The sequence below is a fragment of the Acetobacter pasteurianus genome (assembly GCF_009914215.2).
In the GTDB taxonomy this organism is placed as follows: domain Bacteria; phylum Pseudomonadota; class Alphaproteobacteria; order Acetobacterales; family Acetobacteraceae; genus Acetobacter; species Acetobacter pasteurianus.
In genome coordinates, this window is the sequence record NZ_CP039847.2 from 57672 (window position 1) to 114367 (window position 56696).

Genomic DNA, 56696 nt, shown 5'->3' on the forward strand with positions numbered 1-56696 from the left:
ACCGAACGCGTGATCGCAACGATTGGCGCGCACAAAACGTCAGTAAGGCTGTCCCCCAATGGCGATACGCAGGGCTGCATCGACAGTCATCCAGAGCAGGTTTTTGTGCCGGCCGCAAAGCTGCTGAATGACCTCGATATCGCTTTCCTTGAACTGCGCGAGCCCGGACCGAACGGCACGTTCGGCAAGACCGACCAGCCCAAGCTGCATGGTCCGATCCGCGAAGTCTTCAGGAAGCCGCTGGTTCTGAATCAGGACTACACACGGGAAGAAGCGATCGAGACAGTCGCTACCGGTGTTGCGGACGCCATTTCGTTTGGTCGGCCTTTCCTCGCCAATCCGGACCTCGTGCGTCGTCTGGAAGACAATCTGCCCCAGAACAAGGACGATATCCGCACCTGGTACTCGCAGGGTGCAGAAGGCTATACGGATTATCCGCTTGCTCGCTGATACCCTATTTTTCCCGCAAGTTCCTTCCAATGGAAGGAACTTGCATTTGAACTATAGAAAATATTTAGCCGCCGACGTGATACTTGTCGTGAAGTAGGCGAAATCACCTGAATAGTTCTACTCCCTGCCATGAATGTGAACACTGCGAAAGGCTGTTTTCGGTAACTCTATCCCGATAGCCGACTGTCTGTTTCCCCCCCATTGCTGACGTAACTTCCGCCAGAATAAGCAGTTAAATTCTCACGAAACCAGCCTGATGTTTTTATCATTAATCAGTGGATTTTTATGGCCACAGCAGAACATTATCTGGATTAAATGGATTCATAAGCCGCTGATCCGTAATAACTTTGATTATCATTATCTAATGGATTTCGACATTTTTTCGGAAACCAGAAGATAGTAATAAATTCCCTTGCCGCACGGAAACGCCCGCAACGATGCCGACAGACCCAGACATTCCGCTGTCGCCTCTTTTCTGCCGTTTCCGCAACCGATCAGGTTTCTCGAATGCAGACATCAGCATCGACCATCTTTCGCTTCATTTGTACCAACAGCTGTGATACATATGTGCATACACGCAAGGAGGCTTTGTATGTCTGCTGTTACATTCCGGGTAGATGAAACGCTGAAGGCAGCCGCAGTTAAGAAGTTGTCGGCTCAAGGCATTTCACTTTCTGACGCACTGCGCGATACGCTCGCGTATATTGCTGAAACGGGTCGCTCTCCCGTCAAGCGGAGGCTTGTCACAGACGAGGATGCGGAGCTTATCGAGATTGTGCGCGAACGCCTAAAAAACCCTGCCCAAAAGCATCGTATGACTTTTGCAGAGCTTAAGAACCGTCATCGCGAATGAAAGAGTATTGTCTTGAATTCGACGACAGAGCACTCAGAGAGTGGGATGCTCTTGACGGCAGCGTGCGTAAGAAATTTGAAAAGAAGCTGGAAAAGCTGATCTGGAACCCTCACTCTCCAGGAAACGAACTGCATCGCGACCTATCAGGGTTTTATAAGATCAAGCTTCTGAAAGATGGTTACCGCCTTGTTTATCAGGTCATCGACGAACGGATCGTCATCTATGTAATTGCCGTTGGCCGGAGAGCCGATAATGAGATTTATGAACTGGCTTCGAAGCGAACAGAGTGAATTTACTTTCTTGGTAGAAAGTCAGCTCCCGCCCTCATTTTTGCCATTCAATGCCCGGTTAAGTTTCTCGAATAACAGACTATTCCCGGTTTTTCTTGACGTGAGGCGCCAGGGCGGCCAGCGATGAGGCCATGGATACAATCAGTCTTCTTGCCCTGCTCCTGACCTTCTCGGCAGGCTTCAGCATTCTCAACCACCACACATTGCGTGTTCCTGTCACGATTGGCGTTCTGGTCTTCTCATTGCTGACCTCGCTGTTGGTCATGATCCTGAACCCGCTGATCCCGGCCTATGATCTTCAGGCTCTCCCACGATCCGTGCTCGGTGCCATCAATTTGCCTGCGGCACTTCTGAACGGTGCCCTTTCGCTGCTGCTTTTTGCGGGAGCCATGCAGGTGAATGTCGGACATCTGCGCGCAAAGCTGATGTCTGTAACAGCCCTCTCTATTCTGGGAATCGTTCTGGCCGTGGCTTTTCTGGCGGTCGCGGCGTGGTGTGTTTTCCCCTTTCTGGGGCACGCCGTTCCCTTTACATGGTGCATCGTACTTGGCGCCATTCTCGCTCCGACAGACCCGGTTTCAGTCGTGGGGATGCTGAAACGTCTCGGCCTGCCAGGACCGATACAGGCCGTTTTTGCGGGTGAGAGCCTGTTCAATGACGGCGTGGGCGTCGTCATTTTCGGTGTGACGATCGGGCTGGCGACTGGAGACAGTCAAGGGGTGGGCGCTTCTGAGATTGCCATGAGCTTCTGCCGCGAAGCGCTCGGTGGTGGTCTTCTTGGAGCGATAACCGGGTGGATCGCGCTTCGTGTGCTCAAGGCGCAGCGTGACCCGCATATCGATCTGCTGACCTCGCTGGCTCTGGCGACCGGAACCTTCAGCATCGCCAATCAGCTAGGGATGTCCGGAGCGATTGCCGTCGTCGTGGCCGGACTATGTTTCGGAACCAGTTACAGCCATTCCGTTTTCGATGAAGTATCCCGCAAGGAACTCGACATTGCATGGACGCTGATTGACGAAGTGCTGAACGTGCTCCTGTTCATGCTCATTGGCTTTGAAATATTGGAGATCACGCCGCATCTGTTTACGGTGCTGGCGATGCTTGCTGTGATCCCGCTGTCTATTGCCGTGCGGGCATTGAGCGTGCTGTTCTCCACCCTGCCGGTTCATCTCCGGCAGTGGGAACGGGGCCGTGTTCTCGGTATCCTGACATGGGGCGGCCTGCGTGGCGGCATCTCGGTTTCTCTGGCGCTTGGCCTACCACCCGGAGACCTGCGCGACCTGCTACTGCCTGTTTGCTATGGTGTCGTGGTGTTCACCATCATCGTGCAGGGTCTGACCATGGAGCGGGTCGCCCGCAGGCTCTATCCGTCAATCGCTTCCCGGTCGCAATAATGCCCTCCTCCCTTCTCCCGGTCTCGATTTCCGCCCGGCGGGTTCTCATTCTCGGGCTTGTCGCAGGCTATGTGGATGCCCTGAGTTTCGTCGATCTGGGCGGTGTCTTTGCAGGCGCGATGACGGGCAATACCACGCATATGGGCGCCTCGTTTATCAGCGGAAACTGGCACCATGGCCTGCTTCTGGTGGGTGTGCTGGGTGTCTTTTTCCTTGCCGCCATCCTGTCCGGCCTGATGCGGCTGTTATGGTCGCCAGCTTATGGTGTCATGGTGATGACAATCTTCATGGTTCTGGCACAGATCGTGCATGGATCCTCCCTACGCTACTGGGGCGAATTTCTCGTGCTTCCGGCACTGCTGGCTGTTCAGGGCGAAACGATCGCGAAATTCTCCGGCACGCCCATGCCCACGATCGTCGGTAAGCGGCCGCTTGAGACCGCCTTATGAGTGAGGATTGTGCCTGGTAAGTTACCGTCGTTAACGACGTCGTTATTGACGTTGTTTGGGAGGTAGCTATGGCTCAAGAAATCCTGATTGGCGTTGAACGCCGTCGCCGCTGGTCGGATGAACGCAAGCTTGCGATACTGGCTGAAGTTGGTGTGGACGGGGCAAGTGTATCGGATGTGGCCCGTCGGCATGACCTGACCCGTCAACATCTTTACCAATGGCGGACGTCTTTCCGCCAAAGACTGTCTTCCCCGGATCAGTCTGTGGCGTTTGTTCCTGTCGCTGCAGTGAAGACACCTGCTCTGGTCTCTGGCGATGATAATGAAGGGCTGGCCATTATGCTGCGTAATGGCCGCAGTATCAGGGTGAGTGGACATCCTGCAGAAGAGTTTCTGGCGAAGATCATCCGGATTGCCGAGACAGCATGATTGGCGTGGGCAACGGTGTGCGCGTCTATCTGGCCTGCGGGGTTACGGATATGCGCAAGGGGATATCGGGTCTGGCTGCACTGGCACAGGACGTGCTGCGTCAGAACCCGACATCAGGGGCGCTCTTTGCCTTTCGTGGTCGCCGTGGGGACAGGATCAAGCTTCTGATGTGGGACGGTCAGGGGTTCTGTCTTTATTACAAGGTTCTTGAGAAGGGACGTTTTCCATGGCCCTCGCCGGCAGAGGGCGTTGCACGCCTGACAGCCGCACAGATGGCCATGCTGTGGGAAGGCATGGAGTGGAGACGACCTTCCTGGTCTGCGCCACCGTCTCGCGTGGCCTGATTTTTATGGCGTGATCGTGCAGAACCTTTTGTCTTTTATTGGGTTTTCTGCTATTTTTTCATAATGACGCATGCGCCCGCGGTCCTGCCTGATGATCCGGATATCCTGAGGGAAATGATTGTTTCCCTGCAGACCGAAGTGGCTCGGCTTTCCGCTTCAGCCCGTGCGTATGAAGCTCTTGTCCAGTCTCTCTCAAAATCCGGATCGCGCGTCTTCAGAAACAGAAATTCGGGGCCAGTTCAGAAAAGATAGACCGTGAGATTGAACAGCTCGAACTGCTTCTTGAAGATGTGAAAATCGCCATCGCGGCAGCCGATCCTTCTCCTGACATCAGGGAGCACGATGACAGCGATGGTGTGGTCTCTTCCCCCAGACGGCGCGGCAAACCAAAGGTTTCCGACACGACACCACGGGAGCGTATTGTTCTCGACCCGGGCGAGGCCTGTCCCGCCTGTGGCGGTCCCCTACGCCTCGTTGGCGAAGATGTCACCGAAATACTGGACTTTATTGCGGCAAAACTGAAAGTTGTCGAAACGGCACGGCTGAAGAAATCCTGCCGTCATTGCGAAACAATGGTACAGCCTGAAGCACCGTCGCGCCCTGTCCCACGGGGCATGGCTGGCCCCGGGCTGCTGGCCCATATCCTGGTCTCAAAATTCGATGATCACATTCCGCTTTATCGTCAGAATGAGATCTTTTCCCGTCAGGGTGTGGACATTCCCCGTTCAACCCTGATCGACTGGTGTGGTCAGGCCGTTGCCGTTCTGCGTCCTCTCACAGATCTGATCCGTCAGGATGTCGTAAAGGCAGACCTGCTGCATGCCGATGATACACCCATCCAGGTTCTTGATCCTCGCCTGCGTCAGGCTGGGAAACCACGTGGTGTGAAGGAAGGGCGGATCTGGACCTATCTGCGCGATCCCCGCCCCTGGGGCGGGAGTGATCCGCCCGCCGTGGCCTACTGGTTCTCTCCCGATCGCAAGGGGATCAATCCCCAGACCCATCTGGCACAGTTCCGGGGCATTCTGCAGGCTGACGCCTACGCGGGGTTCAGGGATCTGTATAAACCCGATGCAACGGGAACCGTGCATGTGCGCGAAGCGGCCTGCTGGGCTCATCTCCGCCGGGCCTTCCATGATGTCTGGAAGGGCAGTGATTCGACAATCGCAAGGGAAGCACTTGAACAGATCGGAGAGCTCTACGATATCGAGCGCCAGATCACCGGACACCCGGCCCCGTATCGTCTGGCTGTCCGACAGGAACAAAGCCGCCCCCGTGTCACAGCATTCCACGCATGGTGCGAAACACAGCTTGCCCGTATCCCTGGAAAGGGGGAACTGGCAAAAGCGATCCGTTATGCGCTCAACCGGTGGAAGGCCTTTACCCTGTTCCTCGAAGATGGTCGTGTCGCCATCGACAACAATCCTGCCGAACGGGCCATACGGCCCGTATGCGTGGGGCGAAAAAATTATCTCTTTGCCGGATCCGACACCGGGGGCGACAACATCGCTGATGCCATGACGCTTATCGAAAGCGCAAAACTCTCCCGGCTTAATCCGCACGATTACCTCGCCGACGTCCTGGCCCGTATCAACGAGCACAAGATCAACCGGCTCCACGAACTGTTGCCATGGAACTGGAAACCCGTGAATACACTGCACAGGCAGGCCGCATAATCAAGGCGGCCCAGAGCGGCCGGTTACGATCGTCGTGACAACAAACCTGCTGAAAGCCGCATCGGGAATTCCAGCTCGTCGACCAACCATGGCGCATCATGTCAATCGGGCTGCGCGATTGCGCTCATAGGTTATAGCAATCAACGGTTGGTATAATGTGCCCGCAAAGACTAATTAACTGAGCATAATTTAAAATCACTATTTCCGAACCGTTTACTTCTAAAATTTCACCACGAAACCGTGTTATAATACGGGATAAATTTTCAGGTGTCATGCGAAGCTCGGCTGCCACCAAAGATTTGCTATGCGGAAGTACGACTTTTTTTCGATTGTCCTGTATAATGGAAAGTTTCACGAGATAACAGAACAAACGCTGTGAACCACTACAATGATAATAACAACTCGTCTGATTGATGTTATTCCTAAATTGTTTTGCAACATATTCCAGCATAATACGCGCGAACGATGAATGAAAAGAACACAATACGTCTATAATATTTGCATCAATCTGAAGCATCGTCGCTGCTGAGGCACAATAAGCTTCCAGAAGATAAGGTTGTCGTGTTACGACCGCTGCAGGAAGAAGAAAGTCACCGGTTATCATACTCATAACAGTGATATTTTCTTTCTTTTCTGGATGCGGACTCCTTAAGTGTATGATGCCATCAAACACAATCCACAAATTTTTTGGTTTATCGTTTTTTTCACAGATGACAAAAGAACGCGTTTTTCACGCTTTGAAACACCATCAAAGAGTCTCAGAGCGCTGAACATTTCTTCAGGTTCCGATGGAATATTCTGATTTTTATTATGACTTCTCATCATTTTGGACACATACGGACTCTGGAAGAGGATACGTTAAACAACCTGTTGGTTCGACAACAGCACCAGGCGTAAGAACGCCTTCCTGCGTGTTCGTCAACGACAGGATATGGATCACCGTCAAACCTTTAGAAAGAAGATAATCTGAAATAATGCGCCGATGACACCGCCACCAAAGAACCTCTGCGCACATTAAAACAACCGTTTCATATCGGCTCGCTTCGATTAAAGTTGCTAGACCTTTCTGAAATTCATCGCTTAAAGCATAGTCGGCATAATTATGAAAACTTTGCACACGCCAGAATGCATTAATCGTAGGTGCAACGGTTCTAGACCGCGGACGTCTCCCGCCTAACTCCGGAAAATGACGATAAATAACGTTTACTTTCCCAAGCGCTTCAGACAGGACATTACCATTGTAATCCCGATTACGCCTGGAATACGGAAACGCACGAACATCCGCCACGAATGTAATATGATAATGACAAATAAGTGTTATAAACTCGTCAAGGGAATGCGTAGAGTGACCAATCGTATAAATCGTCTTACATTTAACCTTGGTCATTTTACAGTGTCTTCGGTTGCATAAGGAAAATTACCATGTCTTCACAAACCTTCAGAATTGGCGACATTGTTTCATGGAACTCTGAAGCCGGTTATGTCACAGGTAAAATTACGAAAATTCACACATCACCATTTCTCGTCAATGGGTATCATCATCATGCGTCAGGCCAGGAACCTCAATACGAGATTGTCAGCCAGAAAACTGGGCATATAGCATTTCACAAAGGGTCGGCCCTACAGCTACAGATGTAAGTGTTCATATACTTCACAAAGAATGAACTGGATCAGAATCGTAAAACTCCAGTTTTAGCCGGACCAAACCAGATAATTTTAGGTAATGCGTCTGCTCCGGTTTGATAAGGCCTGGTTCACAAGGTGTCAGATGCCTGACTTCTCCAGTGTCAACGTACACGAGCGTCGCAGTTCCTTCCAGAATACGGATAACTGCCCATACGCCAGCCTTCGTGGCATGACGCTGACGCAGACCTGCGGGAAGAGTTATCTCATTGAACTCCGACGTAATACGATACGGTTTCATGGCTGCTTCCTGATATCACGAAAAACAACCTTTATCGCATCGATATTTCCACTATGGTTTCTTATGATATCCATATTGAATATAACAACAATCTGCGAACCATTCCGTCTTAAAGCCGGCACGGTGAGTGTACGATCTGAATTAAAACCTGTTACTCCTGCTCCACGACATAAGACCAACCTTTCCAGTGCCGTTCACGTAATTTTTCCGGTATAATCAGATCAAGTGACTTCCCAATAGCTTCCTCCGCCGCAAAACCAAACATCTGAACTGCGTTGTCATCCCACAACTCGATGATGCCTGAGCGATGGACCCGGACAATCGCATCGTCACAAATAATGGGAGAATTCTTTTGATCTGTTTCAGCAAAACTTAAATTCGGCATGGAACATAATTCCTAAAAACGTGATAACGGATGAATACTTTTTATACGTTAGCGTCAATACCTATATGTCCTGCTCATCCAGAAATTTCTGGAGAACAAGAGCGTGATTATGAAGCGGATCATGCGCAGCATAAAGAAGAGTGATCCTCCCTTTTTTCATAAGGTTCTCAAGTTTTTTGATGTCGGAATTTCCTTCAGAAAGCTCATGACGATACCTGAGTTTGAATTCATCCCAGTGAGCCGGGTCATGATCAAACCAGTGTCGAAGATCGGAGCTTGGAGCAGCATTCTTTAACCAATAATCCATTTTAACATCTGATTTGTGCAACCCTCGAGGCCACAATCGATCCACAAGAACACGAACGCCATCTATTTCCGAAGGCAGATCGTAAACTCGTTTTATCCGAACGTCGTGTCGAGATTTCATGAGAGATTAGGGCCTGTTAGGGCTTGATCCAGTCTGCTGCGGCAGCGATGTGGATGACCGCGAGGAACGACGTTGCTGTTTTTTCATATCTGGTTGCGACAGCGCGCCACTCCTTGAGGCGAGCCCAGAGGTTCTCAACGAGATGCCGACACCGATAGGCCCATTTGGGGCAGGCGACCGGGCCATCGCGTCGTTTCGCAGGAATGGCTGGCCGTGCTCCCATGTCCCATATCCGTTCACGCATGGCGTTCGACGCGTAGCCCTTGTCCGCTACTACCCACAGGGGAGTGGCGGGAAGGCTGTCGAGCATGGCTGGTGCCAGAGGCAGTTCATGAGCCTGTCCAGGGGCCAGCGCAAAACCGAAGGCTTTTCCATGTCCATCACGATCACGCAGACTTTTGTGCCATAGCCACCGCGAGAGCGGCCAAGTGCTTCACGATGGTCTCGCTCTTCGAAAGAGGCCCCTTTTTTTGGGCTCCCGCCGCTTTGTGGTGAGCCCTGATGTTTGTGCCATCCAGAAAAGTCATTCCGAATGCCACTCCCTGTTGTTCCTGAACCAGTGCGAGCAGCCGCCCCATACGCCGAGCTTCGCCCAGCGGATGAAAAGCTGCGCAGCCCGCCACCACGGACCCAGTTCAGCGGGGATACTCCGCCATTTCGCGCCATTCTCATGACGCCAGAAAATCGCTGCTATCGTCCGCCGCAGATCATGTGGCGGCGTCTTGCCCCTCGGGCGAACCTCCTCAATCAGAGGTTCCCAGATCGCCCATGTCTCGTCCGTAAAGGTGCCTGTTCTGTCTCCTTCTTCCATCCCTACAATATGGGAAGAAATTCAAGATCTAACAGGCCCTAGGGCCTGTTAGGGCTTGATCCAGTCTGCTGCGGCAGGCGATGTGGATGACCGCGAGGAACGACGTTGCTGTTTTTTCATATCTGGTTGCGACAGCGCGCCACTCCTTGAGGCGAGCCCAGAGGTTCTCAACGAGATGCCGACACCGATAGGCCCATTTGGGGCAGGCGACCGGGCCATCGCGTCGTTTCGCAGGAATGGCTGGCCGTGCTCCCATGTCCCATATCCGTTCACGCATGGCGTTCGACGCGTAGCCCTTGTCCGCTACTACCCACAGGGGAGTGGCGGGAAGGCTGTCGAGCATGGCTGGTGCCAGAGGCAGTTCATGAGCCTGTCCAGGGGCCAGCGCAAAACCGAAGGCTTTTCCATGTCCATCAGCGATCACGCAGACTTTTGTGCCATAGCCGCCGCGAGAGCGGCCAAGTGCTTCACGATGGTCTCGCTCTTCGAAAGAGGCCCCTTTTTTTGGGCTCCCGCCGCTTTGTGGTGAGCCCTGATGTTTGTGCCATCCAGAAAAGTCATTCCGAATGCCACTCCCTGTTGTTCCTGAACCAGTGCGAGCAGCCGCTCCCATACGCCGAGCTTCGCCCAGCGGATGAAAAGCTGCGCAGCCCGCCACCACGGACCCAGTTCAGCGGGGATACTCCGCCATTTCGCGCCATTCTCATGACGCCAGAAAATCGCTGCTATCGTCCGCCGCAGATCATGTGGCGGCGTCTTGCCCCTCGGGCGAACCTCCTCAATCAGAGGTTCCCAGATCGCCCATGTCTCGTCCGTAAAGGTGCCTGTTCTGTCTCCTTCTTCCATCCCTACAATATGGGAAGAAATTCAAGATCTAACAGGCCCTAAGATTGTCTACATTATTTGTGCTTAGATTCGACATTTGCCTCTTGGATCTACAGAGAGGCAAATGTCGCCTGCGTCCAAGCCTCAGCAGCCCTCACCCATGCGGGCGAAACACGACCTTGGTGCAGCGATCTTTTTTGTCCCTGAATTTTTCATACAGTGCTGGCCCGTCTTCCAGGTTTGAAGACCGATGACTGATGACAAAAGAAGGATCGATTTCCCCTTTCTGGATGCGTTCCAGCAGAGGCTTGAGATATTTCTGCGTATTTGTTTGCCCAGTCCGCAGGGTCAGTCCCTTGTTCATGAGGATACCGATCATGACTGGCCCAAGGGCACCGGCATAGACACCAGGCATGGAAAGAATGCCGCCTGGGCGGCATCCGAGGATGGCCTGATTGAGAGCGAATGGCCTCTCGAGTGTTGTCGCTGAAAGCAGTGCTGAACCGACTTTTTGCATCATGGTATCGGCGCCATGTGCTTCCATACCGACGGCTTCGATAACGGCATCTGGCCCAAGTCCATCAGTCATTTCGACAAGAGTTTCCTGGATGTTCTGAGTACGGAAATCTATGGTTTCCGCACCTGCTGCCCGTGCCATGGCCAGTCTTTCCGGGACTTCGTCAATGGCAATGACGCGCTTTGCTCCCAGCAGAAAGCAGGAGCGGATCGCCATCTGTCCAACCGGACCACATCCCCAGACAGCAATGGTTTTTTCGGATTCGGGAGTGATCTCGCAGTTTTCTGCAGCCTGGTAGCCGGTAGGGAAAATATCGGACAGTAAAAGGACCTGCTCGTCCTCCAGTCCTTCGGGGACAATAATGGGTCCGACGTCTGCATAGGGAACACGCAGGTATTCGGCCTGTCCGCCTGAAAAACCACCTGTGATATGTGAGTAACCAAACAGGCCGGCTAGAGGGTATCCAAAGGTTTCGGCCTGCTGGCGCCTGTTGGGATTTGTGCGCTCACAGCAGCTCCAGTTACCCCATTTGCATTGTCTGCATTCGCCGCAGGAAATCGTAAACGGTACAACGATACGATCTCCAACCGAGAGACGCTTATTGTCTTTTCCGACTTCGACAACCTCCCCCATTGTTTCGTGCCCGAGAATGTCACCACATTTCATGGTCGGCATGAGGCCGTCCATCAGGTGCAGGTCAGAACCACAGATGGCACAGGCCGTCACCTTGATGATGACATCCCGCCCCTCAATGATTTCCGGGTCACGCACACTTTCACAGGTAATCTTGCCCTTTTTCTGCCAGGTCAAAGCTTTCATGGGAGGTCGTCCTGTTCTGGAGAGATGCAGGAGAAACGCCTGATGGTGTCGATAGTTTGGAAGGTTCCTGCAAACAAAACTTGATGCAGGTCTCGGGCTTGTGAGCGAACGTTTTCCTGAACCCCGTGCATGTCTCCCGTCGCGTCGCCGGAACAGAGTTTAGGTATCAGAATATCGTATTAGTCAGTAGTATCCTAATATTTGTATTATGATTATGATTATTCCAATAACTATCTGATTTATTTTATAAAATACAGCCGGATAAATTGGGTTGATATTTTCTGTTGCATGGTATCTGCGTGATCAAGGTCTGCTTCAGGCTGCCTTTTGCACTACATAATCATACGATCAGTATCCGTTGTGAGGTAGAGTTTTACTGTTATGCGGTAATTTCAGATCGGTAATGCTGCTCAATGACCGGAAATATCACGACATGATCCGCCTCAGACAGAGCCAGACGGTGCCGGTGGATCACAGCTGACGTAACCCTGTTTTCGTTTTTCAAAGGCCAGTCGCCAGCCGATCTGAGATTTCGACTGAGGAACATCAGACGGTGGCAACTGGTTATCCGATACGGTCTAAGAAAGCTGCTTTGTCGGGCTGTTATGGACCGCAGAGCTGCTTAGCAGTTGCACTGATGTGTCGTCCCAACCTGACAGCCTTTCTGAGCACAACAATGACTCTTACGATACGAGCACGCCGGGACTTACGAAAACTGTTTCCCGGTATCGGATACTTAAAGTCCCAGCGCGGAAAGTCCTGGATGAATTGCCCCGGGTTTTGTGGAGACAGAAAGACCCGTGAGGTAAGAAGAATTCATGAGCAATAAATCGAAGCGTTTTCCGCCTGAGTTTCGTGACCGTGCAGCCCGCATGGTTCTGGAGGAAGAGAAGAACCATCCTTCGCGGTGGTCTGCAGTGATGATGATAGCGCCAAAGCTGGATATTCATCCTGACACGCTGTCAAAATGGACCCGTCTGCATGAACGTGCCAATGCGCCTGCGGTGAGTGACCTGCCTGATCGAGAGAAGATCAGGCAACTGGAGCGAGAGAACCGCGAATTGCGGCAGGCCAATGAAATCCTGCGTAAGGCGTCGGCATATTTTGCCCAGGCGGAGCTCGACCGCATCTTCAAGCCATGACACGCTTCATTGAGGAGCACCGGCAGACATATGGTGTCGGGTCAATCTGCAGGGTTCTGTCGATTGCACCATCTGCCTATTATGCAACTGTTGCCAGACAGAAAAATCCGTGTGTGCGCAGCCAGAAAGACAAAGAACTGTGCGATGACATCCGTAGAGTGTGGAATAATAATTTCTGCGTCTATGGAGCGCGCAAGGTCTGGCATCAGCTCAGACGTGAAGGCGTGGATGTCGCCCGCTGCACGGTAGAGCGGCTGATGCGCCGGATGGGGCTGAAAGGCGTCATTCGTGGCAAGGGGGTCAGAACCACACGGCCTGATCCGCAACGTCCGTGTCCGCAGGATCTGGTGCAGCGCCAGTTTCATGCTCCTGCCCCCAACAGACTGTGGGTTTCGGATTTCACGTATGTTTCCACTTGGCAGGGCTTTGTTTATGTGGCCTTCATCATTGACGTCTTTGCACGGGTTATTGTGGGTTGGCGTGTCTCCTCAACGGCTCATACCGACTTCGTACTGGATGCCCTTGAGCAGGCTCTGTGCCAGAGGCAGCCTGAGGGAAAAGTGACCCACCATTCCGACCGCGGCTGTCAATATGTGTCCATTCGTTACACGCAAAGACTGGCTGAAGCGGGGCTCGTTGCTTCTGTCGGCAGTGTTGGGGATTCCTATGATAACGCCTTGGCAGAGACCATTAACGGACTTTACAAAACCGAACTCATCTATCGGCAGGGGCCATGGAAAAACAGGGAAGCTGTTGAACTGGCAACACTTAAATGGGTCGACTGGTTCAATAATCGGCGGCTCCTGTCCTCCATTGGAAACATCCCGCCAGCAGAAGCTGAGGCACGCTTTTATGCACAACAGAAATCACATGCATTAGCCGCTTAAATCAGATAAAAAACGTCTCCACAAAACCCGGGGCAATTCAGGATGATCCTCCGGACGACGTCCTGCAGGCCAGTGAAACAGGCGATCATCGGCTGAAATAGGCTGATCGTTGATCGATGCCGCACGGTAGCGCATCAATCCCGCTCCATCGAACTCCCAGTTCTCATTCCCATGCGACCGGAACCACTGCTCGGCGTGATCTTTCCATTCATAGGCAAAACGCACGGCGATCCGGTTGTCCTGAAACGTCCAGAGTTCCTTGATGAGTCGACGCTGATTTCTCACACTTGAGGCAATTTCGGGTTATTTTGTAGAATTCAGTCATCCCACAGGAGCCCGATCTGGAATATTGACGATATTGTGCTTCTGGCGGCGGGTTCTGAACGCAGTGAGGGTGTCACGGCCTGAGAAGGCAGTGTTGGTGGAAGCTATGTGGTCTGTGCACTGTCTGTTTCTTCAGATGGCCTGCCGGAGCCTTCGCAATCGTGCATGAGCGAGGGCGAATTCATGCTGACAGGGGAACATGTCCGGCATGGACAGGACAATCCGACGGACGCTGAGCGTTACACGTGTCGCGATTTTGAGCAGTCGTGCGCGTATGGTGCCACAGGTCGCCGTCTCCAGGCTGGTCTGGCCAAGGGCCAGTCTTTGCAGAGCGATCAGCAGGACATAGGCTGCGGCCGAGAACCACAGCCGGAGCTGGTTGGCCCGGATGGTGTGGGACGAGGTCCTGTCTGAGAACAGATCCATCTGGCATTCCTTGATGCGGTTTTCCATATCCCCGCGTGCGCAGTAAATCTGTTCGTAGAGATGGCGGGGGTCGGACATTCCCTGCGGTAGCGTGGTGACAATGAAGCGATGATAGCGGTTGCCGTGGCGCCATTCGGCCTTGGCCACGACCCGCCTGCGGCGCGTCCAGCTGTCCTTTGTGATCCAGTCAAAGGAGGCGAAACCGCGCGCAGCTCTGCCTGTCGTGGCGGCTTCGTCACGAACCTCAGCGGACAAAGAGGCAATCCGGTCATACAGGCGGGTGTTGCCTGCAAGCCCGAACAGGAAGTCAACGTGGTTGTCTTCGCACCATGTCATCAGACTGTCCCGGGCGAAACCGCTGTCCCCACGCACCAGGATACGCACCCGGGGCCAACGGCTCCTGATCTGCTCCACGATCCGGCGGATGTCTGCCAGTGCTTCCTTCCCCGGGTCCCTGTCTGCCGTGCGCAGGGTAGCGCTGAGGAGATGATCCCCGCAAAAGATGTATAGCGGCAGATAGCAGTTATGGCCGTAATACCCATGAAAGGCACGGCCTTCCTGATGGCCATGGATACGGTCATCGGTGGCATCCACATCCAGAACGATGCGGGCGGGTGCGCGCTCATGCTGGTCCAGAAAGAGCGTGACGAACAGGGTCGCCAGGGCCTCATGATCAGCAATGATCCGACAGTAACGATCTGCCTTGTGCCCACTGCGCTCCAACCGGTTCAGTGTAGATTTGCCAGCCAATGCTGCGCAGTTTGCCCGGCCTCCTGACAGACGGCCCGAGGCCAGACCAAAGATCAGGTCATGCCGCAGGGCATCGTGATCATTGAGATCTTCATAGCCCAGTGCCAGGCCCATGATCCGCTGACGGACAAGGTCTTCAACCCGGTATTCCACAAAGGCAGGATGCCGCTTATCGCGAAAACAGGCAGCAAAGCGGCGGCTGAGACCCAGAATGTCATCAGCCTGCTTCACCAGAATGACGCCCCCATCCGAACTCATGCACCCCCCGTCAAAACGGGCCACAACACGCCGTCCACAGGAGGCTGGAAACTCATACGCGCCTGCGCTACACTCTGTCTGCATCGGGTTTTCTTGATGATTATGGAAATTTCTTTTCTACAAAACAGACTTTTTCATAATCTAACCCGATGTACAACCCTTCTGTGAGATTTCCGCGTCGATAGTCCTGTTCGCGCTCCCATTTGCGCTTCAGAAAAGCGACGATTTCTTCGCGCCCGGTAATAAATTCCAGACGATTGCGCCATCGACGCGGAAATCTCACAGAAGGGTTTGAAATCCTGCCGCGTCGGTGGGTTGTGGAACGGACCTTCGGTTGGATGATCCGCTGGCGTCGCCTTGTGAAGGACTACGAACAGCGGATCGACGTCGCAGAGGCCATGATCCACATCGCCATGGGAAGCCTCATGCTACGCCGAAACGCTCATCCGTGAATTTCCAAAAGGGCTCTTACAAAAATGCTCCGCCCGTTCTGGAGTGCGACCACGGATGACAACCTCAATGCCCGGATACAGGGCTGAGAGTGCCTCTACATGCGCAAGGGCTTGGGTGCCTGTGCCAATAATCAACACCCGCTTTACAGCATCAGAAGCAAATGTGCGAATACCCAGCATGCTCATGGCTGATGTCCGGCGCATTGTTACAGTGGGGCCATCCAGATTGAAAAGGAAGCGTCCATCATGTGCATCGGCGCATGTAATCATGCCCTGAATGGTGGGAAGATGGAGTGCGGGATTTTTACCAAAAATTGTGAGTATTTTGGTGGCAATCAAATCCTCTGCCACGGTTGGCATGCACATAAGCGTGCCGTTGCCATCTTGCGTGGGAACAACGGTACGAGGCGGGCATGTAATGCCACCATTTGCGTAATCGCGCACTGTGCGGGCAGCATGTTCACCAATGCAGGAAATGGTAAAAGTGCCTGCGTTTCTGGCGCACCGTAATATTGCATGTAGGGCATGTCCATATTTGAGTTCGAGGTTATGGCGCTGATTGCACAGCGCAGCACAGTGAACGTCAAGGGGCAGTAACCTGCACAGATACATGCACTGGTAGAAAAATGCTGGGGTTGAGGCGGTTCGGAACAATCGGACACAAAATGAGTTTCAGGCATCCATTCTTATATAATCTATTTGCTACCTATTATTTTGCTTAACGTATGGCATGGGAAAGGAGGGAATATAAAAAATAGAAGACCGGTCTATTTTTTATATGGACAGGCAATGTATTCGTCCATATATAAGCTCCTATGAAGATTGCAGAGAAACATCACGCTGCTCGGCAGCACATCCTGAAAGCGGCTAAACCGCTTATCGGCCAGCGTGGTTTTTCGGCTGTTGGTCTGACACAAATATTGGATGTTGCGGGAGTTCCCAAGGGCTCTTTCTACCATTACTTCGAATCAAAAGAAGTATTTGGGGAAGAGCTTCTTAGAACTTATATTGAAGATTATCTGGTAAAAATGGATGATCTTTTTGAAAGTGCAGATGGTAATGCAGCCGAAAAAATAGCGCGTTACTGTCAGTTCTGGCGCGATACGCATCTTAGTAAGCAGATTGGGAATAAATGCCTGATTGTTAAACTTGCAGCGGAAGTCTGCGATCTTTCGGAACGGATGCGGGCCATTCTGGAAGGTGGCACCAGGAGTGTTATTGACCGGCTTAGCGCACTTATCACGGCGGGGCAGGGAGAAGGCTCAATAGGCAACCGGCAGGAGCCGGAAATGCTTGCGGCCTCACTTTACCAGCTCTGGCTGGGTTCGACCCTGATAGTGAAAATTACACACAGTTCTCAGCCGTTTGACCAAGCATGGCAGGCAACCAAACGGCTTCTGGAAATCTAGAAAGCAGGGAAAGCGCACAGCGTTTTACTTTGCGCAATAAATAGACGACCGGTCTACTATAAAGACCGATCTTAATAAGGTGTCTCAATGCAGAACTTTGAATTCTATAACCCTACACGCATCCTGTTTGGCAAAGGCATGATAGCTCGGCTTGATGAACAGCTATCGCCTGAAGCCCGCGTGCTTGTGCTTTATGGTGGTGCAAGTGCCGAACGTAGTGGCACGTTGGCTGAAGTTCGGGCAGCGCTGGGGAACCGCACTTTCCGTGAGTTTGGCGGTATTGAAGCCAACCCTACATATGAAACCCTTATGAAGGCCGTGGCTCTGGTGCGGGAGGAAAAGCTCGACTTCCTTTTGGCTGTTGGTGGCGGCTCTGTCATGGATGGCACCAAGTTTGTCGCGGCTGCTGTGCCGTATGAAGGCGAGCCGTGGGATATTCTTGTCAGCAAGGGTAAAGCCGCAACAAAAGCGCTTCCGCTGGGCACGGTTGTCACCTTGCCTGCCACGGGTTCAGAAATGAACTGCCTAAGCGTTATTTCTCGCCAGTCTACGGGTGACAAGTTGTTGTTCTCCAACCCGTTGGTCTATCCGCGTTTTTCTGTGCTGGACCCCATGCGCACCATGAGTTTGCCCATGAAGCAGGTGATTAATGGGGTGGTGGATTCCTTTGTCCATGTGATGGAACAGTACATGACCTATCCGGTCGATGGCATGGCGCAAGATCGCTTCTCAGAAGGGCTGCTGTCCAGCCTGGTTGAGATCGGGCCGCGTATTGTCGCGACACCAGATGATTATGATCTGCGCTCCAACCTCATGTGGGTTGCAACGCTTGCCCTGAATGGCTTGATCGGCGCGGGTGTGCCCCATGATTGGAGCACGCACATGATTGGTCATGAAATTACGGCAAAATACCACATTGATCATGCCCGCACGTTGGCCATCGTATTCCCTGCGTTAATCAAGGTTCGTCGTGCCGAAAAGCGCGCCAAGTTGCTGCAATATGCAACGCGGGTATGGAACCTGACCGATGGTACGGAAGATCAGCGGATTGATGTTGCCATTCGTAAAACTGAGGAATTCTTCGAAGGTTTGGGCGTACCAACCCGTCTGTCTGCCTATGAGATTGGTGCTGAAGGCATCAACGATCTGGTTGGTCAGCTTGAAGATCATGGCATGACGCATCTGGGTGAAAACGGTGATGTTACCCTAGATGTAAGCCGCAAAATTCTGGAAGCCGCTGCCTGACCTGAAGTGTCGCTATCGCCGGGGTGAAGGGGAACAGCCCGTTATCCCGGCAACCAATAAATTAATGAGAAACGAGACTTAAAAATGGCTTACGCCACAACCAATCCTTATACTAACGAAGTTGTTGCAACTTTCCCAGAGGCTACTGATGCGGAAGTTCAGACCGCATTGGCCGAGGCGCATGCTGCTTTCGAAGCTTGGCGCGATACATCCTTTGCAGAGCGAGCAAAGGTAATGAATGCCGCTGCTGCCATTCTGCGTCGTGATGTTGATAAGTATGCCCGTTTGGGCACGCTGGAAATGGGCAAGCTGTTTGAAGAATCTAAAGCAGAAATTATTCTTTCTGCTGAAATTTTTGAATACTATGCAAAACATGCAGAAGCACTTCTGAAGCCGGAATTGTTGCCTGTAGCAGACCCGGCAGAAGGCAAAGCCATGCTGGTGCATGAGCCGCTTGGTATCGTGCTGGCAATTGAGCCGTGGAACTTCCCCTTCTATCAGGTCGTGCGTATTATTGCGCCGCAGCTTTCCGCTGGTAACGCCGTGCTGCTCAAGCATGCTTCCAACCTGCCGCAGTGCGCTGCTGCCTTTGATACACTTATGGCAGAAGCCGGGCTGCCCAAAGGGTTGTTCCGCAACCTGTATGCAGCACGCCCGCACACAGCCATGATTTTGAATGACCCTCGCGTATGCGGTATCGCACTCACGGGGTCAGAAGGCGCAGGCACGGTTATTGCTGGTATTGCTGGCAAGGCACTGAAGAAGGCCACCATGGAACTCGGTGGAGCAGATGCTTTCATTGTGCTTGATGATGCTGACGTTGAAAAAGCAGCGCGTTGGGCGGTCATCGGTCGCCACTGGAATGCTGGCCAAGTTTGTGTTTCTGCAAAGCGCCTGATTGTAGCTGATGCTATTTATGATCAGTTCGTTGCTCTTTACAAAGAAGGTGTCGCAGCTCTCAAAGCAGGTGACCCGATGGACCCCAAAACCACGCTGGCTCCGTTGTCATCTCAGGCTGCTGCTGATGACTTGCGCGATCAGGTCACGCGGGCGATGGATCTTGGTGCCAAAGTTGAGGTAATTGGGGCGCCAGTTCCCGAACAGGGTGCTTTCTTCCAGCCGTTGCTTATGTCCAATCTGGATCAGAAAAACCCTGCACGCCATTGGGAATTTTTTGGACCTGTTACCCAGATCTACCGCGCGAAGGATGAGGCCGACGCCATCCGCATTGCCAATGATTCGCCCTACGGTCTAGGCGGCAGCGTATTCACAAAGGATGAAGCCCGAGGCACCCGTGTAGCACGGGCCATCCGCACCGGTATGGTGGTGATTAACCATCCACTATCGCCCAAGGCAGACCTACCTTTTGGTGGGATTAAAAACTCAGGCTATGGCCGTGAATTGATTGGCCTCGGCATTAAGGAGTTCATCAACCACAAGCTCATCAATGTAGTGGATATCGACGCAGCGTTCTGATTTGTATGATTGGAAGTGGCCAACATTTCTGGATGATTTTCCAAAGATGATGCCTGCACCGTATAGTGTGAAAGCCGCATAGGCCGTAACAGACAACCTAAAAAGGGGCTTCCATTGTGGAGGTCCCTTTTTTGTATGGGGTTTGGTTGCGCTAAAATGGGATTACGGACTTCATCTCTTACGCAACATGTCGGCTTTATTCAGAGGCAGGCTGATGACGATTGCCATCATGATTTGTGATGAACATTAGGTGTTTGGTCCCGGGGTTTGATGGGTTGGATTGATGATGAATCTTTCTGGCTCTGAAGTCCATATTTTGCAGACATATTCGTAAGGTGTGAGGCCACTGAGGGTCTTGAGCCTTCGCCCAAAATTATAGGCTGCCATGAAGTCGTTGAGGTGTGTTCTCAACTGCTCATGACTGTCGTAATGGAAGCGTTTGACGGTTGCTTCCTTGATTGTCCGGTTCATCCGCTCAACCTGACCGTTCGTCCAGGGATGATTGGGTTTCGTCAGACGATGTTCGATCCCGTGGGCTTCGCAGATCATGTCGAAGCGCATGGGACGCGACCAGGCCGTATTGCGATTACGGGGTTGGTCAGCGAACTGGATCCCATTGTCGGTCAGGATGGTGTGGATCCGGTAAGGGATGATGCTCAGGAGATGTTCGAGGAATTCCCAGGCCGTCTTCCGATCAGCTTTCTCGACCAGTTGTGTGACAGCGAATTGCTGTCCGGTCAATGGCAACGAGAGGTACAGCTGCCTTCAGCGGTCGGACTTCCGCTATGTCGAGATGAAAGAACCCGATCGGGTGAGCGTTTGAAGCGCTGGCGTTTGGCTTTGTCCCCCTCCATGTCCGGCAGTCGTGAAATCCCGTGACGCTGAAGGCAGCGATGCAGGGCCGAGCGTGTCAGATAGGGAATGCTGGCCTGCAGGGCATAAAGGCAGTCATCCAGCGGCAGCAACGTATGCCGGCGAAAGGCCACGATCATCGCTTCGTCCGTCTCGGACAGGACCGTTGAGCGCGGCTCTTTAGGACCTGTCTTCTGATCTTCGACACTCTGTCGCTTCCGCCATTTAGCCACTGTCTTCGGGTTGATCCCGAACTCCTCGCTCAGCGCCGCGAGCGAAGCCTGCGATCGCTGTATTGCTGCTCGCACGGCGTGCGTGGTCGTGGCGCTCCCATGACGTATCTGTCCCATAATGCTTCCTTCCACTCTCGTGAAAATATCACACCATCAAACCCCGGGACTAAACACCTAACTGACGACACGCCGTAGGTAGCTTTTCCAGATGTACGAAAATTCCGGTAACTGGCGGTTCTGAGGACGAAGCAGCCGTGAAAAGCCGTTTAGCACTACAGTTGCATTTTGTGTTGAGTTCTGAATCTATGGGTAACCATGATTCAGGATATGATGAGTGGCGGTACGTCTGTTGAAGAGACGCTGGAATTATGGGCGCGCTCGCTTCGGTCCGCCAAGGATCGGATGGCGCCGCTGTTCACGCAAAAACGTGTCGTAGATTCGGCCTGTGCTTTTCTTGATGTTTTGATTGGCAATGAACCACGCAAGACGGGATGGATGCGAGCGGAAGCCGCAGGAGATCCTGGTCCATGGCGGCAGCAGGCGCTTCTGGGACGCGGGCACTGGGATGCCGATGCCCTTCGTGACGTCGTCAGGGATTATGTGATTGAGCATCTGGGCACTGAAGAGGGCGTGCTGGTCATTGATGAGACCGGTTTTCTGAAGAAGGGTCAGGCGTCCTGCGGTGTGGGGCGGCAGTATACGGGATCTGCCGGCAAGATCACGAACTGCCAGATTGGTGTGTTTGGCGCTTATGTTTCGGAACGGGGGCATGCCTTTATTGACCGCGCCCTGTATCTCCCGAAAGACTGGACATCAAAGCCTGAGCGTCTGAAGCGGGCCCACGTTCCCGATGACGTGGTGTTTGCAACCAAACCGGCGTTAGCCTCGATGATGATTGAGCGAAGTATTGAGGCCGGTGTGCCGTTCCGCTGGGTTGCAGCAGACAGCGTGTATGGCGTGGGCGACGTAGAACGCACGCTTCGCCGGGCAGGAATTGGATATGTGCTTGGGGTCAAGGGCAATCACTGGTTCGGATCATGGGCAACGGAACCGCTGATTGCCGGAGAGGCGAAAGATATTGCAGCAGGACTGCCAGACCAGGCCTGGCGTCGTCTGTCAGCGGGGCACGGCACAAAAGGTGAGCGACTTTATGACTGGGCGTATCTTCCGCTTGCTGATCTGGATGCTGAAGAATTTGACTGCCCTATAGCCGGACCATGGACACGTGGCCTGTTGATCCGCCGAAACATCGCTGACGGGGACCTTGCCTATTTTACGACCTGGAGCCCGAAAGGGACAACCACGCAGGAACTGGTGAACGTTGAAGGGACGCGCTGGAGGATCGAAGAAGGGTTCGAGACGGCCAAAAACGAATTTGGTCTTGATCATAACGAGACCCGCTCCTGGCATGGTTGGCATCGGCATGTCTCTCTGGTCATGCTGGCCTATGCCGTCATGGCCAGTGTCCGTTACCAGGCAAACTCACTGAAACCGAAAAAAACACAACTCAGAACACGACAGTCCTTGTCCGCTGGTCCATTCAGGAGATCAGGCGCCTCGTCGTAAAACTTGCACAACGCAGACTACCCGTCTCTCACATCCTCAGATGGTCCGTCTTTCGACGAACGCATCAGGCCAGTGCTATCCGCGCTCACTCACGACACAAAATGCAACTGTAGTGCTAATTCTTAAGCAACCAGTTCCGCAAAGCCATCCATTTTCTCTTGAAGTGATTAGGGCGTGCTTAGTAATGTCGCCACGCCTAGGATAAATAATATCATTTTGCGCAAGTCTAAAATTTGAAAGACGATTGGCATTTTCTTCTGAAATATAAGAAATTTTTCCAGTCGAAATTTTACCATCAATGATATCTTGAGGCATAATGCAGGGTACGCCTGATGTTACATAATCAGAGGCGTGTAATTGTGTACCATAAAGGACCAGTTTGGATGCTTCCATCAGCATCACATAAGTAGGATATAGGACAGGTCGTCCATTTTTCATGATACGTTAAGTTGCTCATTGTAAAATTCTTCTAAAATCTTTTCTGTTGTTTACGAAATACCAAGCTTGTTTTCATAATAATATCTTGGAACATTTTATCCGCCAGAGCCCAATCCAATACATCAACTTTCCACGGCAATTCTGACTCCGAGAAAGCTTCCTCCAGTCGTGCTCGCGTTTCCAAAAGCAAAGGTTCATCACCCATAATCGCTAGATCAAGATCAGAAAAAAGCTTGGCCTTGCCTGTGACACGCGAACCAAAAGCTCGCACTTCACGGTCGGGCACAATCTCATTCAGTATCCGCAGCACAATAGCCCGCTCTTCGGGCGTGATCTCGATCAGTCCTGTCACGTTGTGCGCTCTTTCAGCGTGACCAGTAGAAACTCCGCTTCTACGATAAAGTCTGGAATGGTGGCCACAACCTGTTTGGCTGTGGCCTCGTTGTAAGTATGGCTCGTCAGGTTACGCATTTTGCGGAACACGCTCCACTGGGGCCATGCGCTTTTGAGCAGTCCAGCCTCATTGGCGGAGCGGATCATGTCCGGAAAGCCCATGCGGTCATATTCGTCGGGGGAGGCTGAATTGGTTTCCAGAAAGCGCTTCAGGGTCTTGTGGCTGAGTTCATAGGTAAACTCGAAGCGCTGGATCAGGCCGTCCCGTAATTGCTCATCGTCTGGGTGGGCAAGGTGGCGGGTCCAGCCTTCCTTCAGGCGGTTCAAAGCGCGTTCCAGTGGAGTGAGATAGAGCATCACACGCTTTCCTTCTGCACGATCAGCTTCAGGGAGGCGGTAATTTTCGCGTTCAGGGCGTCACCCTGCGCAAACTGTTCTTTCAGGGTCTTTTCAAGGGCTGCGAAGCGTTCAGTGAATGGCACACTGTCTTCCTCGGCTTCCTCTGCCCCCACGTAGCGGCCCGGTGTCAGCACAAAGCCGTGCTGCTCGACCTCGTCCAGTGTGGCGGATTTGCAGAAACCCGGAATGTCCTCGTATTTCCCTGCATTCTTTTCCCCACGCCATGCATGGTAGGTGTCGGCAATGCGCGCTACGTCTTCATCCGTCAGTTCCCGGCGGGTACGGTCAACGAGCTTGCCCAGCTTGCGGGCATCAATGAACAGGATTTCTCCGCGTCGGTCCCGCCAGCCTTTCGGGTTCTTGGTGCGGGTCAGGAACCACAGACAGGCCGGAATCTGGGTGGAATAGAAAAGCTGTCCTGGTAGGGCCACCATGCAGTCCACCACGTCTGCTTCCACCATCCGGCGGCGGATTTCGCCCTCGCTATTCTGGTTGGAGGACATGGAGCCATTGGCCAGCACCACGCCAGCGGTGCCATCGGGAGCCAGATGCCATAGAATATGCTGAAGCCACGCATAGTTGGCATTGCCCGCTGGCGGCTTGCCATACTGCCAGCGCGGATCTTCCTCCAGCGAGGCATTCCACCAGTCCGACACGTTAAAGGGCGGGTTGGCCAGAATATAGTCAAAGCGCAGGTCTTTCAGCTCGTCGCGTAGAAAGCTGCCCTCATTGTTCCAGCGAATGTCCGCGCCAATACCCCGCACGGCAAGGTTCATACGGGCCAGACGCCAAGTGGTGTGGTTGCTCTCCTGCCCATAAATGGCAATATCACCCAGCTTGCCACCATGGGTTTCCACAAAGCGTTCGGACTGCACGAACATGCCGCCAGACCCACAGCAGGGGTCATAGACCCGGCCCTTATAGGGTTCGAGCATGGAAACCAGCGTGCGCACCACGCTGGACGGCGTGTAGAACTCACCCCCACGCTTCCCTTCGGCTCCGGCAAACCCGCCAAGGAAGTATTCATACACCCGGCCCAGCACGTCCCGCGCCTTGTCGTCCGTATCGCCCATGCCGATATCGGAGATCAGGTCGATCAGCTCACCCAGCATGACGGTATCAAGGGCCGGGCGCCCGTAATCCTTGGGTAGCACGCCTTTGAGCTGTTCCGGGTTGGCTTTCTCGATGGCCAGCATGGCCTCATCAATCATCTTGCCAATATTGGCCGAACGGGCATTGTCCTTGAGATGAGACCATCGAGCCGTCTCCGGCACCCAGAAGATATTCTCGGCCAGATATTCGTCAGGATCTTCCGCTGCTTCCGGGTCTTCCAGCATCAGTTCAGCATGTCGGGCTTCAAACGCAGTGGAGATGTAGCGCAGGAAGATCAGGCCAAGGGCCACATGTTTGTAGTCTGAAGGCTCAAGGTTCTTGCGCAGCTTGTCCGCCGCCAGAAACATCTGCTGTTCAAAGCCCAGTGTCGCGGTCGCTGCCTTGGCCTTGCGTGCTTTGGTAGTTTTCTTAGGAGCAGAGGCAGCATCAGGGTTTTTACGTGGACGACCGCGTGACATGAAACTAAAGCCTTAATATGACAATAAATTAGAGCCGCATTTTGGCCTATTCTAGCCGTCTGGTCGAGTAGGAAGGGCGGGATTGTGGGTTTCCGTTACAAGGTAACCGCCGAAGTCCACGCACTGATCGTATTGATAGAAAACTTATCGGCGAATATGGAAAAGATCCTGCAAATGCTCTCAAATTCCACTTATGGCACGTAGATATGGGCTCCCGGAGAAAGAGAGGTTTGTCGAAGTTCCTTAATTAGGTGACAGGCCACCCGTTTCACGCAGGCCTATCAGGCCTATATCGTGACAAAGATCCGTTCGATGTCAGCAATGGGGGGGAGGGCGGAAGGTCTGGTCTGAGCGGAAAAATTGAGGAAGCCGACGGTTGTGATCTCTGTTTTCTCACATAAAATAGCTTGACTTACGACAACATATCCACAAAAAAGGATATATGGATACAGAATCCGCCCTCGCTGCTCTGAGCGCCCTGTCGCAGTCCACGCGACTGGAGATCTTCCGCCTGCTGGTGCGCCACGAACCGGACGGACTACCCGCCGGAGACGTCGCGCGGCATCTCGATGTCCCGCAAAACACGATCTCGGCCCATCTCGCCACCCTGACCCGCGCCGGGCTGCTGACCTCGCAACGCCATAGCCGGCTGATCGTCTATCGCGCCTGTCTTCCGCGCCTGCGCGACCTGATGCTCTTCCTCGTCACGGACTGCTGCGCGGGCAGTCCCGAACTCTGCGCGCCCCTGGTCGCGAGCCTGTCCTCCTGCTGTCCGTCCCCGGAATCCTGCTCATGACCATCATGATCTACCACAACCCGGCCTGCGGCACGTCGCGCAACGTGCTGGCACTGATCCGCAATGCCGGGATCGAGCCCACGACCATCGAATATCTGAAAACGCCTCCCGGTCGTGCGGAACTGGTCGATCTGATCGCCCGTATGGGCGTTCCGGTGCGCTCGGTCCTGCGGGAAAAGGGCACGCCCTTTCACGAACTCGGCCTCGATAATCCGGCCCTGAGCGATGATGCGCTGATCGACGCCATGATGGCGCATCCGATCCTGATTAACCGGCCGATCGTCGTCACCCCCCTCGGTGCGGCACTCTGCCGTCCGTCCGAGACGGTTCTGGACATCCTGCCTAACCCGCAGAGAGGCGCTTTCGTCAAAGAGGACGGGGAGAAGATCGTCGATGAATCCGGCAAGCGGATCATCTGATGCTGGCGCTTCTGATTTTCGTTGCCACGCTGGTTTTTGTCATCTGGCAGCCTCGGGGGCTGGGTATCGGCTGGAGCGCAATGGCAGGTGCCGCCGTGGCCCTGGCGGCTGGTGTGATCCACTGGCACGACATTCCTGTCGTCTGGCACATCGTCTGGGACGCAACCTTTACCTTCATCGCGCTGATCGTCATCTCGCTGTTGCTGGATGAGGCCGGGTTCTTCCATTGGGCCGCCCTGCACGTCGTGCGCTGGGGCAAAGGGCGAGGCCGGACGCTATTCCCGCTGATCGTGGTGCTGGGAGCGGCCATTGCAGCGGTTTTCGCCAATGACGGCGCGGCCCTGCTGCTGACGCCCATTGTCATCGCTATCCTGACGCAACTGCGCCTGAGCCATGGCGCGGCGCTGGCCTTTATTATCGCCACTGGGTTCGTCGCGGATACCACCAGCCTGCCGCTTGTCATTTCCAACCTGGTGAACATCGTCAGCGCCAATTTCTTTGGCATTGCGTTTGATCGCTATGCCGCGATCATGGTCCCCGTCGATCTGGTGGCGCTGGGCGCGACGCTGGCTGTGCTTTGGCTGTGGTACCGGCGGCAGGTGCCTGCGACCTATCCCGTCGCCGAACTGCCAGCACCCGCTGCGGCAATTCGTGACCACCATGTATTTCGGGCGGCATTTCCGCTGCTGGTCCTCGTTCTGGCGGCCTATTTCCTGACAGCGCCGTTTCATATCCCGGTCTGTGTCGTGGCCTGCCTGGCCGCCGGAATCCTGTTGCTCGTCGCCGGATATGGTCGGGTCATCCCTGTTCGTAAGGTGCTGCGGGGCGCCCCGTGGCAGATCGTGATCTTCTCGCTGGGCATGTATCTGGTGGTGTATGGCCTGCGCAATGCCGGGCTGACCGACTATCTTGCGACCGCACTGGTCTGGCTCGGTCATCAAGGGACGTTCACGGCCACCATCGGCACCGGCTTTCTGGCGGCTGTTCTGTCGTCCATCATGAACAATATGCCGAGTGTGCTGGTCGGGGCGCTGGCGATCCAGCAGGCTCACGACATCACGCCGCTGACACGCGACCTGATGATCTATGCCAACGTCATCGGCTGCGACCTCGGACCAAAATTCACGCCGATTGGTAGTCTCGCAACACTGCTGTGGCTGCATGTGCTGGCATCCAGGAACCATCGGGTCACATGGGGGCAGTATATGAAAGTTGGACTGGCGATCACCCCGCCCGTCCTGCTGGTCACACTCGCGGCGCTGTCCTTGTGGTTGCCCTGGATCAGCCACTCGTAATGCACGAATGGACCAATATCACAATGACCGAACCTGACTTGCCGGCCCTCCACCCCGAATATCTTGAACGGGTCGATCTCGCGCGGCTGGAACCGCAACCGCGTGTGGACCATCCGCCGCGTATCCTTCTGCTCTTCGGCTCTTTACGCCCCCGATCTTTCAGCCGGTTGCTGGTGCTTGAGGCAGAACGCATCCTGAAGGTGCTGGGGGCCGAGACACGGGTGTTCGACCCGACCGGCCTGCCGGTAGCGGATTCCGTGCCCGCAACCCACCCGAAAGTGCAGGAACTGCGGGATCTCTCGATCTGGTCGGAAGGCCAGGTCTGGTGCAGCCCCGAACGGCACGGCAACATTACCGCCGTGTTCAAGAACCAGATCGACTGGCTGCCGCTCTCCGAAGGGGCGGTCCGCCCGACACAGGGCCGCACGCTGGCGGTGATGCAGGTCTCAGGCGGATCGCAAAGCTTCAATTCCGTCAATGCCCTGCGGGTTCTGGGCCGGTGGATGCGGATGTTCACCATCCCCAACCAGTCCAGCGTGCCAATGGCCTATACGCAGTTCGGTGACGATGACCGCATGAAGCCGTCCCCCCTCTATGACCGGATGGTAGATGTCATGGAGGAACTGATGAAGTTCACATGGCTTTTACGCGACCGGGCCGACTACCTCGTGGACCGCTATAGCGAACGGAAGGCGGAATTCCGCCTCCCGGAAAGCCTGTGAGCCGGGCAATGGCGGAACAGTTCGATGTCGTGATCGTGGGCGGCGGTCAGGCAGCGCTCGCCGCCTCGTATTTCCTGCGCCGGACCGGGCTGACCTACGTCATTCTGGACAACGGGACGCAGGCGGGTGGTGCATGGGTGCATGGCTGGGATTCCCTGCATCTGTTTTCACCCGCGTCCTACAGTTCGCTGCCCGGCTGGCCGATGCCCGACACGCCCGATGGCAGCTACCCGACCCGCGACGAGGTGCTTGACTATCTGCACCGCTACGAGGCGCGCTATGCGCCGCCGATCCACCGCCCCGTAATGGTCGGACGTGTGGAACGCACTGACCAGAAATTCCTGAATGTCAGAACCAGCGTGGGTGATTTCGTAAGCCGCGCGGTCATCGGCGCAACCGGCACATGGTCTGCGCCCTTCATCCCCGATTATCCGGGTCGCGAATTGTTTGTCAGAACGCAAATCCACTCCTCCCATTACTGCAACGCACTACCATTTGCCGGTCAGCGTCTGCTCGTGGTGGGTGGGGGCAACTCCGGTGCGCAGATTATGGCGGAGCTGTCCCTTGTCGCCCAGGCAACATGGGTCACGCAGCACGATCCTGTCTTCTTACCTGACGATGTGGACGGACGGGTGCTGTTCGAGCGGGCGACCGCTCGCGTTCTCGGCGGCCCGTCGGCCATGCCCACCGGCGGTTTTGGCGACATCGTCATGGTGCCGCCCGTGCGAGCCGCCCGGGAGCGGGGCGTGCTCCACGCGGTGCGCCAGTTTGTACGCATGACGGCGACGGGCGTCGTCTGGCCCGACGGGCGAGAAGAAGCCATTGACGCGATCATCTGGTGTACGGGCTTCAGGCCCGCGCTCTCTATGTTTGCGCCGCTCGACGTGATCGAGCCGGACGGGCTGATCCGCGTTAACGGGCAGCAGGCCGTCAGGGAGCCACGTCTCTGGCTGCTGGGTTATGGCTCCTGGTGCGGCCCCGCATCCGCAACCCTCCTAGGGGCGGGCCGCGTTGCGCGATCCATGGTCCGGCAACTGGCGGCCTGGCTTGCGTCACCGGCACAGGGTGTCCGCTTACCAAAACCTTGAGCGACTCTCTTTACGACCGACATGAGGGCGACAGCGGAATGTCTGGGTCTGTCGGCATCGTTGCGGGCGTTTCCGTGCGGCAAGGGAATTTATTACTACCTTGTGGTTCCCGAAAAACCCCTTTCTTTTCCGTGCGCCCGCCTACTTGCGACAAATGGTAGAAACGTACGTAGATTTTACGTCAGAAAACTCCTGATTTTTGGTATATAACTAAGTTGCTGGACTGCTGTCTGGGTAAGCAAATATTATTAGCTTCAACCTTCTAATTCATGCGTCCTTGACATATAAGCCATTGACACATAGCTTACTGAAAATGTCAAAGTTGCAGACCGTTGTTGAACTGCCTGAATTCATAAAACGGGCAAAAGCCCTGATGTCAGACGACGATCGTATGGCTCTGATTAACACGCTCGCGGCTATGCCAGACTCTGGAGTGTCACTAGGGGGCGGCCTGCGAAAGATTCGTTTTGCACGCGAAGGTAGCGGAAAAAGGGGAGGGTATAGAACTCTTTATGTCTTTGGTGGGAGACATATGCCTTTGTTTCTACTGACTGTCTTTGCCAAGAACGAAAAAGATAATCTTTCCCGATCCGAACAGGCTGCTCTGGTAGACTTGAGTAAGACACTAATTGCGAAATATGGAGAACCATCATGAGCACTTATGATAGCATTCTGCAGGGGTTAAATGAGGCTCTCGCATATTCTGAAGCACAGGTACAAAACAGCGTTACCCATAAGGTACGTGTGCTGTCTGTGAATGTTGCGGCCATCAGAACCCGAACGGGACTGTCCCAGGCACAGTTTGCCAAGAGCATCGGTGTCGCCAAGGGAACCCTTCTGAACTGGGAACATGGTCGTCGTCAGCCAACCGGGCCAGCTCAGGTCTTGTTGGCAATGTTGGATAAACGTCCATCGTTGGTTAGCGAGCTGCTCCCTGCCGCTCGTTGACAAAGTGGTATACTTGCCGCTGATTAAAGCAGCTGCTTTGGGGGGAGAACGGAATGTCGGTTATCGGGAAGAGAATAGACAAGCCGGACATGGCAAAAGAAGAAGATAAAAAAATATCCTCAAATAGTTCAACGGCGTGTCGTCAGTTAAGCAGGATGATGATTGAGGCGAACTGCACGGCTGCGAGGAAGGTCGATTTCAGTTTATCGTAGCGGGTTGCGATAGCGCGAAACTGCTTGAGTTTATTGAAGAACCTCTCAACAAGGTTCCGTTCGCGATAGAGAGAAAAATCGGTTTTCCGTCGTGTCGTTCTGTTGCGTTTTGGCGGGATGACCGGGGTAATCCCGCGCTGTATCAGCCGATCGATCAACCTGTCCGCGTCATACGCCTTGTCAGCAAGGAAAGCATCCGGTTCGATGTTTTCCAGAAGTGGTTCTGCCTGGGTGATATCGGCATCCTGTCCCGGTGTGATGCCGAGTTCCACTGGATTGCCCAGAGCGTCGCAGATGGCATGGATCTTTGTAGTTAGCCCGCCTCGTGATCGTCCGATGGCCTGATCCGTGCCCCTTTTTTGAGAGCTCCGGCACTATGCTGATGCGCTCGGACAATTGTGCTGTCGATCATCATGTATTCGTTGTCGTAATCAGCGGCCAGATAACGAAATATCCGTTCGATGACGCCGCTTTCACACCAGCGGCGCAGACGCCGGTGCACGTTTTTCCAGTCACCGAAACGGGCAGGAAGGTCGCGCCATGGAATACCCGCGCGATAGCGATACAGCACCGCCTCCACGAACAGACGGTTGTTCACCGCAGTGCCGCCGACATAGCCTTCTCGACCAGGAAGAAGATCCTTTATCCGCTCCCACTGGTCATCGCGTAAACTATAGCGCCGCATCTGTCTGTCTCCCCAAAAAATGGGAAAACAGTCAGCACACGCAGACACAAAGTACAACCTTCACGTGCCACTCTCAGGGCTTAACTGACGACACGCCGAAGAAGGTGAGCCAGCGCATTCGATAAAATCCCGCAGATATTGGATCTCTTCGTCAGTTTCCCGACGGCCAAGAAATATCTGTTTTGCAATACCCTTTTTACCAAGCTTGACCGGGTGAAGTTCAAACCGGGAGCGATACTCTTCCACAAGCCAACGTGGAAGAGCTGCAATACCCCGACCATGAGCCACCATCACCAGCATGATATCCGTTGTCTCGATCTGCTTCTGCTGTCGTGGGCCGAAACCCGCTGGTTGCAGAAATTGCGTATAGATATCAAGTCGCTCGGGTGGAACGGGGTACGTAATCAATGTCTCGCCAGCAAGCTGTTCCGGCACGACGAACTTCGCGCCTCGCAAAGGATGTTCGGGGCCAACAACCAGTACGAGTTCATAGTCAAAAACCGGCGTGAATATCAGACCTGGTTTATAAAGCGGGTCAGGCGTCACCAGAATATCAATCTCATTGCTGAACAGCGCCCCAATACCGCCGAATTGGAATTTCTGCCGCACGTCAACATCGACTTTCGGCCATCTCTCTAAATAGGGAGAAACCACCTTCAGGAGCCACTGATAGCAGGGATGGCACTCCATGCCGACGCGGAGTGTTCCTCGTTCGCCATTGGCGAACTGTTGCAGCCTGTTTTCCGCCAGTTCAAATTGAGGGAGCAGTCTGTTGGCAAGTGATAATAGCCACTCACCCGCTTGGGTGAGCACAAGAGACCGCCCCTCACGCCGCCAGATCTTTACTTCCAACAGGTTTTCAATCTTGCGGATGGCATGACTGAGCGCAGGCTGGGTGAGATTCAGTCTGACCGCGGCAGCGGTCAGCGAACCTTCGCGGGCAACTTCCTGAATGATCGTCAGATGACTGCGTTCAAGAACACCCATGCCTTGCCTCAATAAATGCGCAAACGACATATAATCGTACAAACATACTATTTCCATTCATTTTATAAAGTCATACCCTCAACTGCCACGGTTCTAATCCGATAGCCTCCTAAACCGAGAGTTCCTTGCGTAAGATTTCCGCACCAGCACCCAGAGCGTTGAGCTTGCCTCGCGCCACGTCACGCGGCAAAGGCGCCATCCCACAATTGGTGCAGGGATAAAGTTTGTCGGCATCGATAAACTTGAGTGCCTTGCGCAAAATATCAGCGACTTTTTCGGGCGTCTCGATGGTTTTGGTGGCCACATCAATGGCGCCAACCATCACTTTTTTTCCACTAATGAGTTCGATCAGATCCATGGGGACGCGGGAATTCTGACACTCCAGTGAAATCAGATCGATATTAGATTTTTGCAGCTTGGGAAAAATCTCTTCATATTGACGCCACTCTTCCCCAAGAGCATTTTTCCAGTCGATATTGGCTTTGATGCCATAGCCGTAGCAGATATGGACTGCGGTTTCGCATTTCAGCCCTTCAATGGCTCTTTCCAATGCGGCGATACCCCAATCATTCACCTCATCAAAGAAAACATTAAATGCCGGCTCATCGAACTGGATGATATCGACGCCAGCCGCTTCCAGCTCTCTCGCTTCCTGATTGAGGATCTTGGCAAATTCCCACGCCAGTTTTTCGCGGCTTTTGTAGTGAATGTCATAAAGCGTGTCGATCATGGTCATGGGACCAGGCAACGCCCATTTGATCGGTTTCTTCGTCAGTGTGCGTAAAAATTTCGCATCCTCAACAAAGACCGGCATCTCGCGCGTCACAGTGCCAACAACTGATGGCACACTCGCATCGTACCGGTTGCGAATTTTAACCGTCTGACGGTTTTCAAAGTCGACACCGCTGAGGTGCTCGATAAATGTCGTGACGAAATGCTGACGCGTCTGTTCGCCGTCACTGACGATATCAATCCCCGCCCGGTCCTGATCGTCCAGAGTCAGGCGCAGCGCATCCTGCTTGCCTTCAACCAGTTCCTCACCCTGCAATTTCCACGGCGACCAGAGTGCCTCGGGTTTTGCAAGCCAGGACGGCTTGGGCAGACTACCAGATGGGGTGGACGGCCTCCCTGCGGCATCAATGTGCCATGATGGAGGTTCACTGACCATCAGGAGGAGACCGCCCGTATGAAAGCTAGCATAATTGGCCTTGATATTGCCAAATCCGTTTTTCAGGCTCATGGGGCTGACGCAATTGGAAAGTGCGTTTTCAAGCGCAAGCTTGGTCGCAGTGAAGTTTCAGCATTTTTTGCAAAACTTGACCCATGTGAAGTTGTTCTGGAAGCCTGCGGGTCAGCTCATTACTGGGCACGGGTGATCAGCAGGATTGGTCATGATGTCAGACTGGTTCCTCCTGATCGGGTCAAATCATTTGTCAAAAAAGGCAAGAAAAATGACGCTGTTGATGCGGCTGCGATCTGCATGGCGGCGACTCATCCTGATACGATGTGTGTTCCGATCAAGAGCGAAGAGCAGCAAGGTGTCTTGTCACTGCATTCTGCCCGCGCTCTTCTGGTCAAACAGCAGACCATGCTGAGTAATGCGTTACGGGCTCTTGCTTCCGAGTTCGGGCTGATAGCCCCTCTGGGCACACGCCATCTGCCAGAACTGATGGCAAAAATAGAGACATCAGCCGACCTGCCTGCTGCCATGAAGCAGAGTGCCATGTTGTTATTTGAGCATTATGAAAAGGTCGCTCAGAGCATTGATGCTTTGGAAGTGCAGATCCGGGCGCGTGCAAAAAGCGATGACGATGCGCGTCGGTTGATGACCATCCCTGGGGTCGGTCCCATAACGGCTTCTCTGATTGTCGCCTCGGTCGCGGATATTGGCTCTTTCGCCTCTGCGCGCCATTTTGCCGCCTGGCTGGGGCTTGTGCCTCGTCAGCATTCTACCGGCGGTAAAACCCGTCTGGGAAGGATTACCAAAACGGGCAATCGGCAGATAAGAACGTTGCTGGTTCTTGGTGCGACGGCCATGCTTCATCGTGCCCATAAGTGGGATAGCGCTGCGGGTCAGTGGCTATGCGAACTCATGGCGCGTCGTCCAAGGCGTCTGGCAACAGTTGCACTTGCCAATAAAATGGCTCGTATCATCTGGGCGTTGTTGTCACGTAAAGAGATCTATCGTCCGGCTGGTGTCAGTGTTTCAGCAGGCTGACCTGCACCAGCAGAACGATGGACACCGGAGCTTGCTCCGGTAGATCCGGCAGTATGTACGAACCGACGTGATGGGAAGACAGTCATTCAGCAACAGTTCAGGCCATACCGTTCGACCGTCTGTGCCCCTGAGCACGTGATACCAGATTGGTGCCTGACACGTGAGCGCACACCCATGATGGCCAGCGCATAAAGTCGCATAAACAGGCCGGACATAAGAGCGCATCTGACCGGGTCTTCACGTTAAATCGGTATTCATCATCCAGCCGGTAGAATAATACGTTTTAGAAATGACATCGGGAGAACAATGTGAGGTATTGCGCTTAAACGGCCGTCCACATAAGATCGTCGAGATATCATCTGCCTGCTCCATTTCCCATGACCCAACACTCCGGTGTCCCTCGGGAACAATCCCTTCTCCATACTCGTTGGCCGGAATGAAGACGCAGCCTTCAGGTTTCTTTTTTTCGGCCCATATCTGCTGTGCCTTGAAGATCGCCGCGAACTGGGTGCAGTAACGATTGTCCTGCCCACCCTGCCCGAACAGATCCTCTTCCCAGACCACGCCCGCCTCTTGTGCCGTCTCATCATCAAATTCAAAATCACGGGCATATAACTCGACCTGATCGAGATAGCGGACAAAATCTTCCCAGTCGAAGTGCGCAAACTCTTCCCTGCTCATTTCATAATCAGTTGGATCGACACCCTCATCCGCACTTTCGGCCCAGATCTCTGCCCAGACATCGCGTTGGCGCTCCAGCGGCGTGCGCGCAATTGCGTTCCGTTCCGTATAGGAAGGCCCAATCCCACCATCTATTGCCGCAATAATGGGCGGATGAATCTGGGATAACAGCATCAGGCCACGGAGATAGGCTGGTGTGACCATAAAAGCCCGACAGATTTCTGTATCAGTAGCGCCCTTCTCGCGCATATCCAGCACACCACGCCATTGTTCGGATTCCGTCATGTCGGCACGCACGACGTTCTCGGCAACAGCGGCCATCGTATCGCTTTTTTCATCACCAGAACGGACATGCACGTCAATTTCGTCCAGTTTCGCAGCAATACAGGCCCGCACCCGTCTGTGACCAGCGACAATCATCAACCGACCATCCTCAAGTTCCCGCACGCAGGGCGCATGAATCAGGCCCACTGTCTTGATATTCAGCGCAAGCTGATGTTCCGCACGAGCATCTGGCTGGGTCTTACGTGGATTGTTCGGGTTTGGTACGAGTGTTCTGGGATCGACGCGGCGAAGTTCCGTCATGATACGCTCCTCACTTTCAGGGTCATGAGGTGTAATTTTCTGACCTCATACCTTCGGCACCGCCGCAGACGCGCACACGGGGCAAGGGCGAGCGTCAGCGAGGCCCCGGAACGGGGCGTACCCTTGCGGCGGGTGGGCGGCCTGTGGCCCGCCCTTCCCTTTTCGGATTTCTGTTTTCCTTTTTTCTCAGGCCATCTCCTCTATTTTCTCTCCAACGTCAGAAGCAGCATCATCATTGGCTGAGGCCAATTTCAGTGCGGTTCCCTCTTCCTTGCCTTCTGCTTCCAGCTCGGCATCCAGTGCGTACAGCTCAGCACATTTGGCTTTGAGGTCCGCGGCTTCCGCAAAAGGCAGTCCTTCGCGTGCGCGATAAGCTGGCAGTCGGCGCTGTGCCTCATCCAGACTGCGACGTGCTTCAGCCAGATCGCTGTCCAGACGTAAGGCTGCGTGCTCAATCCGTGAAATCAGTCCCAGAGGCTTGGTCTCACGATCCGTCTCGACCTCGATTTCTCCTGCAGGTGTATCCAGATAGATGGAGGAGACTACTTCTGGTTTTCTCTTGTCGGACGTTCTGAACTGCTGTTCATGAGCTTCGCACATCACTTCAAATCCGGCGATCCGACCCATGCTCCACTGCCCGGTCCGGCCTTCCCGTTCAGCAAGCCGCGCCTGCGACAGTATCCATGCCCCAGCTTTTTCACGGCTCTCAACCACCGTGGTGTCACGGTGCAGCGCAAACGCCTCCCCTTTCGTGGACACACGCTGGCCTATTGCCGCCTCAATTTTCGGAATGCGTGTCTGCGCTGTCTGGATGTCGCGTTCAGCTCTCTGGATCTGGCGACGCACATTGAACTGATCATCGAAATGCGCGGCCTGCAAACGCTCAAGACGCGCAATATCGGCTTCCAGGCCAGCCTTCTGTATCAGACGCATGTCACCTGATGCCAGCGCCTTGGCCATTGCAAACTGGTTGCCTTCACCGCCCACATCCTCAATCCGGCGAATGGTTCGATCTCCCGACATCGCAAGACCGATAAAACGCATCTTGCGTTCAAGCAGCTGCCAGTTGGTGGCGTCTACAGATCCCTGCTGGGCGTAAGCGTAGATTTCCACTTCATCGTGCTGGTTGCCCTGACGCACAATCCGACCTTCACGTTGCATGATATCGGCAACAAGCCAGGGCACGTCGAGATGATGCAGGGCTTTCAGGCGCTGCTGGGCATTGACCCCTGTTCCCATTGTGGCTGTTGAACCGATCAGGATACGCTTGCGGCCTGCATTGAGATCACCAAACAGACGCAGCTTGGCTGCCGCCTTGTCGTAATCCTGCATGAAGGCAATCTGCTCGGCCGGGACCCCCATGCGGATCAGCTCTGACCTGATCCAGTTATAAGCCGAGAACCCACGCTTGCTCTGGGAGGCCTGCGTGCCGAGATCGGAGAAGATCATCTGCACCGCTCCCGGCAAATCATAGGCCCTGCCCGTTTCGGGGTTGGTGTAGCGACTGGCAGATGTTTCCTGCCAGATTTCAAACACCTTCCGGATCATCACATTCAGCTTGGAATGTGGGTCATCATCCGCCCATGGTGCGATAAACCGCAGATCGATCGCGCCATGCCGGGCATCATTCATCACACTCAGAATGATGTCGTCCCCCTTCTGAGGACGACCTGAACGGGCTTCAATCGCGCGCATCCGTTCTGCAAGGGTCTGCTGGAATGCCCGAAAGTCTTCTGTGCTTTCGGCCACCACAATCTGTCTATTGCCGCCCTTAACAGAGGGCAGTTTGACATATCGTGCCAACTCGTCTGACTGAACGACGTCCGCAAAGTCACGATACATGGCCATCAGATCGGCCACATTGACGAATTCGGTAAAGCGTGTGACCGGTTTGTAGAGACCGTTGGGCTGAAGCTCCAGTTCGGTGCGTGTTTCTCCAAAGTTGGCGGCCCACGCATCAAATTCATGCAGATTGCGCGCAACAAGAGCATCCAGATCCATATACCGCCCGACATTCCACAATTCGGCAATCGTATTCGTAATCGGCGAACCTGAAGCCATAATCAGCGGACGTGTTGGATCCGTCTTCGCGAGGTAACGGGTTTTCACGAACAGATCCCATGCACGCTGAGAGCCATTGGGATCGACACCTCGCAGATCAGACTGATTGGTGGCGTAGGACAGTTTCCGAAAGAGCTGGGCTTCATCGACAAGGATCTGGTCAATGCCCATTTCGCCCATATGAAGGAGATCATCTTTCTGGGCGGCCAATCCTTCCAGTTTTGACTCCATCCCTTCTTTCATGCGTTCAATGCGCTTGCGGGAGATGCGGTCATCGCCATCCAGGCCAGACAGAATGGCCTCATATGACGCAATCTGGTCTTCAATCATCTCCCGTTCAAACCCCGCCTCAACTGGAATAAACTTGAAAGCGTCATGGGTTATGATGATCGCATCCCAGTTTTCGGTTGCTGCGCGGGCAATAAAACGCTGACGTTTTGCTTTGACGAAATTTGTCTCGTCCGCCACGAGAATTCTCGCCGTGGGATAGAGCATGAGAAATTCACGCGCCATCTGTGCAAGGCAGTGGCCGGGAACCACGATAACGGCCTTACTGATCAGTCCAAGGCGTTTCTGCTCCATCACGGCAGCCGCCATGGAAAAGGTTTTTCCTGCCCCTACAGCATGGGCCATGTAGGTGCGCCCTGAGGCAATAATCCGCCACACCACGCGCTTCTGATGAGCACGCAAGGTAATCGTGCTGCTCGCTCCAGGCATACGCAGGTGACTGCCATCAAAGGCCCGTGGCACCAGATTGTTGTAAGTCTCGTTATAGAGCTTTACGAGACGGTCAGACCGGTCGGGATCCTGCCACACCCACTTTTCGAACGCGCTCTTGATAGCCGCCAGTTTTTCCTTGGCGGCTTCCGTTTCCTGTGTATTGAGTTCGCGTCGTTCGTTGCCATTCTCATCGCGCCAATGATCCCAGATCTTGGGAATGGACTGAGAGAGCGCGTCTTCCAGAAGTTCCGCTGCATTGCGTCGTTCCGTGCCCCAGACGGATGTTGCTTCAGCGCGAGACAGAAACGGCGCACGATTGATACTCCAGCATGCCACTTCCGGGGTATGACGAACGGTTGTTTCAATCCCCATGACCTCTTGTACGAAGTCCTGAATGTCCGTGACGGGCAACCACGGTGCTCCCAGACGGGCTGTAATTTCAGAGGGACGCAGATCAGCAGGCTGCACACCTTCAAGGGCGCTGACATTGCGTGCATACCGCTGATCATGATGTGCGGCCTCGCGTGCGAGCGCCAGTTTGGTGCGCACCGCACCTGAGAGCATCTCATCAGACGTGACCCAGACGTCCCTGCCCTGCGCGCTGCATTCCGGATCGAGGTAAATGCTCTCACCCAGTTCAGCCAACGTATCGGCTTCACTCCGTCCCAGCAGTTCGGCAATGAGAGGCAGATCCACACGACCCGTTTCATGCAGGGACACAGCCAGCGCGTCATGGGCTCCGTGTATTTCAGGCTCTGTCGGTGCATGAATGACACGCTCTGAAAATATCGGCCCCATGCGACCCGTATCCGTGCGCTCGTCATACTCCTCAATCGAAGCCACCAGCCAGACGTCAGGATCATCCAGAAAGGGCTGCAGGTTCGGACGCCGCTGGGTTTCGCGTGTTTTCCCAGTTTCAGGGTTCTCGCGCAGCGTGGTGCGGGTATGATTGATGGGGCCAAATTCACGCACGAAACTCTGGTACGCCGTTTTCAGAGTGCGCTGCTGCGACCCGTAAGGCAGGTTCTGCATCTGCGCCCGCAACACACTTCGTGCGGCATCACGGATGGGCACCAGCGCACGAATGATCCGAGCATGCTTGGCAAAAATTCCTTCTGCCTGGCCTGCCTTGCGGATCGGGACGATCTGGGCCTGCCCCTCGCTAATCTGGTGCAGCACACCCCGATCAACAAAGTAGCTTCCTTCCTTGAGGTCCGCCCCACTTGCCGCGGTTCCAACCGTAACGCCCTCACCTGCTGGTCTGGCAATACGCGCCTCTAACGGCTGCAGGAAATGAACGTTGGGCGCGATCCGGCTCAGGGCTTGCGGAAGAAGAAGGTCTAGTTCTGCGCCGGCGGTGGCAGAGCATGTGTAATCGGGACCAAACTGCGTTGTCGTCCAGATATGACTGCCGAGCACCTGTTCGGGATGGTCATGGAAATACCGGTTTATGACGAGCGGACCATTCCCCTCATCTGAGTCTGGGATGTCTGCAGTTTCAACCCAGCTCTCGTTTGACGGCTCTTCCCCCATTTCTCGTTTGCGGAATGCCAGGATATCGACCACCACATCTGTCCCGGCATCGTCACGCATTGCGCCTTCAGGTAAACGCACAGCGCCAAGCAGGTCTGCGCTCTCGCCCATAATCCGTCGTGCCTTAGGATCCGTTTTGTCCAGCGTGTATCGGGAGGTCACGAACAGGGCGATACCCCCTGGTCGTAAAGCATCAATTGAGCGGGCAATGAAGAAGTCATGAAGACTGAGACCCTGCTTCTCTAACCCATCACGACCGTGCACCGTGCGATTGCTAAAGGGTGGGTTACCAATCGCCAGATCATAGCCCCGTGGGAGCTGGGCTCGGGTGAAATCCTCACTGCGGATCCATTGGTTTGGATAGAGTTTGCGCGCTATGCGGGCAGAGATTGGGTCATTTTCAATACCTGTGAAGGCTATCTTGCCTTCCAGTTTTTCAGGTCGTGCGGCTATAAAGACCCCGGTTCCGCAACCCGGTTCAAGCACCGAACCGCCACGAAAGCCCATACGCTGAGCCATATCCCACAGCGAGTGAACAATCAGTTCCGGGGTGTAGTGGGCATATTGCGTGGCGCGCCGCAGGCCAGCCCTTTCAGTCTCCGTCGTAAGCTGTTCAAGTTCTGACGCAAGACTTTCCCATCCCTTGCGCACTTCTTTGCCTGTCGGCGGGAAGAGGTTGTTGGCAAGTTCACCCGCACCAAAACCTGTAAAACGAGCAAGCACGTCCTGCTCTGCCTCAGTGGCGTTTCGATCCTCGCATTCAAGTGTCGCGAGCAGGGCGATCGCTGCGATATTTGCTTCTGCACGCGCTTTCCAGCCTTGAGCCAGACCACGTACGCCATTTAGACGAAAATCCCGCTGTGGAATACGGAAAGGGTGAGGGGAGGGGATGCAGACTTCGGGAATGGGCTGGTCATCGTCTAGAGACCAGAGGGCTGCAAGTTCACCTGACAGCACTGTAGTATCGAACAGATTGAGTTGCGAGGCAGACATGGACATGATGACACACTCCGTTCAAACGGCTTCGCCCGACACCTCTTCTGAGGGTCGGGGGCCTGATTGCTGGGTTGGTCGGGATCAAGTGCAGGACTGGGAGTGTTTACTCTCTCCTTATTCCTTCTCCTTGATACTTTCCTGACAACCGGGCCGGAGTGGGTGGGGCAAGTGCGGCGCTCTGCGCCGGGAGCGGAGCCACGCACAGACCGCGTAGCGGGCGAGCATGGCGAGCACCAACCACTTGCGCCACATGCTCAGGGCTGGTGTATGGTATATTTGACCGCATTATTTTACGCCGTAAAATTTTTACGGTGTAAAAATTCTGGATATATCTATCTGCCTACGTTATGTTTTGCGGGTATACTGCAATTAGGTTACACGTTTTTAGCGTGTTTTTATCTCATGATCTGAGGTCACAATGGTAAGGCCAAAAAACAATCACCGACAATCTATAATAATGCTATCTTCTCCCAAAGGAGGAGTAGGTAAGTCGTCCTTGTCACGAAATATCTTGGTTTTAGCTTCAAGGGCAGGGAAAAATGTACTCGGTCTTGATATGGATAAACAAGCAACTCTAGCCACCTGGGCAGAGCGACGTGAACGCGTCAGAGCTGGAATCTCTGGCGTCTCGGAAATTCCAGTGCGTCGCGTAATGCTAGATGACTGGCGAGGCGCATTGAAAGAAGCGCGTAATTCTACAGCTGACTTTATTGTTATTGATACACCGCCATCAATAGAAATTAATATGACCGCGATTCTCGGACTGTGTGAAGGGGCTGATTTCGTTCTTGTACCTTGCCAACAGACCCAAGATGACTTTGATAGTGTCGCTCCATGGATGCGACATCTGAAACAAAGTGATGTAAAAGCGGCTTTTATTATTAATCGAGCTAATATACGTGCGCGTTCCTACGCGACTATTCGTTCAAAATTAATGAATGTAGGTCCAGTCTGCCCAATAGAAATATCACAAGCTGAAGAAATATCTTTAGCAAATGGTAAAGGGCTTGGAGTGATGGACCTAAGTAAACCGAAAAATGCTGAAGCTTTCGGTGCGTTGTGGGCATACCTAAAGCAGGAGTTGGATTTATGAGCAAAGCAACTTCAAGGCGGGGCGTTTCTCTGCGAGCTCTACAGGATTTGGATGCAGATGAAGTGCCTGCATTCGATGCCCGTCCCCAAGAGTTACGGGAATTAACTATTGTATCATCGGAAACCTTAGAGACTATCAGTAGCGTTTTTTCTGGCACTGAACTGGCAAATGATCAAGCACGTATTCGCGTTATTCTTGAAACTCAACGAGCCGTTAATGCTGCATGGGAAAGGGCTGCGCGTTCATTTTTGGAGATTGGACGGGCATTAAATACGCTCGATAACGTACTTTTTTCTCGAGAAGAAAAAAATCGACTTAAATCAAGCTTCGAAGAATTTTTTCCGTTTTCAGAACCTGTTGCTTCTCAATTTAGACGCATTGCTCATGTCGTAGATAGCGGCCGTCTTGATGAGACTTCTTTGCCTGGCTCATATAGTGCTGCCTATCAATTAAGTCTACTTGCACCAGAAGAGCTCGATATTGCTCGCGCGCAAGGTCTTGTGGGTCCAAACACTTCAAGGTCAGCCATCATTGCTTTTCGTAAATCAATCAAACGGAATATTTCGCATGTTGATTTTGCTGCATTATCTACTGAGGCTCGGCGATTAAAATCTACCCGAAGGCATATGCTTGAGCAGCTAATCGCGATAAGAACTCGTCTCAAAGAAATCCAAACATTACTTGATGAGGATTAATAAGCTCATTCATTTATTGCGAATAGAAAGCATAATTCTAGATGAATCCGCTACGTTTTGTAAGCATATACATATTCATACAAGTCGTAGCGGGAATTCAAATATTGTCTTACTGATGTCGGAGTATTTCCCATTAAATTAACAGGAGTAATCATCGTGACAAACTCGTTAAAAACTAACATTTGGAGGGATAGCAAGACTATAGTTTAGTGCTTCTGGCTTCTCATTTCAGGTTTCTAACATATCATTCGATGGACTACGGGCTGTTTTTGGCGCAGCAACTTGAACTGCGAGGATTTTGTGCTTTCTCTTGCGATCCGCAGGGCTAATTCTCTCGAGAAAAAGAGAAACGGTGCGCTATTATGGGTAGTAAGAGCAAGCTGATCTTTATGGAAAGCCCGTTATGATAAGATGCATGCGGATAAATAGTCATGCCTGTGATTTCTGGTTAAAAAAATGTATGTTAACGGAGGATTGGATAATGGACTTTCCAATGCTGATCCCTCATTGTGGACAGAGTCCAAAAATAATTCAAAAATGAATGGTAATGTTTAGATGTGACGAAAGTTTCTTAGAAATTGATCTTATTACGGTAAGAAATTTACGTTCGTAATAAGGATTGGACTCTGTCCACAAAGTTTGCAAAAATTTTAATTTGCGCTTATCGAAAAGTAGTTAATCTAAAATCTTCCTGCAATACTAATATATTTTTTCTTATTAACATGTAAATTTACTTTCCAATTCGCTTTTCGGGAATTGGAGGTGGAGAAGGATAAAGAATGATTCCATATTTATCGTCCATTTGTACCTTAGCTTCCGGGTAGACTGAGAGAGCAATTTTAAGCGGAGTAACAATGTCTTTTTTAAAATATCGTAATTCTTTATATTCCGGGCCGAACTGATTTTTTAACGTATTCCAACTTAAAGTAAGCGGATCGTTAAGTACATGTAATCTGTACGCCAACCAGATATAAATATCGATAGCCTTAGATTTATTAGATATTTGTCGAATTGCGATTTCACGAAGAGGAAGTGGATGTTCAATAAGGCTCTCATAAAAGCCTTCATCTAGTCTTACGGCTTCTTTCCAAAATGATAGTTGGTTTCCATTTTCAGATTCAACTGGCATGATGGCGTCACGGACAAACGCACCGTTAGTTATAATTTCTGCACCAGCATTTATTCTAGTGAACGTCAAACGGCATCGACTAATACGATTAGCTTGATCTCTGACGGCAATATAGGTTTTGCCACCAACTGAAACACCCATTGCTTTTAACCAAGCATTCATGCTGGATCCGAGCTCGACTTCTCTGGATCTGGTTCTTACAGCTTGTGTTTGTAGATATAGAAGGATAAGTCTAGCCATTGCGCCAAATGGCACGCCTACGGCTTTATTTTCTTTATCTAAGCCACTTTCTACTAGAAGTTGAATTGAACCTCCTTCGCGGCGCCAAATAGATTCTGAGATTTTTTTATGTGGTAAAGCGGCCATTGCAAATCCTGCATGAGCTATACCAATAGCCTGATCTTCATCAGACATTACTTCATGAGCGGCTTCGACACACAGACGTTGCGTTTTATCCTCAAGTGAGGCTAATCGCCGCATTTCTTCAACGCCAAATCTGTCTAGTAAGCTATGAATCTGTCCCATACTTGAACAATGTCATAAGGAAAATTTGTTCGTCAATTTGGACTTTGTCCACGAGAAGGAATTTGGACTCTGTCCACGGTTCTTTGGACTCTGTCCGCAAAAGCTATTTGTTATTATTTGATTCTTTATTAGTTTATGTGTGGGCAAAGTCCAAGGGATAAGCCCATTATCGTGGAGAGAGTCCAAACTTATCGCGGGTAGAGTCCAAAGGATAAGATTTGGTGCGTAAACTAGATTGTGGATAAGTCCGCTTGATAAAAGTTGGACATCGTGGAAAGAGTCCAATGAAACCGAAGGGTCACGGATATATTTTATACCCGTGGAGAGAGTCCAAATTACCTCCAATACGAGTCGGCTCCCAAAAAGCAGGAATTACTGTGAGTGTAAAAATTCTTCATGCATCGATTTTAGATATCTGAATTTTGAAATATCAGGCGACGGCCTTTCTTCGTTTTTGAGATTAGGAAAGGCAGAATTAAGCCTATATCGATTCAAAACCGACTTTTTCCTGGATGTCGGGTTAGGGCCTGATCATCCTCAATATAAGCTTCCAGGACTCGGTAATCCCGGTGACGCGAGAAACGCTTGAGCGCCATCAGATCGTAATTGTCTTGCGCCCCCGTCGTGATGGCCCCACGACGCAGACTATGTCCGCTAAAGTCTCCTTCGAGGCCGGCGGCAAGGCATCGTTGTTTGATGATCTTGGCCACAGACCAGTCAGAGAGACTTTGTGTGCCAATTTTCGGGAGAGGGGGTGACACACCTGGTTTCGAGGCCGCAGGAGACCAGATGCGTGGAAAGGCCGCAGTCGTGGAATGGTCGTTTGCCGTTTTCTTGCGCGGTTTAAGACCCGATAGCCGTAACCACGTCTCCCACGCACGAACTGGACAAAAGCGCGTAATACCACGGGGAATGGCGACCACAGTGCCCTTGTTCTGCTTATCGCCCTTGGATTGAGGGAGCGTAATCCGCATGCAGTCATCATCCAGAGTGACGTATTCAAGCCGAATAGACGCCAACTCCGAGCGTCGTAACGCCCCACCATAGCCGATCAGGAGGATTGCTCGATCGCGTGCGTCTACCAATGTGGTCATCGGGATTGCATCAATCACTTCGCACATCATGTCCCATGTCAGACCTTTGACCTGCCGCGGCATTTCCTTGCCAGGAGATCGATGGATACCAGCCACTGTTTCCGTGACCAAAGCCTGGGCAGTCGGGATAGGAAGTTGAGCGATGTGATGGAGGTAGCGAAGTGCTGCACGATGCAGTTCGATCGTCGTCGGCTTGCGACCACGGAGCGCAAGATCTGCGAGATAGGTCGCCACATCTGTGCTGCGTGCGGGCAGGGCAGGGAGACCATGACGGTTTGTCCAGGCACACCATCCCTTAATAGCTGAACGATAGGCGCGCCGCGTATTTGCGGACTTGCCATGTTGCACGAATGCTCCCACAGCTGCTTGCGATGTTTCAAGCCGCCCATCGTGCTCTGGTATATCGATTTCGCACAATGCTGAAAACCAGCGTGTTACGTTGGCTGGAGCCTGCCCGATAGGTGCGGGAGGCAGAATCTTTGAAGTGTCTTCTTTCTCGGCTCGTGGGCCACTGTTACTGCTGATCTTGGATGACACCAATGTGGCAACGAACGCCAGCTTTTCGCAGTCAATTTCCAACGCCAGTTCGATCTGATAGCCAGAAGGCAAAGTAGGAAAGGTCGCCTTGACAGCTTCTCCTGCAGCGGCGGCATGTTCCGCATGGCGGGGCAATTCGGTATCTGGCAGGAAGGATCCATCGGGAAGTGCACTGCCGGCGATCAGCACAGGAAGCGGTGGGGAAAAATGTGCCGTCGAGAGAATAGGCCGCAAAACATCAATTGAGGCCTGGGGATCATTCAGACGTTGGCAGGTCAGACGATCTACCTGCTCAAGAACATAAGAACGTAAAACCGGCCAGGAGCCAGTTATATGCAGGGTATCAAGCATGACTCGTTATTCTAATGATCTTGGGAGATTAGACCAGAAGTAAACTTGTTTTCGAAGTTCTCTCTGAAACTTTGAGATTCAGAAAATCTGTTCAAACAGTTTCTTGTCTCTTCATCCGATAGCCTGCGATACCCTTGATATTCCTAGGTTGCTCCATCACCCGTATAATGAGGAAATTTCTATATTTTTGGACCACTTGACGAGGGAAAAATCCCTTCCAATCTTAGGTGTGTCAGACGCCTTCGGGTCTGACCTTAAGCGTCCTGAGCTAAACGATTGAGATCCATGTTGCTTTAATAGGAGGATATGGATGTCGAAACTGAAAAGACTCTATTTACGCTATCGCTGCTTTCTGCGTACGGTTTCTCGGAAAAGGCGCAACCGATTGGATGGAGGCGTGTGATGATAACATGTCCCATCTTTGGTGATGATGTGCTGGAAGAGCGTGTCATCTCCTTGTTTCGCCGTCTGGGCCATGATGGACGGGGCGTAACTCTGACATCACTCCAGACCTATACCGGCGTCCTTGGGACTAGACTTCGTGCCTTGCTGGCAAGTCTCGTCCAGAGGGGTAAACTTGCCCCAGCTGGGTGCGATCCTCTGGCTTCTGATTTTGCGTTCCGTTTGCCATTATCTGCAAAAAACGCGCGCTCGACGCTGATTTCTCACACTTGAGGCAATTTCGGGTTATTTTGTAGAATTCAGTCATCCCACAGGAGCCCGATCTGGAATATTGACGATATTGTGCTTCTGGCGGCGGGTTCTGAACGCAGTGAGGGTGTCACGGCCTGAGAAGGCAGTGTTGGTGGAAGCTATGTGGTCTGTGCACTGTCTGTTTCTTCAGATGGCCTGCCGGAGCCTTCGCAATCGTGCATGAGCGAGGGCGAATTCATGCTGACAGGGGAACATGTCCGGCATGGACAGGACAATCCGACGGACGCTGAGCGTTACACGTGTCGCGATTTTGAGCAGTCGTGCGCGTATGGTGCCACAGGTCGCCGTCTCCAGGCTGGTCTGGCCAAGGGCCAGTCTTTGCAGAGCGATCAGCAGGACATAGGCTGCGGCCGAGAACCACAGCCGGAGCTGGTTGGCCCGGATGGTGTGGGACGAGGTCCTGTCTGAGAACAGATCCATCTGGCATTCCTTGATGCGGTTTTCCATATCCCCGCGTGCGCAGTAAATCTGTTCGTAGAGATGGCGGGGGTCGGACATTCCCTGCGGTAGCGTGGTGACAATGAAGCGATGATAGCGGTTGCCGTGGCGCCATTCGGCCTTGGCCACGACCCGCCTGCGGCGCGTCCAGCTGTCCTTTGTGATCCAGTCAAAGGAGGCGAAACCGCGCGCAGCTCTGCCTGTCGTGGCGGCTTCGTCACGAACCTCAGCGGACAAAGAGGCAATCCGGTCATACAGGCGGGTGTTGCCTGCAAGCCCGAACAGGAAGTCAACGTGGTTGTCTTCGCACCATGTCATCAGACTGTCCCGGGCGAAACCGCTGTCCCCACGCACCAGGATACGCACCCGGGGCCAACGGCTCCTGATCTGCTCCACGATCCGGCGGATGTCTGCCAGTGCTTCCTTCCCCGGGTCCCTGTCTGCCGTGCGCAGGGTAGCGCTGAGGAGATGATCCCCGCAAAAGATGTATAGCGGCAGATAGCAGTTATGGCCGTAATACCCATGAAAGGCACGGCCTTCCTGATGGCCATGGATACGGTCATCGGTGGCATCCACATCCAGAACGATGCGGGCGGGTGCGCGCTCATGCTGGTCCAGAAAGAGCGTGACGAACAGGGTCGCCAGGGCCTCATGATCAGCAATGATCCGACAGTAACGATCTGCCTTGTGCCCACTGCGCTCCAACCGGTTCAGTGTAGATTTGCCAGCCAATGCTGCGCAGTTTGCCCGGCCTCCTGACAGACGGCCCGAGGCCAGACCAAAGATCAGGTCATGCCGCAGGGCATCGTGATCATTGAGATCTTCATAGCCCAGTGCCAGGCCCATGATCCGCTGACGGACAAGGTCTTCAACCCGGTATTCCACAAAGGCAGGATGCCGCTTATCGCGAAAACAGGCAGCAAAGCGGCGGCTGAGACCCAGAATGTCATCAGCCTGCTTCACCAGAATGACGCCCCCATCCGAACTCATGCACCCCCCGTCAAAACGGGCCACAACACGCCGTCCACAGGAGGCTGGAAACTCATACGCGCCTGCGCTACACTCTGTCTGCATCGGGTTTTCTTGATGATTATGGAAATTTCTTTTCTACAAAACAGACTTTTTCATAATCTAACCCGATGTACAACCCTTCTGTGAGATTTCCGCGTCGACATCGATAGCGGCGTAAAACGTAAACGTACATCCTATCTCAAAGATGCCGTTTTCGTCTGGGTTTTTATTAAAACGAGAGGGCTGCTGGGCCTTCCATAAAAGGCCCCGTGTTTCGGAATATTGTATTCAAGATAGAGGGAAAGGGAGATGTCGAGCATAATCCATTTGCTTAACCTCGTAGCGCTCCGACAATATTGGAATAATTACGATTTTGTATCGAATTCATTGGGAATGATAGAGCCATCATTATCGTTTCCTGAGAGAAAGTGCGGCTTGAGGGGTAGTCAACCCCTTAGGAGAGCACATGGGACTGCATGGAAATCGGTGCCCATATCAGCCGGATCCAGAGGTTCGGCGAGTTTCTCCTTGTCAGGATCAACAGGTAATTTATCTGCATCTGAAGTCGACATTAGCCGTTAGCGTAGTCTCTTCTCGTAAGAAAAAGAGAGGTAACTCAAATAGTCAATAAGCGATCGTGGTCCGGTTCATGTCCTGAGTGAGGACGCTCAAGATTATTGAAAGAAAAGCCAAACACTTAAAACTATATCAATTATCTGATGGGAAAACGGTTATGGAAGAAATCTCCATGAAACGTTCCTGGCACAGCAGGGATTGGTCGCGTCTGGTCAGGCTGTTTAATGGTCTGACATTCTATGAACGCTTTGAACAGGCCATTATTCTGATACTGATTGCCCTCATCATGCTTGTCACTGCCATAGCGACAGTTCATCTGATCAGCGCGGTCTGGCATCTGATCGTTGACATCGGGATCGATCCCATCAAGCAGGAGATCTTTCAGGAAATTTTTGGTGCGATCTTTACCGTCATTATTGCCCTTGAATTTAAACATTCCCTGCTTGTCGTTCTGGCCCAGCACGAGAATGTTATCCGGGTGAGAACCATCGTTCTGATCGCCCTTTTAGCAGTTGCCCGTAAATTCATCCTGCTGGATCTGAATAAGGTGTCCGCCATGGAATTGTTCGCGCTCTCTGTCGCAGTTTTGGCCCTGGGCATCGTTTACTGGTTAGCACTACTGGACTTGTAACGGTTTTGTGCCGGTCATCTGAGCGTTTTAAGCTCGTATCAGGAGACCGACGGAACCATGAAGCATACGGAAGATTTCAAGCGCGAGGCCGTAAGGATTGCGTTGAGCAGTGGGTTGTCACGCACGCGTGTTGCGGCCGATCTGGGTATTGGCAAATCCACTCTGGCGAAATGGATAGTGAATTATCGTCCGGACGAGCCGGCATCAGGGCCTCAGGCTGATCTGGCCCGCGAGAATGAACGTCTTCGCCTGGAGAACCGGATTTTACGGGAGGAGAGGGAAATCCTAAAAAAAGCTACCCAGTTCTTCGCGAGACAAAAGCCATGAGGTTCGCCTTCATCCACGGACATCGGCATGAATGGCCAATCGAGAGGCTGTGCCAGGTCTTGCGGGTCTCTGCACGGGGGTACCGGGCCTGGACATCCCGACCGGCCTGCCAGCGCCAACGTACCGATCTGAAGGTGCTGACGCATATCCGTGAGCATTTTGCCCTGAGCAACGGGTCCTACGGACGGCCGCGCATGACCATGGAACTCAGGGAAGCCGGGCTTGATGTCGGGGAACGTCGCGTTGGCCGCCTCATGAAGGCCAACGGGATCCGGCCCGTGCGCACCCGTCGCCACAAGATGACGACCGACAGCCACCACCAGTCTGACATTGCGGCCAACCTTCTGGACGGTAATTTCCTTGCTGAAGGCCCCAACCGGAAATGGGCGGGAGATATCAGTTATATCTGGACTGCCGAGGGCTGGCTCTACCTCGCTGTCGTCATCGATCTGTTCAGTCGTCGCGTAATCGGGTGGGCCGCGAGCGATCGAATGAAAAAGGATCTGGCCATCCGTGCCTTGGATATGGCGGTAAGGCTGCGTAACCCGGCGCCCGGCTGCATTTTCCACTCCGATCGTGGCAGCCAGTATGGCTCCCATGATTTCCAGAAAAAGCTGCTGGCCCATGGGCTGCTGGCTTCAATGTCCGGAAAGGGAAACTGTTTTGACAACGCTGCCGTCGAAACATTTTTCAAAAGCCTGAAGGCGGAGTGGCTCTGGAGACAGAACTGGCCAACCCGCCGTCAGGCTACCACCGCCATCTTCCAGTATATCAATGGTTTCTACAATCCACGTCGACGCCATTCGTATCTGGGCGGTATCAGCCCACTCGCTTTTGAAGCAAGAGTGGCATAAGCGCTTCCTGACCGGCACAAAACCGTTACAAGTCCAGATGAGTTCCAGCAACCAGCGTGGTCTTCCCACGCCGGGTACCGGCAGCGGCACGGATGGCAGGACGGAGACCCGCCAGCGGGTCACACTGGCAGTGGGCTGGCCGAAATCCGCCGCATCCGTCTGCCGTCGCCAGCGTCGGATGGCGATGCCAAGAGAGCCGGACGTTTCGGCCGCCAGTTGCAGGCGACGTGAGGCCGTCATGGACAGACGCGCCACCTCGGCGACCACGGCCCCGAGGCCACCATGCCGCAGCCCCTCCTCGAAACAGGCCAGCACATCGACGTCCGAGCCTGCCTCGACAAAAATGGTCCGCCGTGCGGATAGCCCGACCTGTTTCAGGGAAGGGGCGAACACATCCTGACGGGTGACGATCCAGAGCACCTTACCGCGCGTGCGGGCCGCGATCCCGGCGCAGAACTGACCGGCGGCCGCACTGTGCAGCGCATCGTTGCCGCCGCCCGCCACCTCGTGCAGCGCGCCCAGCGCCAGACCGCCTCCCGGCAGACGACTGTCGATCTCGCGTACGCCAAAGGGCAGCACCTTGCGGCGCCGGTCGCTGTGACCTTCGAGACGGCTGATCGCCGCCCGAAGCGTCTCCAGGCCAGGTTTTTTCTGGGTTTCAGCAGTCATGTCACGGCTCGGTGTTCCTTGTGCAGGCAAATTTCCTGATTTTATGTTCCTTATTTGTTCTTTATTGGTGTGGGGAGTCAACATTCATCTTTCGGAGCAGCGTATCGCGCCACATCTGTGGCAATTCACAATCCGGGAAGATATCGTCCTAAGAAATTGAAAACAGGACGCTTTGTCGAAAGAGGGCGGGCTGTTACCATCCCGCTCATAAAAAAGATCGCTGTCCGGGGAAACCGATAAACACGGAGTCCCCCCTCATGCGGTCAGTCACGACGGGAGGCACAGGTGCTTGTTCACGAGGGCTCGGAGCGCAACGCCAGCATCGACAGGCGTCTGGGCTGTACGCTGGCGGCCATCGCCGGTGCAGTGAACGCTGCCGGGGTTCTGGCCGTAGGCTATTATTCGGCCAATATGACAGGCAATGTCTCCGCACTGGCGAGTGGCCTGCATGAAGGGCGCATGGAACTGGTCCTGTCCTGCTGCGGTCTGATACTGGCCTTCGTCGCCGGCGCGGTGCTGTCCGCGCTGCTGGTCAATGCGGGCCGTCGCCACAACCTGCCGTCGATCTACGCACGGAGCATTCTGCTGGAAGCCTGCCTGCTTGGGCTTCTGGGGGCTGTGGATTTTCTGTTTTCGGCCCAGCCACGGGATCCGGTGCTGGCCTACGGGCTGAGTTTCCTCATGGGGCTCCAGAACGCCACGGTCACACGCATTTCCGGGGCGCGTGTCCGCACCACCCATATGACAGGAATGCTCACCGATGTGGGGCTGGAACTGGCGGACTGGCTGGAAGGGTTTTTCCATCCGGTTGACCCGGCCCGACGGACCGGTACGCGCGAACGCCTGGGTCTGCATGCCGCCATCGTGCTGTCCTTCACGCTGGGCGGCGTGGCCGGCGCCTTTCTGTATGGCTGGTGGTCCGGTCTGTTTCTTCTGGTTCTGGCGGGGCTTCTGGCCTGCCTTTCCCTGCCGGGCGCGCTGTCGCATGAGCCTGTGGTGGAGCATAAACCGGCACCGGTCCCCTCTTGCGGGGAGAGGTATTCCTGTTTACAGCACTTGATACATCGCAAGGACAGATCGGGTCATTGGGGGTCGTATGAATAGCAATGCCGCCCGCCATCGGCCCTTTTCCGGAAAAGGACACGCGCCATGAGATATGCCCACAGCAATTATGAGGCTTTTGTCCAACCCCCTGCGCCACAGGATATGGCAGGATGGTCAGCGTGGATCGTGGGCGGAGGACTGGCGGGCATGGCGGCGGCGGCGTTCCTGATCCGGGATGCAGGCATGACGCCTTCAGCCATCACCATTCTTGAAGCCTCGGACAGCGACGGCGGCGCGCTGGACGGAGCGGGGAATGCGGAGACCGGCTGGCTGATCCGCGGCGGTCGGGAGATGGAAGAGCAGTTCCAGTGTCTGTGGGATCTGTACCGTTCCATTCCGTCTCTGGAAATTCCCGGCGCATCGGTGCTGGATGAGGTCTGGCAGGTCAATCAGGCCGATCCATCCACCAGTCCGATCCGCGCCATGTGTAATCAAGGGCAGCCCCTCGCTGATCGTGACAGGCTGACGCTCACGGGAAAGGCGCGACGCGAGATCATTACCCTCATTCTGACCGATGAGGACGAACTGGCGGGAAAGACGATCGCGGATGTGCTGTCCGGCGATTTCATGGCTTCGAACTTCTGGCTGTTCTGGCGGTCGATGTTTGCGTTCGAGACCTGGCACAGCGCTATTGAGATGAAGCGTTACCTCGCACGGTTCGTGCATCAGATTCTCGGACTGAAGGATCTGCATACGCTGAAGTTCACCAGATACAACCAACAGGAATCCCTGAGCCAACCACTGGCCACATGGCTTGCCGATCAGGGCGTCGTGTTCCGTCATGGCGTGAAGGTGACAAATGTTGCTGTTGATGTTTCTGGCGGAAAGAAAGTTGCGACCCATCTCGACTGGCTGGACAATGGCGCGTCCGCCGGTGTTGATCTTGGGCCAGAGGAACTGGTGTTCGTGACCAACGGTTCCATGGTGGAGAATTCGCGCTGGGGCGACCATCATACACCTGCGCCGATTGACACGGCTATCGAAGAGGGGAGCATCTGGCAGCTCTGGCGGAATATCGCAGCGCAGGATTCCGCATTCGGCAACCCGGATGTTTTCTGTGGCGATACAACAAAATCCCGCTGGCTGTCGGCAACCGTTACGACCCGGGATGCGCGGATTCCTGAGCTTGTAAAGCGGATTACGGGGCGTGATCCGTTTTCTGGGAAAATCATCACGGGTGGCCCGGTCACGATTGCCGATTCATCCTGGCTGATGAGCTGGGTGGTCAGCCGTCAGCCCCATTTCAAAGGGCAGCCCGAAAGTCAGGTGGTGGCCTGGCTCTATGGTCTGTTCAGTGACGTGCCGGGTGATTACGTGAAAAAGCCCATGCAGGACTGCACGGGGGAGGAAATCACCCGTGAGTGGCTGTTCCATATGGGCGTGCCGATGGACCAGATCGACGATATGGCAGCGACAGGGGCGACGACGCGTCCGTGCATGATGCCGTTCATCACGGCGCAGTTCATGCCGCGCGCACCGGCGGACCGGCCGAACGTGGTGCCGGATGGAAGCGTCAACCTGGCCTTTCTGGGGCAGTTCACCGAAACGCCACGCGATACGGTCTTCACCACGGAATATTCCGTCCGCACGGCGATGGAGGCGGTCTATACGCTGTGTGGCGTCAGGCGGGCTGTGCCGGAAGTGTCGGGCGGCATTTTCGATGTCCGGATGCTGCTACAGGCGGCAGCGGAACTGCGGGACGGAGAGAAGGTACCGGCGTCGGGGCTGATCCGGCATCTGACGCACGGAACGGAGATTGACGATCTGCTGGAGCGCTACGGGCTGGTTTGGGGGGTAAACTGAAGGTCGGCTTTGGGGCATCGTTACGCGAAAGCCGCCGGTCTGCAAAAGCGGTGAGAGAGGGGCCTTCGGCTAACCTTGGTCGGTGTGGTCGCGCTTGAAATGAATCTCTCGCCGCCCTTGCACGCGCTTGAAAATCGCTCTGGTAGCGGCCTGATGTAGGATGCGTATCCACATGATTAATGTATCTAGGTTCGGGTAGAATTCTAGCGCATCGTCGAAATTATATTGAGGCATCATGATTTCTGAATCTTCAGACACTCTGAATGTGCTGAGCACAAGGCGCATACGATCGACATCCGTGTGAGCAATGACTTTGTTACGCCTCTCCTTCAGCCGCTCGTGGAGGGTCAACTGCTCGGTGGTAGCCGTGATGCCCAACGTCTCCAGCGTGAGCTTTGGCAGCCCATTTGAGTAGGAAAATGGTCGCCAGTATGCGACGACAGCGGCGTCCTCAAAGCATCGTAGGCGCCGACGCTCGATCCGCGAAATCGGTTCATCAGGACTGACCTCTGAAACGAAGTCGAGCGCGCTGAGGGCCATTTGGAAGTCAGCCATCGCCTGTATGATGCGGATATCGCCCGCTGAAAAATCTGCTTCATCCATTTTAAGAATTTAGGTAGTGAAGCATGCGACTATCTCCGATCGCTCTCTCGACGCTGCCGACATCTTTATAGCCACCTCGATGGCAAGTGGAATTTGTAATGGTCATGTCTGCTATACGGAAAGCGATTTGACCAACTGTATGACCGACATGAGGCGGGAGCTGACTTTCTACCAAGAAAGTAAATTCACTCTGTTCGCTTCGAAGCCAGTTCATAAATCTCATTATCGGCTCTCCGGCCAACGGCAATTACATAGATGACGATCCGTTCGTCGATGACCTGATAAACAAGGCGGTAACCATCTTTCAGAAGCTTGATCTTATAAAACCCTGATAGGTCGCGATGCAGTTCGTTTCCTGGAGAGTGAGGGTTCCAGATCAGCTTTTCCAGCTTCTTTTCAAATTTCTTACGCACGCTGCCGTCAAGAGCATCCCACTCTCTGAGTGCTCTGTCGTCGAATTCAAGACAATACTCTTTCATTCGCGATGACGGTTCTTAAGCTCTGCAAAAGTCATACGATGCTTTTGGGCAGGGTTTTTTAGGCGTTCGCGCACAATCTCGATAAGCTCCGCATCCTCGTCTGTGACAAGCCTCCGCTTGACGGGAGAGCGACCCGTTTCAGCAATATACGCGAGCGTATCGCGCAGTGCGTCAGAAAGTGAAATGCCTTGAGCCGACAACTTCTTAACTGCGGCTGCCTTCAGCGTTTCATCTACCCGGAATGTAACAGCAGACATACAAAGCCTCCTTGCGTGTATGCACATATGTATCACAGCTGTTGGTACAAATGAAGCGAAAGATGGTCGATGCTGATGTCTGCATTCGAGAAACCTGATCGGTTGCGGAAACGGCAGAAAAGAGGCGTTCACAGACGGCAAAATACTCGGCACTTAAAGGACAATGCGCAAAGAAACTTCAGAAGCAATCCACCATACTTCTCAAGCCAATGGTTACGAAGTGACCATCGAGGCTATCTTGGCGGCAACGATGGCACTAATCTCAGCATGCATATCGACATTATGTCCAGGTGCGGAAATTGAAACAACCAAAGCATAACGCCCCTTGTCATTGAACCTCTTCTGACCGGGATGAGTTTTCCACCAGCCGGTAACAGGATAGACCCCAATAGCATCATGCAAGGCGAGGTCAATCGCCCGCCCGCGCCAGAGGTCGCAATGAAGAGA

At 53.6% G+C, this 56696-nt stretch carries 52 protein-coding genes, 8 pseudogenes and 1 other annotated feature (2 of these 61 cut by a window edge); of the genes and pseudogenes, 30 read left to right on the plus strand and 30 right to left on the minus strand.

The window, feature by feature from the left end; translation table 11 throughout:
- From FCN51_RS26560 to tnpC, 8 genes and pseudogenes are all read left to right on the plus strand, one after another.
- On the plus strand, positions 1-450 hold the end of the coding sequence (locus FCN51_RS26560; protein WP_006115447.1) for an alkene reductase. Its footprint begins 624 nt before the window's first position; only the last 450 of its 1074 coding nucleotides appear in the window; the start codon falls outside the window, past its left edge; its stop codon occupies positions 448-450.
- Between the two features lie 592 nt (positions 451-1042).
- On the plus strand, positions 1043-1303 hold the full coding sequence (locus tag FCN51_RS26565) for a type II toxin-antitoxin system RelB/DinJ family antitoxin (protein WP_003618686.1): 261 nt from the start codon (positions 1043-1045) through the stop codon (positions 1301-1303).
- A complete protein-coding gene (locus tag FCN51_RS26570; RefSeq protein ID WP_003618711.1) occupies positions 1300-1593 on the plus strand; it encodes a type II toxin-antitoxin system RelE family toxin in 294 nt (97 codons plus the stop codon). The genes FCN51_RS26565 and FCN51_RS26570 overlap by 4 nt, the downstream gene beginning before the upstream one ends.
- A gap of 131 nt (positions 1594-1724) precedes the next feature.
- Positions 1725-2987 carry a cation:proton antiporter gene (locus FCN51_RS26575; RefSeq protein WP_006115449.1) on the plus strand — a complete coding sequence of 421 codons (1263 nt, stop codon included), beginning with the start codon at positions 1725-1727 and terminating at the stop codon, positions 2985-2987.
- A complete protein-coding gene (locus FCN51_RS26580) occupies positions 2987-3436 on the plus strand; it encodes a DUF1275 family protein (protein ID WP_232517493.1) in 450 nt (149 codons plus the stop codon). The genes FCN51_RS26575 and FCN51_RS26580 overlap by 1 nt, the downstream gene beginning before the upstream one ends.
- 68 nt (positions 3437-3504) lie before the next feature.
- Positions 3505-3864: an IS66-like element accessory protein TnpA gene (gene tnpA / locus FCN51_RS26585; RefSeq protein ID WP_012812356.1), complete on the plus strand. Its 360-nt coding sequence runs from the start codon at positions 3505-3507 to the stop codon at positions 3862-3864.
- Positions 3861-4208 carry an IS66 family insertion sequence element accessory protein TnpB gene (gene tnpB, locus FCN51_RS26590; RefSeq protein WP_012812355.1) on the plus strand — a complete coding sequence of 116 codons (348 nt, stop codon included), beginning with the start codon at positions 3861-3863 and terminating at the stop codon, positions 4206-4208. Before tnpA ends, tnpB begins: the two co-directional genes overlap by 4 nt.
- Before the next feature lie 63 nt (positions 4209-4271).
- Positions 4272-5884, plus strand: a pseudogene (gene tnpC / locus FCN51_RS26595) (IS66 family transposase).
- Between the two features lie 124 nt (positions 5885-6008).
- On the opposite strand, the gene FCN51_RS26600 reads toward tnpC, so the two are convergent.
- Complete coding sequence (locus FCN51_RS26600; RefSeq protein ID WP_082823248.1) at positions 6009-6494, minus strand: helix-turn-helix domain-containing protein; 486 nt, start codon at positions 6492-6494, stop codon at positions 6009-6011.
- Between the two features lie 198 nt (positions 6495-6692).
- On the minus strand, positions 6693-7271 hold the full coding sequence (locus tag FCN51_RS26605; protein ID WP_006115867.1) for a DUF488 domain-containing protein: 579 nt from the start codon (positions 7269-7271) through the stop codon (positions 6693-6695).
- Positions 7272-7306: 35 nt separating this feature from the next.
- Here FCN51_RS26605 and FCN51_RS26610 point away from each other — a divergent pair, with 35 nt between their 5' ends.
- Positions 7307-7522 carry a hypervirulence associated TUDOR domain-containing protein gene (locus tag FCN51_RS26610; RefSeq protein ID WP_010512346.1) on the plus strand — a complete coding sequence of 72 codons (216 nt, stop codon included), beginning with the start codon at positions 7307-7309 and terminating at the stop codon, positions 7520-7522.
- Positions 7523-7535: 13 nt separating this feature from the next.
- Here the strand turns inward: FCN51_RS26610 and FCN51_RS26615 are convergent, their stop codons facing one another.
- The 6 genes and pseudogenes from FCN51_RS26615 to FCN51_RS26640 form a co-directional block, all read right to left on the minus strand.
- On the minus strand, positions 7536-7808 hold the full coding sequence (locus FCN51_RS26615; protein WP_006115868.1) for a DUF1971 domain-containing protein: 273 nt from the start codon (positions 7806-7808) through the stop codon (positions 7536-7538).
- A gap of 151 nt (positions 7809-7959) precedes the next feature.
- On the minus strand, positions 7960-8193 hold the full coding sequence (locus FCN51_RS26620) for a PAS domain-containing protein (protein ID WP_309401526.1): 234 nt from the start codon (positions 8191-8193) through the stop codon (positions 7960-7962).
- Between the two features lie 61 nt (positions 8194-8254).
- Positions 8255-8620 carry a DUF488 domain-containing protein gene (locus tag FCN51_RS26625; RefSeq protein WP_010512344.1) on the minus strand — a complete coding sequence of 122 codons (366 nt, stop codon included), beginning with the start codon at positions 8618-8620 and terminating at the stop codon, positions 8255-8257.
- 16 nt (positions 8621-8636) lie between these two features.
- A pseudogene (locus FCN51_RS26630) lies at positions 8637-9431 on the minus strand (IS5 family transposase).
- 48 nt (positions 9432-9479) lie between these two features.
- Positions 9480-10277: pseudogene (locus FCN51_RS26635) on the minus strand (IS5 family transposase).
- A 133-nt stretch (positions 10278-10410) separates the two neighbouring features.
- Positions 10411-11592, minus strand: a complete 1182-nt coding sequence (locus FCN51_RS26640) for a zinc-dependent alcohol dehydrogenase (protein WP_006116385.1) — start codon at positions 11590-11592, stop codon at positions 10411-10413.
- Positions 11593-12410: 818 nt separating this feature from the next.
- Between FCN51_RS26640 and FCN51_RS26645 the strand changes: the two genes are divergently transcribed.
- Positions 12411-13621, plus strand: a protein-coding gene (locus FCN51_RS26645; protein ID WP_096884248.1) for an IS3 family transposase whose coding sequence is annotated in 2 segments (ribosomal slippage) — positions 12411-12696 and positions 12696-13621 — 1212 coding nt in all. Because the reading frame shifts where the segments join, the coding sequence is not laid out codon by codon here.
- Positions 12689-12805, plus strand: a sequence feature (AL1L pseudoknot). Its footprint overlaps the gene before it by 117 nt.
- Here the strand turns inward: FCN51_RS26645 and FCN51_RS26650 are convergent.
- The 3 genes and pseudogenes from FCN51_RS26650 to FCN51_RS26660 all read right to left on the minus strand — a co-directional run.
- A pseudogene (locus tag FCN51_RS26650) lies at positions 13610-13891 on the minus strand (DUF1348 family protein); the annotation flags it as partial. The gene FCN51_RS26645 and the pseudogene FCN51_RS26650 sit on opposite strands and share 12 nt — an antisense overlap.
- A gap of 186 nt (positions 13892-14077) precedes the next feature.
- Positions 14078-15463 carry an IS1380-like element IS1380A family transposase gene (locus tag FCN51_RS26655; protein WP_006115870.1) on the minus strand — a complete coding sequence of 462 codons (1386 nt, stop codon included), beginning with the start codon at positions 15461-15463 and terminating at the stop codon, positions 14078-14080.
- Between the two features lie 94 nt (positions 15464-15557).
- Positions 15558-15647 (minus strand): annotated as a pseudogene (locus tag FCN51_RS26660) (DUF1348 family protein); the annotation flags it as partial.
- Here FCN51_RS26660 and FCN51_RS26665 point away from each other — a divergent pair.
- Positions 15604-15831, plus strand: a complete 228-nt coding sequence (locus FCN51_RS26665; protein ID WP_231621155.1) for a transposase — start codon at positions 15604-15606, stop codon at positions 15829-15831. The pseudogene FCN51_RS26660 and the gene FCN51_RS26665 overlap by 44 nt on opposite strands.
- Positions 15832-15846: 15 nt before the next feature.
- On the opposite strand, the pseudogene FCN51_RS26670 reads toward FCN51_RS26665, so the two are convergent.
- A pseudogene (locus FCN51_RS26670) lies at positions 15847-16349 on the minus strand (delta(1)-pyrroline-2-carboxylate reductase family protein); the annotation flags it as partial.
- Positions 16350-16646: 297 nt separating this feature from the next.
- Here FCN51_RS26670 and FCN51_RS26675 point away from each other — a divergent pair.
- From FCN51_RS26675 to FCN51_RS26685, 3 genes are all read left to right on the plus strand, one after another.
- Positions 16647-17240 (plus strand): TetR/AcrR family transcriptional regulator, encoded by a 594-nt coding sequence (locus tag FCN51_RS26675; RefSeq protein WP_035350860.1) that lies wholly within the window; start codon positions 16647-16649, stop codon positions 17238-17240.
- 87 nt (positions 17241-17327) lie between these two features.
- Positions 17328-18485, plus strand: coding sequence for an iron-containing alcohol dehydrogenase (locus FCN51_RS26680; RefSeq protein ID WP_003631147.1), 1158 nt, complete (start codon positions 17328-17330; stop codon positions 18483-18485).
- A gap of 84 nt (positions 18486-18569) precedes the next feature.
- Positions 18570-19961 carry an NAD-dependent succinate-semialdehyde dehydrogenase gene (locus tag FCN51_RS26685; RefSeq protein WP_003631146.1) on the plus strand — a complete coding sequence of 464 codons (1392 nt, stop codon included), beginning with the start codon at positions 18570-18572 and terminating at the stop codon, positions 19959-19961.
- A 246-nt stretch (positions 19962-20207) separates the two neighbouring features.
- Here the strand turns inward: FCN51_RS26685 and FCN51_RS26690 are convergent.
- Positions 20208-21163 (minus strand): annotated as a pseudogene (locus FCN51_RS26690) (IS481 family transposase).
- 198 nt (positions 21164-21361) lie between these two features.
- Here FCN51_RS26690 and FCN51_RS26695 point away from each other — a divergent pair.
- A complete protein-coding gene (locus tag FCN51_RS26695; RefSeq protein WP_012812328.1) occupies positions 21362-22612 on the plus strand; it encodes an IS701-like element IS1452 family transposase in 1251 nt (416 codons plus the stop codon).
- 75 nt (positions 22613-22687) lie between these two features.
- Here the strand turns inward: FCN51_RS26695 and FCN51_RS26700 are convergent, their stop codons facing one another.
- Genes FCN51_RS26700 through FCN51_RS26715 form a run of 4 tightly spaced genes read right to left on the minus strand, consistent with a single transcriptional unit; the run spans position 22688 to position 25413 of the window.
- Complete coding sequence (locus FCN51_RS26700; protein ID WP_232517491.1) at positions 22688-23050, minus strand: restriction endonuclease subunit S domain-containing protein; 363 nt, start codon at positions 23048-23050, stop codon at positions 22688-22690.
- Positions 23051-23081: 31 nt separating this feature from the next.
- Positions 23082-23402: a nucleotidyltransferase family protein gene (locus FCN51_RS26705; RefSeq protein WP_006115724.1), complete on the minus strand. Its 321-nt coding sequence runs from the start codon at positions 23400-23402 to the stop codon at positions 23082-23084.
- Positions 23399-23800 (minus strand): nucleotidyltransferase substrate binding protein, encoded by a 402-nt coding sequence (locus FCN51_RS26710; protein ID WP_012813241.1) that lies wholly within the window; start codon positions 23798-23800, stop codon positions 23399-23401. The genes FCN51_RS26705 and FCN51_RS26710 overlap by 4 nt, the downstream gene beginning before the upstream one ends.
- Positions 23800-25413: a class I SAM-dependent DNA methyltransferase gene (locus FCN51_RS26715; protein WP_006115727.1), complete on the minus strand. Its 1614-nt coding sequence runs from the start codon at positions 25411-25413 to the stop codon at positions 23800-23802. Before FCN51_RS26715 ends, FCN51_RS26710 begins: the two co-directional genes overlap by 1 nt.
- Positions 25414-25855: 442 nt before the next feature.
- Between FCN51_RS26715 and FCN51_RS26720 the strand changes: the two genes are divergently transcribed.
- The 7 genes from FCN51_RS26720 (at position 25856) to FCN51_RS26750 (ending at position 30681) form a co-directional block, all read left to right on the plus strand.
- On the plus strand, positions 25856-26209 hold the full coding sequence (locus FCN51_RS26720; protein ID WP_006115729.1) for an ArsR/SmtB family transcription factor: 354 nt from the start codon (positions 25856-25858) through the stop codon (positions 26207-26209).
- Positions 26206-26628 (plus strand): arsenate reductase (glutaredoxin), encoded by a 423-nt coding sequence (gene arsC, locus FCN51_RS26725; protein WP_006115730.1) that lies wholly within the window; start codon positions 26206-26208, stop codon positions 26626-26628. Before FCN51_RS26720 ends, arsC begins: the two co-directional genes overlap by 4 nt.
- Positions 26628-27923 carry an arsenic transporter gene (locus tag FCN51_RS26730; protein WP_006115732.1) on the plus strand — a complete coding sequence of 432 codons (1296 nt, stop codon included), beginning with the start codon at positions 26628-26630 and terminating at the stop codon, positions 27921-27923. Before arsC ends, FCN51_RS26730 begins: the two co-directional genes overlap by 1 nt.
- A gap of 23 nt (positions 27924-27946) precedes the next feature.
- Positions 27947-28645 (plus strand): arsenical resistance protein ArsH, encoded by a 699-nt coding sequence (gene arsH, locus FCN51_RS26735; protein WP_012813274.1) that lies wholly within the window; start codon positions 27947-27949, stop codon positions 28643-28645.
- An 8-nt stretch (positions 28646-28653) separates the two neighbouring features.
- A complete protein-coding gene (locus FCN51_RS26740; RefSeq protein WP_012813273.1) occupies positions 28654-29733 on the plus strand; it encodes an ArsO family NAD(P)H-dependent flavin-containing monooxygenase in 1080 nt (359 codons plus the stop codon).
- A 313-nt stretch (positions 29734-30046) separates the two neighbouring features.
- The gene (locus tag FCN51_RS26745) at positions 30047-30388 is read left to right on the plus strand and encodes a type II toxin-antitoxin system RelE/ParE family toxin (protein WP_012813272.1); all 342 of its coding nucleotides are present in this window, start codon (positions 30047-30049) and stop codon (positions 30386-30388) included.
- Positions 30385-30681 (plus strand): helix-turn-helix domain-containing protein, encoded by a 297-nt coding sequence (locus FCN51_RS26750; RefSeq protein ID WP_006115735.1) that lies wholly within the window; start codon positions 30385-30387, stop codon positions 30679-30681. Before FCN51_RS26745 ends, FCN51_RS26750 begins: the two co-directional genes overlap by 4 nt.
- Positions 30682-30823: 142 nt before the next feature.
- Here the strand turns inward: FCN51_RS26750 and FCN51_RS26755 are convergent.
- The 3 genes from FCN51_RS26755 to FCN51_RS26765 form a co-directional block, all read right to left on the minus strand.
- Positions 30824-31578 (minus strand): IS5 family transposase gene (locus FCN51_RS26755; protein ID WP_087651418.1). Its coding sequence is split into 2 segments (ribosomal slippage): positions 30824-31239 and positions 31239-31578, totalling 756 coding nucleotides; the frame shifts between segments, so codons are not numbered across the junction.
- A gap of 60 nt (positions 31579-31638) precedes the next feature.
- The gene (locus FCN51_RS26760; protein WP_052583250.1) at positions 31639-32565 is read right to left on the minus strand and encodes a LysR family transcriptional regulator; all 927 of its coding nucleotides are present in this window, start codon (positions 32563-32565) and stop codon (positions 31639-31641) included.
- Positions 32566-32674: 109 nt separating this feature from the next.
- Positions 32675-33733 carry a methionine synthase gene (locus tag FCN51_RS26765; protein ID WP_100070283.1) on the minus strand — a complete coding sequence of 353 codons (1059 nt, stop codon included), beginning with the start codon at positions 33731-33733 and terminating at the stop codon, positions 32675-32677.
- Between the two features lie 18 nt (positions 33734-33751).
- Between FCN51_RS26765 and FCN51_RS26770 the strand changes: the two genes are divergently transcribed.
- Positions 33752-34783, plus strand: a complete 1032-nt coding sequence (locus FCN51_RS26770) for an IS110 family RNA-guided transposase (protein ID WP_010511145.1) — start codon at positions 33752-33754, stop codon at positions 34781-34783.
- A gap of 237 nt (positions 34784-35020) precedes the next feature.
- On the opposite strand, the gene FCN51_RS26775 is transcribed toward FCN51_RS26770, so the two are convergent.
- Both FCN51_RS26775 and FCN51_RS26780 read right to left on the minus strand, forming a co-directional pair.
- Complete coding sequence (locus tag FCN51_RS26775; protein ID WP_006115742.1) at positions 35021-36049, minus strand: ParB N-terminal domain-containing protein; 1029 nt, start codon at positions 36047-36049, stop codon at positions 35021-35023.
- A 186-nt stretch (positions 36050-36235) separates the two neighbouring features.
- Positions 36236-41362 (minus strand): DEAD/DEAH box helicase family protein, encoded by a 5127-nt coding sequence (locus FCN51_RS26780; RefSeq protein WP_006115743.1) that lies wholly within the window; start codon positions 41360-41362, stop codon positions 36236-36238.
- Positions 41363-41855: 493 nt separating this feature from the next.
- On the opposite strand from FCN51_RS26780, the gene FCN51_RS26785 reads away from it, so the two are divergent.
- Together FCN51_RS26785 and FCN51_RS26790 are read left to right on the plus strand one after the other, a co-directional pair.
- Positions 41856-42452 (plus strand): ParA family protein, encoded by a 597-nt coding sequence (locus tag FCN51_RS26785; RefSeq protein ID WP_232517492.1) that lies wholly within the window; start codon positions 41856-41858, stop codon positions 42450-42452.
- Positions 42449-43147, plus strand: coding sequence for a hypothetical protein (locus FCN51_RS26790; RefSeq protein ID WP_019088965.1), 699 nt, complete (start codon positions 42449-42451; stop codon positions 43145-43147). Before FCN51_RS26785 ends, FCN51_RS26790 begins: the two co-directional genes overlap by 4 nt.
- 730 nt (positions 43148-43877) lie before the next feature.
- Here the strand turns inward: FCN51_RS26790 and FCN51_RS26795 are convergent.
- Both FCN51_RS26795 and FCN51_RS26800 read right to left on the minus strand, forming a co-directional pair.
- Complete coding sequence (locus tag FCN51_RS26795) at positions 43878-44801, minus strand: replication protein RepA (protein WP_006115744.1); 924 nt, start codon at positions 44799-44801, stop codon at positions 43878-43880.
- Between the two features lie 491 nt (positions 44802-45292).
- Positions 45293-46783 (minus strand): tyrosine-type recombinase/integrase, encoded by a 1491-nt coding sequence (locus FCN51_RS26800; RefSeq protein WP_006115745.1) that lies wholly within the window; start codon positions 46781-46783, stop codon positions 45293-45295.
- Between the two features lie 402 nt (positions 46784-47185).
- Here FCN51_RS26800 and FCN51_RS26805 point away from each other — a divergent pair, with 402 nt between their 5' ends.
- Positions 47186-47458 (plus strand): hypothetical protein, encoded by a 273-nt coding sequence (locus FCN51_RS26805; RefSeq protein ID WP_063355028.1) that lies wholly within the window; start codon positions 47186-47188, stop codon positions 47456-47458.
- Between the two features lie 165 nt (positions 47459-47623).
- Here the strand turns inward: FCN51_RS26805 and FCN51_RS26810 are convergent, their stop codons facing one another.
- The gene (locus FCN51_RS26810; RefSeq protein WP_006115870.1) at positions 47624-49009 is read right to left on the minus strand and encodes an IS1380-like element IS1380A family transposase; all 1386 of its coding nucleotides are present in this window, start codon (positions 49007-49009) and stop codon (positions 47624-47626) included.
- A 685-nt stretch (positions 49010-49694) separates the two neighbouring features.
- On the opposite strand from FCN51_RS26810, the gene FCN51_RS26815 reads away from it, so the two are divergent.
- Positions 49695-50153 (plus strand): phosphate-starvation-inducible PsiE family protein, encoded by a 459-nt coding sequence (locus FCN51_RS26815; protein WP_236661425.1) that lies wholly within the window; start codon positions 49695-49697, stop codon positions 50151-50153.
- Between the two features lie 57 nt (positions 50154-50210).
- Positions 50211-51334 (plus strand): IS3 family transposase gene (locus FCN51_RS26820; protein ID WP_097802310.1). Its coding sequence is split into 2 segments (ribosomal slippage): positions 50211-50439 and positions 50439-51334, totalling 1125 coding nucleotides; the frame shifts between segments, so codons are not numbered across the junction.
- Positions 51335-51370: 36 nt separating this feature from the next.
- Here the strand turns inward: FCN51_RS26820 and FCN51_RS26825 are convergent.
- Positions 51371-52003: pseudogene (locus FCN51_RS26825) on the minus strand (ImuA family protein); the annotation flags it as partial.
- A 285-nt stretch (positions 52004-52288) separates the two neighbouring features.
- Between FCN51_RS26825 and FCN51_RS26830 the strand changes: the two are divergent.
- Complete coding sequence (locus tag FCN51_RS26830) at positions 52289-53107, plus strand: YoaK family protein (RefSeq protein ID WP_006117367.1); 819 nt, start codon at positions 52289-52291, stop codon at positions 53105-53107.
- A 45-nt stretch (positions 53108-53152) separates the two neighbouring features.
- Positions 53153-54910, plus strand: a complete 1758-nt coding sequence (locus FCN51_RS26835; RefSeq protein WP_006117366.1) for an oleate hydratase — start codon at positions 53153-53155, stop codon at positions 54908-54910.
- Positions 54911-54979: 69 nt separating this feature from the next.
- Here FCN51_RS26835 and FCN51_RS26840 read toward each other — a convergent pair whose 3' ends face one another.
- The 4 genes from FCN51_RS26840 to FCN51_RS26855 form a co-directional block, all read right to left on the minus strand.
- Complete coding sequence (locus FCN51_RS26840) at positions 54980-55513, minus strand: hypothetical protein (protein WP_006117365.1); 534 nt, start codon at positions 55511-55513, stop codon at positions 54980-54982.
- 185 nt (positions 55514-55698) lie between these two features.
- A complete protein-coding gene (locus FCN51_RS26845) occupies positions 55699-55992 on the minus strand; it encodes a type II toxin-antitoxin system RelE family toxin (RefSeq protein WP_003618711.1) in 294 nt (97 codons plus the stop codon).
- Entirely contained in the window at positions 55989-56249 is a 261-nt protein-coding gene (locus FCN51_RS26850; RefSeq protein ID WP_003618686.1) for a type II toxin-antitoxin system RelB/DinJ family antitoxin, read from the minus strand. Before FCN51_RS26850 ends, FCN51_RS26845 begins: the two co-directional genes overlap by 4 nt.
- Positions 56250-56462: 213 nt before the next feature.
- Positions 56463-56696: the 3' portion of a hypothetical protein gene (locus FCN51_RS26855; protein WP_012813198.1), read on the minus strand. 129 nt of this gene lie beyond the right edge of the window; only the last 234 of its 363 coding nucleotides appear in the window; the start codon falls outside the window, past its right edge — the gene reads right to left on this strand; its stop codon occupies positions 56463-56465.

What these genes read in the sequence shown, in the direction of transcription:
- FCN51_RS26565 (WP_003618686.1), top strand. Translation starts at nt 1,043, where the DNA reads ATGTCTGCTGTTACATTCCGGGTAGATGAAACGCTGAAGGCAGCCGCA.
- FCN51_RS26570 (WP_003618711.1), top strand. Translation starts at nt 1,300, where the DNA reads ATGAAAGAGTATTGTCTTGAATTCGACGACAGAGCACTCAGAGAGTGG.
- FCN51_RS26575 (WP_006115449.1), top strand. Translation starts at nt 1,725, where the DNA reads ATGGATACAATCAGTCTTCTTGCCCTGCTCCTGACCTTCTCGGCAGGC.
- FCN51_RS26580 (WP_232517493.1), top strand. Translation starts at nt 2,987, where the DNA reads ATGCCCTCCTCCCTTCTCCCGGTCTCGATTTCCGCCCGGCGGGTTCTC.
- tnpA (WP_012812356.1), top strand. Translation starts at nt 3,505, where the DNA reads ATGGCTCAAGAAATCCTGATTGGCGTTGAACGCCGTCGCCGCTGGTCG.
- tnpB (WP_012812355.1), top strand. Translation starts at nt 3,861, where the DNA reads ATGATTGGCGTGGGCAACGGTGTGCGCGTCTATCTGGCCTGCGGGGTT.
- FCN51_RS26600 (WP_082823248.1), bottom strand. Translation starts at nt 6,494, where the DNA reads ATGAGTATGATAACCGGTGACTTTCTTCTTCCTGCAGCGGTCGTAACA.
- FCN51_RS26605 (WP_006115867.1), bottom strand. Translation starts at nt 7,271, where the DNA reads ATGACCAAGGTTAAATGTAAGACGATTTATACGATTGGTCACTCTACG.
- FCN51_RS26610 (WP_010512346.1), top strand. Translation starts at nt 7,307, where the DNA reads ATGTCTTCACAAACCTTCAGAATTGGCGACATTGTTTCATGGAACTCT.
- FCN51_RS26615 (WP_006115868.1), bottom strand. Translation starts at nt 7,808, where the DNA reads ATGAAACCGTATCGTATTACGTCGGAGTTCAATGAGATAACTCTTCCC.
- FCN51_RS26620 (WP_309401526.1), bottom strand. Translation starts at nt 8,193, where the DNA reads ATGCCGAATTTAAGTTTTGCTGAAACAGATCAAAAGAATTCTCCCATT.
- FCN51_RS26625 (WP_010512344.1), bottom strand. Translation starts at nt 8,620, where the DNA reads ATGAAATCTCGACACGACGTTCGGATAAAACGAGTTTACGATCTGCCT.
- FCN51_RS26640 (WP_006116385.1), bottom strand. Translation starts at nt 11,592, where the DNA reads ATGAAAGCTTTGACCTGGCAGAAAAAGGGCAAGATTACCTGTGAAAGT.
- FCN51_RS26655 (WP_006115870.1), bottom strand. Translation starts at nt 15,463, where the DNA reads ATGCAGACAGAGTGTAGCGCAGGCGCGTATGAGTTTCCAGCCTCCTGT.
- FCN51_RS26675 (WP_035350860.1), top strand. Translation starts at nt 16,647, where the DNA reads ATGAAGATTGCAGAGAAACATCACGCTGCTCGGCAGCACATCCTGAAA.
- FCN51_RS26680 (WP_003631147.1), top strand. Translation starts at nt 17,328, where the DNA reads ATGCAGAACTTTGAATTCTATAACCCTACACGCATCCTGTTTGGCAAA.
- FCN51_RS26685 (WP_003631146.1), top strand. Translation starts at nt 18,570, where the DNA reads ATGGCTTACGCCACAACCAATCCTTATACTAACGAAGTTGTTGCAACT.
- FCN51_RS26695 (WP_012812328.1), top strand. Translation starts at nt 21,362, where the DNA reads ATGATTCAGGATATGATGAGTGGCGGTACGTCTGTTGAAGAGACGCTG.
- FCN51_RS26700 (WP_232517491.1), bottom strand. Translation starts at nt 23,050, where the DNA reads ATGAAAAATGGACGACCTGTCCTATATCCTACTTATGTGATGCTGATG.
- FCN51_RS26710 (WP_012813241.1), bottom strand. Translation starts at nt 23,800, where the DNA reads ATGCTCTATCTCACTCCACTGGAACGCGCTTTGAACCGCCTGAAGGAA.
- FCN51_RS26715 (WP_006115727.1), bottom strand. Translation starts at nt 25,413, where the DNA reads ATGTCACGCGGTCGTCCACGTAAAAACCCTGATGCTGCCTCTGCTCCT.
- FCN51_RS26720 (WP_006115729.1), top strand. Translation starts at nt 25,856, where the DNA reads ATGGATACAGAATCCGCCCTCGCTGCTCTGAGCGCCCTGTCGCAGTCC.
- arsC (WP_006115730.1), top strand. Translation starts at nt 26,206, where the DNA reads ATGACCATCATGATCTACCACAACCCGGCCTGCGGCACGTCGCGCAAC.
- FCN51_RS26730 (WP_006115732.1), top strand. Translation starts at nt 26,628, where the DNA reads ATGCTGGCGCTTCTGATTTTCGTTGCCACGCTGGTTTTTGTCATCTGG.
- arsH (WP_012813274.1), top strand. Translation starts at nt 27,947, where the DNA reads ATGACCGAACCTGACTTGCCGGCCCTCCACCCCGAATATCTTGAACGG.
- FCN51_RS26740 (WP_012813273.1), top strand. Translation starts at nt 28,654, where the DNA reads ATGGCGGAACAGTTCGATGTCGTGATCGTGGGCGGCGGTCAGGCAGCG.
- FCN51_RS26745 (WP_012813272.1), top strand. Translation starts at nt 30,047, where the DNA reads ATGTCAAAGTTGCAGACCGTTGTTGAACTGCCTGAATTCATAAAACGG.
- FCN51_RS26750 (WP_006115735.1), top strand. Translation starts at nt 30,385, where the DNA reads ATGAGCACTTATGATAGCATTCTGCAGGGGTTAAATGAGGCTCTCGCA.
- FCN51_RS26760 (WP_052583250.1), bottom strand. Translation starts at nt 32,565, where the DNA reads ATGGGTGTTCTTGAACGCAGTCATCTGACGATCATTCAGGAAGTTGCC.
- FCN51_RS26765 (WP_100070283.1), bottom strand. Translation starts at nt 33,733, where the DNA reads ATGGTCAGTGAACCTCCATCATGGCACATTGATGCCGCAGGGAGGCCG.
- FCN51_RS26770 (WP_010511145.1), top strand. Translation starts at nt 33,752, where the DNA reads ATGAAAGCTAGCATAATTGGCCTTGATATTGCCAAATCCGTTTTTCAG.
- FCN51_RS26775 (WP_006115742.1), bottom strand. Translation starts at nt 36,049, where the DNA reads ATGACGGAACTTCGCCGCGTCGATCCCAGAACACTCGTACCAAACCCG.
- FCN51_RS26780 (WP_006115743.1), bottom strand. Translation starts at nt 41,362, where the DNA reads ATGTCCATGTCTGCCTCGCAACTCAATCTGTTCGATACTACAGTGCTG.
- FCN51_RS26790 (WP_019088965.1), top strand. Translation starts at nt 42,449, where the DNA reads ATGAGCAAAGCAACTTCAAGGCGGGGCGTTTCTCTGCGAGCTCTACAG.
- FCN51_RS26795 (WP_006115744.1), bottom strand. Translation starts at nt 44,801, where the DNA reads ATGGGACAGATTCATAGCTTACTAGACAGATTTGGCGTTGAAGAAATG.
- FCN51_RS26800 (WP_006115745.1), bottom strand. Translation starts at nt 46,783, where the DNA reads ATGCTTGATACCCTGCATATAACTGGCTCCTGGCCGGTTTTACGTTCT.
- FCN51_RS26805 (WP_063355028.1), top strand. Translation starts at nt 47,186, where the DNA reads ATGATAACATGTCCCATCTTTGGTGATGATGTGCTGGAAGAGCGTGTC.
- FCN51_RS26810 (WP_006115870.1), bottom strand. Translation starts at nt 49,009, where the DNA reads ATGCAGACAGAGTGTAGCGCAGGCGCGTATGAGTTTCCAGCCTCCTGT.
- FCN51_RS26815 (WP_236661425.1), top strand. Translation starts at nt 49,695, where the DNA reads ATGAAACGTTCCTGGCACAGCAGGGATTGGTCGCGTCTGGTCAGGCTG.
- FCN51_RS26835 (WP_006117366.1), top strand. Translation starts at nt 53,153, where the DNA reads ATGAGATATGCCCACAGCAATTATGAGGCTTTTGTCCAACCCCCTGCG.
- FCN51_RS26840 (WP_006117365.1), bottom strand. Translation starts at nt 55,513, where the DNA reads ATGGATGAAGCAGATTTTTCAGCGGGCGATATCCGCATCATACAGGCG.
- FCN51_RS26845 (WP_003618711.1), bottom strand. Translation starts at nt 55,992, where the DNA reads ATGAAAGAGTATTGTCTTGAATTCGACGACAGAGCACTCAGAGAGTGG.
- FCN51_RS26850 (WP_003618686.1), bottom strand. Translation starts at nt 56,249, where the DNA reads ATGTCTGCTGTTACATTCCGGGTAGATGAAACGCTGAAGGCAGCCGCA.